General features: G+C 46.1%; 45 protein-coding genes and 5 pseudogenes (1 of these 50 running past the window's edge). 46 read left to right on the top strand and 4 right to left on the bottom strand.

The annotated features are described in order from the left end of the window. On the bottom strand, positions 1-140 hold a 140-nt coding region (locus tag ACO9K6_RS14375), incomplete at its 3' end, for a transposase (RefSeq protein WP_424768255.1). Positions 141-443: 303 nt separating this feature from the next. On the opposite strand from ACO9K6_RS14375, the gene ACO9K6_RS14370 reads away from it, so the two are divergent. The 9 genes and pseudogenes from ACO9K6_RS14370 to sigK (ACO9K6_RS14330) all read left to right on the top strand — a co-directional run bounded on the left by ACO9K6_RS14370 (position 444) and on the right by sigK (ACO9K6_RS14330) (position 9,189). Further along, positions 444-1,202: an ABC transporter ATP-binding protein gene (locus ACO9K6_RS14370; protein WP_424768249.1), complete on the top strand. Its 759-nt coding sequence runs from the start codon at positions 444-446 to the stop codon at positions 1,200-1,202. A gap of 56 nt (positions 1,203-1,258) precedes the next feature. Beyond that, positions 1,259-2,251 (top strand): ABC transporter substrate-binding protein, encoded by a 993-nt coding sequence (locus ACO9K6_RS14365; protein ID WP_424768248.1) that lies wholly within the window; start codon positions 1,259-1,261, stop codon positions 2,249-2,251. Positions 2,252-2,260: 9 nt separating this feature from the next. Further along, positions 2,261-3,004 (top strand): ABC transporter permease, encoded by a 744-nt coding sequence (locus ACO9K6_RS14360; RefSeq protein ID WP_424768247.1) that lies wholly within the window; start codon positions 2,261-2,263, stop codon positions 3,002-3,004. Between the two features lie 1,062 nt (positions 3,005-4,066). After that, positions 4,067-4,396, top strand: a complete 330-nt coding sequence (gene tnpA, locus ACO9K6_RS14355) for an IS66 family insertion sequence element accessory protein TnpA (RefSeq protein ID WP_424768246.1) — start codon at positions 4,067-4,069, stop codon at positions 4,394-4,396. Beyond that, entirely contained in the window at positions 4,390-4,743 is a 354-nt protein-coding gene (gene tnpB / locus ACO9K6_RS14350; RefSeq protein ID WP_424768245.1) for an IS66 family insertion sequence element accessory protein TnpB, read from the top strand. Before tnpA ends, tnpB begins: the two co-directional genes overlap by 7 nt. A gap of 68 nt (positions 4,744-4,811) precedes the next feature. After that, positions 4,812-6,386: pseudogene (gene tnpC / locus ACO9K6_RS14345) on the top strand (IS66 family transposase). A 301-nt stretch (positions 6,387-6,687) separates the two neighbouring features. After that, entirely contained in the window at positions 6,688-6,960 is a 273-nt protein-coding gene (locus ACO9K6_RS14340) for a hypothetical protein (protein WP_424768244.1), read from the top strand. Between the two features lie 74 nt (positions 6,961-7,034). Further along, complete coding sequence (locus ACO9K6_RS14335) at positions 7,035-8,699, top strand: recombinase family protein (RefSeq protein WP_424768243.1); 1,665 nt, start codon at positions 7,035-7,037, stop codon at positions 8,697-8,699. Next, complete coding sequence (gene sigK, locus ACO9K6_RS14330) at positions 8,662-9,189, top strand: RNA polymerase sporulation sigma factor SigK (RefSeq protein ID WP_424768254.1); 528 nt, start codon at positions 8,662-8,664, stop codon at positions 9,187-9,189. Before ACO9K6_RS14335 ends, sigK (ACO9K6_RS14330) begins: the two co-directional genes overlap by 38 nt. Before the next feature lie 221 nt (positions 9,190-9,410). On the opposite strand, the gene ACO9K6_RS14325 is transcribed toward sigK (ACO9K6_RS14330), so the two are convergent. Next, positions 9,411-10,241, bottom strand: coding sequence for an anti-sigma factor (locus ACO9K6_RS14325; protein WP_424768242.1), 831 nt, complete (start codon positions 10,239-10,241; stop codon positions 9,411-9,413). After that, complete coding sequence (locus tag ACO9K6_RS14320) at positions 10,222-10,818, bottom strand: RNA polymerase sigma factor (RefSeq protein WP_424768241.1); 597 nt, start codon at positions 10,816-10,818, stop codon at positions 10,222-10,224. Before ACO9K6_RS14320 ends, ACO9K6_RS14325 begins: the two co-directional genes overlap by 20 nt. A gap of 176 nt (positions 10,819-10,994) precedes the next feature. On the opposite strand from ACO9K6_RS14320, the gene ACO9K6_RS14315 reads away from it, so the two are divergent. The 37 genes and pseudogenes from ACO9K6_RS14315 to ACO9K6_RS14135 all read left to right on the top strand — a co-directional run bounded on the left by ACO9K6_RS14315 (position 10,995) and on the right by ACO9K6_RS14135 (position 48,563). Continuing rightward, positions 10,995-12,605: a copper amine oxidase N-terminal domain-containing protein gene (locus ACO9K6_RS14315; protein ID WP_424768240.1), complete on the top strand. Its 1,611-nt coding sequence runs from the start codon at positions 10,995-10,997 to the stop codon at positions 12,603-12,605. A 403-nt stretch (positions 12,606-13,008) separates the two neighbouring features. Next, a pseudogene (locus tag ACO9K6_RS14310) lies at positions 13,009-13,110 on the top strand (sigma factor); the annotation flags it as partial. Positions 13,111-13,176: 66 nt separating this feature from the next. Then, positions 13,177-14,286 (top strand): annotated as a pseudogene (locus ACO9K6_RS14305) (IS3 family transposase). 286 nt (positions 14,287-14,572) lie between these two features. Next, positions 14,573-14,704 (top strand): hypothetical protein, encoded by a 132-nt coding sequence (locus tag ACO9K6_RS14300; protein WP_424768239.1) that lies wholly within the window; start codon positions 14,573-14,575, stop codon positions 14,702-14,704. Positions 14,705-15,120: 416 nt separating this feature from the next. Beyond that, positions 15,121-16,041: an AraC family transcriptional regulator gene (locus ACO9K6_RS14295; RefSeq protein WP_424768238.1), complete on the top strand. Its 921-nt coding sequence runs from the start codon at positions 15,121-15,123 to the stop codon at positions 16,039-16,041. 84 nt (positions 16,042-16,125) lie between these two features. Further along, positions 16,126-19,071, top strand: a complete 2,946-nt coding sequence (locus ACO9K6_RS14290; RefSeq protein WP_424768237.1) for an extracellular solute-binding protein — start codon at positions 16,126-16,128, stop codon at positions 19,069-19,071. A 45-nt stretch (positions 19,072-19,116) separates the two neighbouring features. Beyond that, complete coding sequence (locus ACO9K6_RS14285) at positions 19,117-20,070, top strand: carbohydrate ABC transporter permease (RefSeq protein WP_424768236.1); 954 nt, start codon at positions 19,117-19,119, stop codon at positions 20,068-20,070. Between the two features lie 4 nt (positions 20,071-20,074). Next, on the top strand, positions 20,075-20,938 hold the full coding sequence (locus ACO9K6_RS14280; RefSeq protein WP_424768235.1) for a carbohydrate ABC transporter permease: 864 nt from the start codon (positions 20,075-20,077) through the stop codon (positions 20,936-20,938). 11 nt (positions 20,939-20,949) lie between these two features. Further along, positions 20,950-22,419, top strand: a complete 1,470-nt coding sequence (locus ACO9K6_RS14275; protein ID WP_424768234.1) for a hypothetical protein — start codon at positions 20,950-20,952, stop codon at positions 22,417-22,419. Next, the gene (locus ACO9K6_RS14270; protein WP_424768233.1) at positions 22,419-23,033 is read left to right on the top strand and encodes a Yip1 family protein; all 615 of its coding nucleotides are present in this window, start codon (positions 22,419-22,421) and stop codon (positions 23,031-23,033) included. Before ACO9K6_RS14275 ends, ACO9K6_RS14270 begins: the two co-directional genes overlap by 1 nt. 12 nt (positions 23,034-23,045) lie before the next feature. After that, on the top strand, positions 23,046-25,355 hold the full coding sequence (locus ACO9K6_RS14265) for a DUF5696 domain-containing protein (RefSeq protein ID WP_424768232.1): 2,310 nt from the start codon (positions 23,046-23,048) through the stop codon (positions 25,353-25,355). Beyond that, a complete protein-coding gene (locus tag ACO9K6_RS14260) occupies positions 25,352-26,230 on the top strand; it encodes a carbohydrate ABC transporter permease (protein ID WP_424768231.1) in 879 nt (292 codons plus the stop codon). The genes ACO9K6_RS14265 and ACO9K6_RS14260 overlap by 4 nt, the downstream gene beginning before the upstream one ends. A gap of 4 nt (positions 26,231-26,234) precedes the next feature. Continuing rightward, the gene (locus ACO9K6_RS14255; protein ID WP_424768230.1) at positions 26,235-27,263 is read left to right on the top strand and encodes a carbohydrate ABC transporter permease; all 1,029 of its coding nucleotides are present in this window, start codon (positions 26,235-26,237) and stop codon (positions 27,261-27,263) included. A gap of 150 nt (positions 27,264-27,413) precedes the next feature. Beyond that, positions 27,414-28,838: an extracellular solute-binding protein gene (locus tag ACO9K6_RS14250; RefSeq protein WP_424768229.1), complete on the top strand. Its 1,425-nt coding sequence runs from the start codon at positions 27,414-27,416 to the stop codon at positions 28,836-28,838. Between the two features lie 209 nt (positions 28,839-29,047). Beyond that, positions 29,048-29,830, top strand: coding sequence for a transposase (locus tag ACO9K6_RS14245; RefSeq protein ID WP_424768228.1), 783 nt, complete (start codon positions 29,048-29,050; stop codon positions 29,828-29,830). Next, positions 29,742-30,710 carry a transposase gene (locus tag ACO9K6_RS14240; RefSeq protein ID WP_424768227.1) on the top strand — a complete coding sequence of 323 codons (969 nt, stop codon included), beginning with the start codon at positions 29,742-29,744 and terminating at the stop codon, positions 30,708-30,710. Before ACO9K6_RS14245 ends, ACO9K6_RS14240 begins: the two co-directional genes overlap by 89 nt. Positions 30,711-30,838: 128 nt before the next feature. Beyond that, positions 30,839-31,837, top strand: coding sequence for a tRNA dihydrouridine synthase (locus ACO9K6_RS14235; RefSeq protein WP_424768226.1), 999 nt, complete (start codon positions 30,839-30,841; stop codon positions 31,835-31,837). A gap of 199 nt (positions 31,838-32,036) precedes the next feature. Continuing rightward, on the top strand, positions 32,037-32,606 hold the full coding sequence (locus tag ACO9K6_RS14230; RefSeq protein WP_424768225.1) for an SF0329 family protein: 570 nt from the start codon (positions 32,037-32,039) through the stop codon (positions 32,604-32,606). 122 nt (positions 32,607-32,728) lie between these two features. After that, a pseudogene (locus tag ACO9K6_RS14225) lies at positions 32,729-32,963 on the top strand (sigma factor-like helix-turn-helix DNA-binding protein); the annotation flags it as partial. Positions 32,964-32,989: 26 nt separating this feature from the next. After that, positions 32,990-33,148, top strand: a complete 159-nt coding sequence (locus ACO9K6_RS14220; protein WP_424768224.1) for a hypothetical protein — start codon at positions 32,990-32,992, stop codon at positions 33,146-33,148. A 288-nt stretch (positions 33,149-33,436) separates the two neighbouring features. Next, positions 33,437-33,616: a hypothetical protein gene (locus tag ACO9K6_RS14215; RefSeq protein WP_424768223.1), complete on the top strand. Its 180-nt coding sequence runs from the start codon at positions 33,437-33,439 to the stop codon at positions 33,614-33,616. Between the two features lie 2 nt (positions 33,617-33,618). Next, positions 33,619-33,945, top strand: a complete 327-nt coding sequence (locus tag ACO9K6_RS14210) for a hypothetical protein (RefSeq protein WP_424768222.1) — start codon at positions 33,619-33,621, stop codon at positions 33,943-33,945. A 339-nt stretch (positions 33,946-34,284) separates the two neighbouring features. After that, positions 34,285-34,638 (top strand): CidA/LrgA family protein, encoded by a 354-nt coding sequence (locus ACO9K6_RS14205; RefSeq protein WP_424768221.1) that lies wholly within the window; start codon positions 34,285-34,287, stop codon positions 34,636-34,638. Further along, positions 34,631-35,320, top strand: a complete 690-nt coding sequence (locus ACO9K6_RS14200; protein WP_424768220.1) for an LrgB family protein — start codon at positions 34,631-34,633, stop codon at positions 35,318-35,320. The genes ACO9K6_RS14205 and ACO9K6_RS14200 overlap by 8 nt, the downstream gene beginning before the upstream one ends. 360 nt (positions 35,321-35,680) lie before the next feature. Next, positions 35,681-36,661, top strand: a complete 981-nt coding sequence (locus ACO9K6_RS14195; protein WP_424768219.1) for an aldo/keto reductase — start codon at positions 35,681-35,683, stop codon at positions 36,659-36,661. A gap of 69 nt (positions 36,662-36,730) precedes the next feature. Beyond that, positions 36,731-37,120: a MerR family transcriptional regulator gene (locus ACO9K6_RS14190; RefSeq protein WP_424768218.1), complete on the top strand. Its 390-nt coding sequence runs from the start codon at positions 36,731-36,733 to the stop codon at positions 37,118-37,120. Positions 37,121-37,251: 131 nt separating this feature from the next. Further along, positions 37,252-38,484, top strand: a complete 1,233-nt coding sequence (locus tag ACO9K6_RS14185; RefSeq protein ID WP_424768217.1) for a multidrug effflux MFS transporter — start codon at positions 37,252-37,254, stop codon at positions 38,482-38,484. A 221-nt stretch (positions 38,485-38,705) separates the two neighbouring features. Then, a pseudogene (gene sigK, locus ACO9K6_RS14180) lies at positions 38,706-39,247 on the top strand (RNA polymerase sporulation sigma factor SigK). Between the two features lie 310 nt (positions 39,248-39,557). Then, positions 39,558-40,472, top strand: coding sequence for an ABC transporter permease (locus tag ACO9K6_RS14175; protein WP_424768216.1), 915 nt, complete (start codon positions 39,558-39,560; stop codon positions 40,470-40,472). A gap of 13 nt (positions 40,473-40,485) precedes the next feature. Then, on the top strand, positions 40,486-41,400 hold the full coding sequence (locus tag ACO9K6_RS14170; RefSeq protein ID WP_424768215.1) for an ABC transporter permease: 915 nt from the start codon (positions 40,486-40,488) through the stop codon (positions 41,398-41,400). A 60-nt stretch (positions 41,401-41,460) separates the two neighbouring features. Further along, positions 41,461-42,477: an ABC transporter ATP-binding protein gene (locus ACO9K6_RS14165; RefSeq protein ID WP_424768253.1), complete on the top strand. Its 1,017-nt coding sequence runs from the start codon at positions 41,461-41,463 to the stop codon at positions 42,475-42,477. After that, complete coding sequence (locus tag ACO9K6_RS14160; protein WP_424768252.1) at positions 42,443-43,444, top strand: ABC transporter ATP-binding protein; 1,002 nt, start codon at positions 42,443-42,445, stop codon at positions 43,442-43,444. The genes ACO9K6_RS14165 and ACO9K6_RS14160 overlap by 35 nt, the downstream gene beginning before the upstream one ends. A gap of 48 nt (positions 43,445-43,492) precedes the next feature. Further along, positions 43,493-45,079 carry an ABC transporter substrate-binding protein gene (locus tag ACO9K6_RS14155; protein WP_424768214.1) on the top strand — a complete coding sequence of 529 codons (1,587 nt, stop codon included), beginning with the start codon at positions 43,493-43,495 and terminating at the stop codon, positions 45,077-45,079. 108 nt (positions 45,080-45,187) lie between these two features. After that, complete coding sequence (locus ACO9K6_RS14150; RefSeq protein WP_424768213.1) at positions 45,188-46,531, top strand: LLM class flavin-dependent oxidoreductase; 1,344 nt, start codon at positions 45,188-45,190, stop codon at positions 46,529-46,531. A 146-nt stretch (positions 46,532-46,677) separates the two neighbouring features. Next, positions 46,678-46,929, top strand: coding sequence for a hypothetical protein (locus ACO9K6_RS14145; RefSeq protein WP_424768212.1), 252 nt, complete (start codon positions 46,678-46,680; stop codon positions 46,927-46,929). Further along, positions 46,913-47,929: an NAD-dependent epimerase/dehydratase family protein gene (locus tag ACO9K6_RS14140; protein ID WP_424768211.1), complete on the top strand. Its 1,017-nt coding sequence runs from the start codon at positions 46,913-46,915 to the stop codon at positions 47,927-47,929. The genes ACO9K6_RS14145 and ACO9K6_RS14140 overlap by 17 nt, the downstream gene beginning before the upstream one ends. A gap of 70 nt (positions 47,930-47,999) precedes the next feature. Beyond that, on the top strand, positions 48,000-48,563 hold the full coding sequence (locus ACO9K6_RS14135) for an NADPH-dependent FMN reductase (protein ID WP_424768210.1): 564 nt from the start codon (positions 48,000-48,002) through the stop codon (positions 48,561-48,563). A gap of 71 nt (positions 48,564-48,634) precedes the next feature. Here ACO9K6_RS14135 and ACO9K6_RS14130 read toward each other — a convergent pair whose 3' ends face one another. Next, on the bottom strand, positions 48,635-49,927 hold the 3' portion of the coding sequence (locus ACO9K6_RS14130; protein ID WP_424768209.1) for a PucR family transcriptional regulator. Its footprint extends 351 nt past the window's final position; the window shows 1,293 of its 1,644 coding nt (coding positions 352-1,644); the start codon falls outside the window, past its right edge — the gene reads right to left on this strand; it ends in the stop codon at positions 48,635-48,637.

Genomic DNA, 49,927 nt, shown 5'->3' with positions numbered 1-49,927 from the left:
TGCATATATTCAGCTATCCATCTGTATAAGGTGTTGTCACTTATCCCCAGTTCACGGGCTACCTGCGCCACCGTCTTGCCTTCTTCTTGAATCATTTGGACGGTCTGTAATTTGAAATCCTTGTCGTACTTTTTCGTCATGTCGATCACCTCGAATTTAGATATTTTTATTCTATCTCATTCTCGGTTCACCATGTCTACTTTTCAGTCTAACAGCAGACTTACAAATGAAAGTGAATCAATATCGTATCTCGCCACCTCATTTGGTAACTTATCTAAAACGGTTATAATATGTCCATTATAAATTACAAGATCATTTGACAATGATTATTATTATCGGTTAAGATGATATTTGTAAATCCTCACTATACTTTTTTTCATTACTAGGGTTGAAGAGATGAGGGGAATTCCTCAAGACACTCTGAATTCAGGGAGTAGTGCTAAGTGAATGGTCCAACTATTCTTTTAAATATAAATGATCTCTCTGTTTCTTATGACGGAAATAAAAATGTATTAAATCATATATCTTTTCATGTCAAGAAGGGGGAATTTATAAGCCTCATTGGATCTAGCGGATGTGGAAAAAGCACCCTGCTCAATGGGATCGCCGGATTTATTACTCCTTCGACCGGTAATATCCTCGTTAATGAAAACATTGTTAAGAAACCAGGACCCGATCGAGGGGTTGTTTTTCAAGATCTCGCTTTATTCCCCTGGTTGAATGTCATTGAAAATGTGGCTTTTGGTTTAAAATTGCGTGGAATGAATAAGACAGAAAGGTTAGAACGCAGTGCTGATGTCATCCGTCTAGTTAGTTTACAGGGATATGAATACGCGAAAGTTTCAGATTTATCCGGCGGTATGAAACAACGGGTCGCCATTGCACGAACGATTGTAACCGAGCCGGAAATCTTACTTATGGACGAGCCTTTTAGTGCACTGGATGCTCAAACCAGAGAGTTATTGCAGGACGAATTAATGAGAATCCAAGAACAAACCGGAATGACAGTAATTCTTGTAACACACAGCATTGATGAGGCTGTTTATTTATCTGATCGAGTCCTTATCCTGCAAAAGGAAACGGGAAAGATACAAAATATGCTCGATATTACTTTGAGACGCCCTCGTCATCCTGATAATCGAGTAGATTTAAGTTTTAATGAATTTAAAAAACAACTTATGCTTGAATTGAGGAAAGACTAAAGTGCAAAACAAGAGAACTACATACCAAGTAAAAGAATTAAAGGAGCTCGATTAACGTGTTAAAAAAGATAAAGATACCCTTCGTCAGTTTACTCACCATAGTAATTCTCTTTGTTTTTATGATAGCAGGGTGCAGTTCCAAGCAATCAGTCGCTCCAAAACAAAATGAGGTAATCAGAATTGGTTATATTAATCTTATCTCAATGGCACCGGCTATTATTGCAGAAAAGCAAAATCTTATGCAAAAGCAAGGTATAAAAGCGGAGTTTTACTCTTTTGGAAACGGACCTGATTTAAACAAAGCGTTAACTTCAGGAAAGGTAGATTTTGCTTATACAGGTATTCCTGTCGCAGTGAATTGGGCTTCACGAGGTGCAGATATTGAAGTAATCGCAAAAGTAGGGGATGGGAAATTTGGTCTATTAACGAAGGATAATCCAACCACCTCCCAAACTTTTGATTTAAAGGGAAAGAAAATAGGGTTTTTAGGGAAAGGAACCGGATCTGACATTCTTATACGCGGCTTCTTATTACCAGAAGAACATCTAGAAGAAAACTCCGTAAACTTAGTAGAAATGACAATGACTAATATGGAACAATCCCTCATTAACAACACGATTGATGCTGCTCTTGCCGGTGAACCGTACGTTACATTCGCAGAATTGCGTGGATTAAAAGTCGTTAAACAACTGCCTGACCCTGCTATCGTTGTGCTTGTCGGCAAATCATTTGCAAAAGAACATGGGGACTTAGTGGAAAAGTTTATTCAGGGCCATCTGGCCTCCATTTCTTATATAAACGAGCATCCAAAAGAATCTGCTGAAGTTCTATCCAAATCGTTTAATGTACCGGAAATTAAAGCGGAGGGAAAAACATGGACACCTGCAGAGGCCATGGAAAAGGCAATGACGAAACATCAATTCGCAGCCAAATTTTCTGGTGACGATATTAAGTTTTATCAACAAATTGCTGATGCCAATCTTCGTTTGAAGTTAATTGATAAACCTTTCGATATCAATTCCATTATGAATTTGACTTGGATTAAATAGCTAATATTTATGGGGAAACATATTTGGGGCCTCTTATCTGTTCCGTTTGTTCTTCTCGTATGGATGGTGATTGCAGGTCACTATCCCTCTATTGTTTTTCCTGGTCCGGGAAAGGTGTTTGCTGAATTTGTAAAGCAACTTCAAACAGGAGATTTTTATCATCATGTCGGGATTAGCTTATATCGTTTGGTAATTGGCTTTTCTATTTCACTTATTTCTGCGATTGTTATTGGTACCTTTGCTGGAATTAGTACTGCTTTTCGTCAATTTATGCATCCTATGGTTACCTTTTTTCAAGCAACACCTCCCATGGCCTGGGCACCATTACTGATTCTTCTTATGGATCTAGGAAATCCACCCATAATTGCAGTCATTGTGATCGCAGCATTTTTTCCGATCTTGGTTAACGTCGTTCAAGGCATGGAGATGATCAAAGAATCCCATATTAGGGCCGCGTTATCCTTGGGGGCAAGTAAATCTCAACTTGCATTGCACGTATACCTGCCTGAGGTTATGCCCTCAGCGTTTAGCGGAATTATCGTAGGATTTGGTATTGCTTGGCGCTCGTTGGTGGCAGCAGAGATGATTGGCAGTAACGTCGGAATCGGGTGGCTTATTTCGTCCAGTGGCCAAATTGGGAACTCCCCATTGGTTATGGTCGGCATTATCACCATTGGGATCTTGGCCATGATTTTCGAGTTCGTATTACTGCGCCCCTTAAAGAAACGTTTTGCATCGTGGGCAACGAAATAATTTAACAGCTCAAAAGTCATCATGGATGGCTGAGGGATTGCTTTTTTTATTACATTTTAGAGAAAACGGAAAATTAATGCCTTTATGTTTATTTAATGTATTTGGCAGCTATCGCAGTTACATCAGAACAAATAAGTGGTTTTATACTATGTCTTTATAAGTCTTGAGAGTTGGTACGATATTCCTATAGTTATTTATTATGAATGTGCATTGGTGAAATGGGAGTATTCCATTAGAATAACTTTCTATGATAATGACGAGGGAGTGGCATGACTCGTATATTTAACTTGAAGTAGTGAAGAACAGTTGATATTTATATCAGCTTAAGTCTGATCAAGTATATAACGGATAATAGATAACACTGACTCTTTGAGGTGTCAGTGATCTAAAGGATTTTATTAAGAGACTTGGAATTGATTTTAAAGCAAATGTTTTGAATCAGATCATTTTATATAAATATCTTTGGATCGATAAATTGACAGTAAAACGTGCAGATGCAGAGAAGGGCAATAAATTGAAGTTTGAAATAGATTGGATTGGAGATATTAGAGACGATAGTAAGATAATTTGCAAGCAGATTCGAAGAAGTCGGGTACTTCGGTTAACACAGTATTCACCCTAAGGAGCCTAACGGCTCTCCTTGGTCTGATCGAGGCATTTCGAGGAAGTGGAGTCAGGCAGACAACCCTGCATTCGCCAAGTCGTCAGTGATAAACATTCAACTACCATGAAAATTAAAATCTGGCAGTCGAAGAAAAAGAACAGCACTTAAGAAGACGCGGCTCATTCATTTTTTAAAAATATGCAGCGCCTAGGATATTGGTGACGTGTGAATCAGGAAACTTCGGAAATGGGGCACAGTACTGTGCTCTTTTTTTTCAACGAGTTATTTCCTGACAACCCAACAATGCCCCTTAACATCAACAAAAACTCCCAGACCTCAGGATCATATTCTACCCCATTCTTCCTTGCCCCGTAAGCGTCAAACCCTGCACACCTTCAACATCTTTAAATCCCATGAGAAGATGAAGGCAACCTAACTCAATCAGGAGTTTGTCTCTCATGACGAAACTGGAAGCTCGCCGCCTTGAATGGGCATCTCGCATCGCGGACTACAGGGCCAGCGGGCTTACCATGTCCGCATGGTGCGCTGCTCATCACATCACGAAAGATCAACTGAAATATTGGCTTTACAAAAGAAGGGAATCCTCAACTCCGCCCGAATCCTCTCCCCATAATCGCTGGGTCTCGATTTCCGTTGCAGATCTAACGCCTGCCATGACTTCAACTTCACTTGTCGTTCAAGTCGGACAAGCCCGTATCGAGATTCAAGCCGACTTCGACCCCCAGCTGCTCCGTAAAATTGTACACGCATTAGAAATGCCATGCTGACGCTATCGAGCGCCCAGCGCGTCTACCTCGCGTGCGGTCCAACAGATTTGCGCAAGTCCATCGACAGCCTTGCCGCCATCGTGCAAGAAGGATTCGGTCTGGACCCCTTCTCCCCATGCCTGTTCGTGTTCTGTAACCGCGAGCGAAATAAGCTCAAAATCCTCTATTGGGAGCATAACGGCTTCTGGCTGTTCTATCGCCGCTTGGAGCGAGGCACCTTTCAATGGCCCACCGGCAGTGAAGGTGCCGTCACGGTCTCCTCCCGCGAGCTTCGCTGGCTACTCGACGGACTTGCCCTTAGCCAGCGGCAAGCCCACCCAAAAGTGACCGCCGAAACCGTCATTTAATGCAGATGTTCGCCATTTTGACATACCTGGCAGCAGGGTTGCCGCTTCCAAGAGAGAAAATGTAGCGTATGGAAAATTGGACGGATTTAACCTCTACAACTGAAGATTATGCGAAAACAATCGCCAAGCAAGATGTGCAGATCGCAGAGCTCACAGCCAAACTGAAATGGTACGAAGAGCAGTTTCGTCTTGCGCAGCAGAAGCGCTTTGGCGCTTCCAGCGAGAAGACGAATCCGGACTAGATGGAGCTGAATCTGTTCAACGAAGCGGAGCTGCTGGCAACCCCTGCTGGCGAAGAGCCGCCAATGGAGAAAGTCACCTACGAGCGTCGCAAGCAAACGGGCAAGCGGGAAGAAGACCTCTCCAAGCTGCCGGTCGAGACGGTGACGTATGAATTGGCCGAAGGTGATCAAGTCTGCACGTGCTGCGGCGGATCTCTGCATGGAATGTCGACGGAGACGCGCAGCGAAATTGCCATCGTACCGCCGCAGGTAAAAGTCATTCGGCATGTGCGGAACGTGTACGCGTGCCGTCATTGCGAGCGTGAAGAATTGCAAACGCCGATCATCACCGCGCCAATGCCGAAACCGGTTTACCCCGGCAGCTTGGCTTCACCTTCAATCATGGCGCATGTGATGTGTCAGAAGTATCTGGAGGGTTTGCCGCTGTATCGGCAGGAGCAACAATTTTCTCGCTTTGGTTATTCGCTTTCCCGGCAAACCATGGCGAATTGGATGATCTATGGCGCGGAACATTGGTTGCTGCCGCTGGTTGAGGCGATGAAAGAGTATCTGCTTCGCCAAGAGGTATTGCATGCAGATGAGACTACGCTTCAAGTGCTGCGCGAGGAAGGGAAATCGGCGGAGTCACATTCGTACCTGTGGTTGTACAGAACGGGGCGCGGCACAAGCCCGGCTGTGGTCTACGATTACCAGCGTACCCGCGGTGGCGAGCATCCGCGGAATTTCCTCGCAGGCTTCAGCGGTTATTTGCATGTAGACGGGTACCCAGGCTATCACAAGGTGCAAGGCGTGAAGCTAGTCGGCTGCTGGGCGCACGCTCGCCGAAAGTATGACGAGGCAATCAAGTCTGCTCCGCCAGAAACGAATGGACTCGCAACGACGGCAGGCCAGGGGCTCGCGTATTGCAATCAGCTGTATACGATTGAACACGATTTGGCCGAAGTTTCGCCAGAGGAACGGTGTTCCGAACGCCAGAAACGAAGCAAGCCGGTGTTGGATGCCTATTATGCGTGGCTGAAACAGCAGCGATCTCGCACCTTGCCCAAGAGCATGCTCGGACAAGCCATTGCCTATAGTCTGAATCAGTGGGAGAAGCTGACGGCTTATCTGACTGACGGGCGACTGGAGATGGACAACAATCGCAGCGAACGCTCGATTAAGCCATTTGTCATTGGGCGTAAGAACTGGTTGTTCGCCAATACGCCGCGAGGAGCGAAAGCAAGTGCGGCCATCTATAGCGTGATCGAAACGGCGAAGGAAAATGGTCTGCATCCGTACAACTACCTCAAATATCTATTTGAGCAATTGCCGCAGATCGCCGATCAGCTCGACGCAGCCACACTAGAATCGCTCATGCCGTGGTCTACTGCTCTCCCGGCAAGTTGCCGCATGAACAATTAGCTCGATTATAAGTTAAATCTCGCTCCCGCCGCTAGGTGGGGGCTATTTGACGCTCACCTTTGCTCGAGGTGTCGATAAAACCGACACCTCTTTTTCGTGTTCTTATCATTTACTCGTAGAAGCTTGATTGTATTCGGATATTTACGAACTCAATTCAAGACATGAACAACATTGGGTGTATGGAAGTGCGTTTGGGGGAGTTGGAGTTTTCTTTATAGTGTTGAGATTTCGAAGTTAAGAGGTACCAGACCTTCAGGCATGGAGGTAAAACTCCAAATACAGTAATCACGGAGTGACAAACATGTCTGTTGAAACTAATGTAATAGAGATTGGAAATGTTAACATACTCATAGGACAAAATTCCAAATGCATAGGTATTGGTGACGGGAGTGTGGTCACCAACATGAAAAAACGAGGAAGAAAACCTTTTAAGAAAAAGGACCTTATTTTCAGTTATATACCTAGTCATACCCAATACACTCCTCAACAACTCGAGGAGTATCGAGTAAAGGAAGCACAACTGATTCAATATGTTATTGATCATCTGCTGATAAAGGACGCTCCTTCAATATGAGGGAGCTTTTTTCTTTACCCGTGTTTGGACTTTGTTTATAATTAAGGAAACTCTTTTTGAACAAGGTGATATGGATGGCTATCGGTATATACGTTCGAGTGTCAACAGCGGGACAGTTAGATAATACGAGCCTCGACGAGCAAATTCGAATATGTAAAATAAAGGCGAAAGAGTTAAACGCTTTTGATTCTAATATTAGGGTTTATTCAGATGAAGGACGCAGTGGTGAAGATATTGATACAAGACCAGAGTTATTGAAATTAAGAGAAGATGTTGCGAATGGACTTATATCAGACGTTATTTGCGCTCATCCCGATCGATTTAGTCGTGAACTTGCAGATAAATTAATTGTATGCCGCGAGTTTGAAAAGTGTAAAGTTAAGTTGCATTACACTGATGTTTACTTTGCGAATTCACCTGAAGGGAAATTATTTTCTGATATTATTGGCGCGATAGCTTCCTATGAGTTGGCATTAATAAGAAAGAGAACAGTTCGTGGCAGGCTATCGAAAGTTCGAGAATATAAAAAAATCATGCCAATGCGAGTAGCACCTTTCGGTTATGATAAGGACGAAAATGGTCAATTGGTTGTCAATAAAGATGAAAAACAGTGGGTCCAAATGATTTATGAGTGGTATGTTCATGAGAGGTTAACTTTACGACAGATCGGAGAACGACTACACGGGAAGGTTCGACCAAAACGAAATGAGAGTCCTAATTGGAATGCGACAAGTATTAGTCGGATCTTAACGTCAGAAATCTACATTGGGAAATATTATTATAATCGTCGTGCTAGTGAAAAGGTTAGAGGAAAATTAACTAAGGAAGGTAACCCAAAAAAGACATACACTATTCGTGATGAGAAGGACTGGCTTGAAATCGAAGTCGAGCCAATCATTGATATTGAAATGTGGAATCTAGCCCAAAAGCAACGAAAAGATAATAATACTAATAAACATGTTGGTAACAACAAGTATCATTACCTGCTTAAATCTTTATTGAAATGCGGACATTGTGGAAGGAGATTTGATGCCACTACTTATCCTGGGGCAAAAAACCGTGATACTGGTGAAGAGTATAAAGTGCGCCATTACCGCTGCCCAAACACAGTACCAAGAAAATACGGACCAGAAATAAATAAATGTGTAGCTGTATCTCTTAATGCTGATCAAATTGAAGGATATATCTGGAACCAAGTCCTGCAAATAATTACTGATCCTGAGAAGTTCATATCCAGATTTCAAGGTCAAGGAAATGAAGCAATTAGTGAGGTAAGGAACAGAAAAGGTTTGTTCGAAAAAGAGTTGACGAAAAAGATGAATGCACTTGAAAAAGTTGAACGTGCGTATTTCGAGGCTGACTCTGATTCTGAAGAACGGCGTCTTGATAAACTTCGGAAAGACTATAAAAATGAAAAAACTTCCCTTGAAGAAGAAATTAGAAATTGTCAAGCAAAGATAGACGCTCATCGTATGGAGGAATTAACCTCTGAACAGATTACGTATATGGTGAAGAAGCTTCGCGAACAAATTCAAGATGGAATTGAAGTTCCGTTTGAGTCTAAACGTGATATCGTGGAGATGTTATTTGAGGAAATCATTGTTACAGTAAATCGCACTGATGATGACGATAGGACAGGTGGAACAAAGATTGATATTACATCAATCGGGATTTTCGATAAGTTATCGCAAGATGTAATTAATAGTGGAGTTTGTTCACAACCTCAAAAAATTCGATAATACAGGGGAAGATTTAGAGGATCTGATCTCGATCGGAACGATTGGATTGATCAAGGCGATCGAGAGCTTTCAGACCGGTAAAGGGACGAAACTCGCTACGTTCGCGGCTCGCTGTATCGAGAATGAAATACTTATGCACTTGCGGTCTTTAAAGAAAACACGGAAGGACGTTTCTCTTCACGATCCAATTGGCACGGACAAGGAAGGCAATGAGATTACGTTAATTGATATCCTCGGCACCGAGGCCGATGATATTGTCGATAAGGTGCAGTTGAAGATTGAGAAATCGAAGATCTATAAGAACCTTGATATACTCGATGACCGTGAGAAGGAAGTGGTCATTGGCCGGTTTGGGCTGGAGCATGGCGGGGATGAGCGGACGCAGCGGGAGATTGCGAAGGAGCTGGGGATTAGTCGGAGTTATGTGAGTCGAATTGAAAAGCGGGCTTTGATGAAGCTGTATCATGAGTTCTACAAAGCAAAAAAATAAATAAGCTTACGGAACAATAGCGTTTGCCATACGGACGAAAGACCATCGAATATCTTCGATGGTCTTTTCGACTTTATCTTTCTTTAACCTAATCCTTTATATGATGAAAGACGGTCAAATTCAATATAAGTACCGTAAAGGGAAAGTTCCTGCAAAACGTTGCAGCTGCCTTACTTCATAATTATCAATGGTTAAAAAAGCACCGATAAGGTGCTTTTTTGTCACGCATCGAGCGGAGCGGCCAACACGATTTCACCGCGAGGCGTATCCCCGAAAGCGTCCGGCTCCAGCGTGATAGCGATCGTATCATAGCCTTGATCTTGCAAGGTATAGTAGATGGCTCCCGTACCGCTGTCCGGGATAAAAGTTCCCGCGCTGTATTTGTCCTCCCCCTTGATCATCCACACTTGAAACGCCTGGGTGCCCTCCAGCTCGGGCAGCTGTTCCGCCTGAACCAACAGGTGGGTACCCGTCTTGTCAATGACGATGGTGGCCAGACCTTGCGCGACGATATCCTCAGCTGCGGGATGCAGCTTGACGGCTTGGTTAACCTTCAACTCCTGAATCGGAGCGTTCGGTGATGCGTCCAACCGGCTTTGCAAATTGCCGACCGTTTGGCGAAGCTGCAAGGTGTAAGGAACGAGAACGAGCATAGCGGCGGCAAGGCCGATCGAGAGATAACGGGCGATTGGATAGCTTTTCTTCCGGATAGGCTCCGAGCGAAAAGCTTTTGCATCGGTATTCACTTCGAATGTCGTGTTCGTGTTTGCAGCTCTCTGCCTGTTGGCTTCTTGATCTTGAGCCAAGACGGCAGGTTCGCTTTCTTGCGAGAGCACTCTCCCGAGAATGCGCTCCTTCATGCCTGAGGGAACGGGGATCGGATCGGCTGCTAGCGGGAACTGTCCGATGATCTCCTGCAGCTCGCTGCGCTGCACTCGACACGCCTCGCATTGTTTAATATGTTCCTCGAAAGCAGCGGCTTCTTCCTCGGAGAGACCGCCTAGCAGGTATAGCTCAAGAAGCTCGCAATCCTTACTTGCAGGCTTGGTCATACGTCGCATCCCTCCTCTCCAAATCTCCCAATCGATCTTTGAGATGCTTCATTGCCAGACGAATTCGGCTCTTAACCGTTCCAAGCGGAATTCCCTTGTTCTCGGAAACTTCCTGATGGGTATAACCCTGATAATAGATGAGATCCAGCACTTGCCGCTGATCGTCGTTTAACTGTTGAATAGCGTCCTTCACTTTCTCGCCTACCCATTTCTTGTCATATTGTTCTTCCGGCGTTCCATCAGCATCGACTAGCGTCTCGAGCGGTGCCTCGTCCATGGTCTGAATGGCCGTCCGATTCTGCCGCTTGCGAAGCTGATCGATGGCAATATTTCGCGTAATCGCGAACATCCAGGTCGACACTTTTCCGTGCGCGGCATCGTATCGGCTGGCATGATTCCATATGCGCATAAAAAGCTCCTGCACGATCTCCTCGGCCAGCATAGCGTCTCCGACGAATCGGTAAGCGAAAGCGTAGACCGTCTTCTCGTAACGGTCGTACAACCGCGTCAACGCGGCGGCATCCCCGTTCGATATGCTGCGAAGAAGATGCTGTTCTTCTTCCTGCGGATCTATCATGGTAGCGCTCCTTTCCAAAGCTACCTCTCATTATAAAGATTCGCTTGCGGAAATAAAGTGGATCATAGATAAAAAATTTTGAGAGGAGTAGTGATCCAAAAGCAATAACGTTCCGTAACAGTGGATACAACCGCCATCACAACTGCGGAACAATAATGGGGAAGAGGAGTGTTACGATGAAAGGGAAATGGGTTTTCAGAATGGTTAGTCTGCTTCTTGCAATGACTTTGCTAGTACCCGCAATGGTCAGCGCTCATACGGTGAGCACGAAAGGACCGACGTCGGATTTGCGTTCCGCTCTCGGCCAAATCCTAGGCGAGCATGCACTGCTTGCCATAACGGCCATGCAGAAGGGTTACGATGGAGCCGCGGACTTCGGCCAAGCGGCTGGCGAGCTGAACCGCAATACCGACGACCTGACCGCGGCGGTCGCTTCCGTATACGGCATGGATGCTGGTGAAGCGTTCAAGGAAATCTGGTCGTCCCATATCGGCTATTTCGTGGATTACGTCAAAGCGACGGCCGCGAAGGACGCAGCCGGACAACAAGCCGCGATTGCCGATTTGGAGCAATATCGGACGGATCAAGCCGCTTTTTTTGCCGGGGCTAATCCGAACTTCGACGAGACCGTCATCGCATCCGAGCTCAAAATGCACATCGATCATCTGCTCGGCACTTTCGATCACTATGTCGCGGGCGATTACGAAGAGGCATACGAGGAAGCATACACCGCTTACTCGCATATGTTCATGACGGCAGACGCGCTGGCCGGCGGTATTGCGGCGCAATTCCCGGATGCATTCACCGACCGCGAAGGCACGAATCCCGCATTCGATCTGCGTTCCGCGCTGGAGCAGAAGCTTGGCGAGCACGCTCTGCTAGCTGTGTTGGCCATGCAAAAGGGGATCGACGGCAAAGCCGATTTCGCAGCAGCAGCGACTTCTCTTAACCGCAATACTGAGGAATTGTCCGCGGCAGTCGGCTCGATCTATGGCGTTGAAGCGGGCGAGGCGTTTGAGGAAATCTGGAGCTCCCATATCGGCTACTTCGTGGATTATGTAACGGCAACTGCCGGCGGTGACCAGAAAAGCAAAGAACAAGCGCTTGCTGATCTTGAGGAATACCGTATGGAGCAAGCGAAGTTTTTTGCCGGGGCCAATCCTGAATTTAATGAAGCCGCCGTCGCCTCCGAACTGAAAATGCATATCAGCCACCTGGTTGACGCGTTTGACCAATACGTAGCGAAGGATTATGATGACGCCTATAAGAGCATTCGTGCCGCTTATGCGCATATGTTCCCGACGGGAGCCTATCTGGCTGAAGGCATCTCGAAGCAATTTCCCGATCTGTTCCACACCGCACCAGCGAAAAACGTCATGAAGGTTTGGTTCCAAATAGGTTCCAGTACGCTGTTCATTGACGACAAGAAAACAGTTATGGATACAGAGCCTTTCGTTAACGACGGTTCGAGCTACATTCCGCTCCGCTACTTGGCAGAAAGCATCGGCGCGAAAGTAACCTGGGACAGTGCTTCCCGATCCGTATGGATCGAAACCGGCAGCAATAAGGCGGAATTCTGGATCGGCCAAAACTTTATGGAGCTGGATGGCAAGCGAATGGTGATCGGCCAGCCCGTCATCATTAAGGATGGCAGAACGCAAGTGCCCGTTCGTTTCATCGCCGAATTGTTCGGCTGGGACGTCGCTTGGGGGGCGAACGATTGGTCGATTACGCTGACTAAGCAGCTAGAGACGGAAGAGAAACATGATATGCACGGGGAGTATTAGGAGCTATACTTTCGAATGAGCATTGATGGGGGATGCAGAGAGAGTATCACCTAGTTCATTTGAATAAAAAATAACTTTAATAAGCACCTCCATTCAAATAGTGAATGGAAGGTGCTTATTTCTTTAGTATCGGTATGGTTACATGATGCCTAGTTATAATGCAAATAATAGTTCCATATTGCCTTTAAAGAAATGAGCGAGGGGATAAATTGATCTCACCATTTCTTAAAGTAGAAGATGACTTATTGATACTCTTAACAATAGCAACTTTATAACTAAAACCACTTAGCAGCGTAGCCAAAATTAATATACTTGCTTGCGAGTTTGGCAAAGAGCATTTTTGGTTTTCCACTCCTTCTGGTAATTTTCTTGATAAAGATTACCCATAAATACAAACTTATTCATGGGCCTGATCAAAGCCATCGAAAGCTTCCAAACGGGTAAAGGCACAAAGCTCGTCACTTTCGCCGCCCGTTGTATCGAAAACGAAATACTGGACCGTCTACACTAAGTTAGACATAAAAAAATAAGGGCTAGTAGAATAGAGACATAGACAAGGAGCGGATCTACTATGCCAAAACAAAGACGTACGTTTACAGCGGAGTTTAAACAACAAATGGTTCAGTTATACGAGAACGGAAAAACAAGAGCGAATATCGTTCGAGAGTACGACTTGAGCGGATCAGCATTGGATCGATGGATTGCACAAAGCCAGAACTCAGGCTCGTTTACCGAGAAGTCGAACCGTACCCCAGAAGAAAATGAGCTTCTCGCTTTACGGAAAGAAAACCAGCGTCTCAAGATGGAGAACGACATTTTAAAGCAAGCCGCGCTGATCATGGGACGAAAGTAAATGTGATTCGCAATAATGTACACAAGTACTCGGTATCAGCAATGTGCGAAGTCCTGCAACTGCCACGAAGCACCTATTACTACAAGTTTGATCCCGCCGCTAACGAGGAAGAACAGCAGCTAGAGGATGCGGTTGTGGATATCTTCGCAGCTAGCCGAAACAACTACGGGACACGAAAAATCAAGGTAGAATTAGGCAAGCGAAATCGGTTAGCCTCGCGCCGTAAGATCGGTCAGATCATGAGCAAAGATGGTCTGATCCAATTACACTGTAGCGCAGTACAAGCCTGTGAAGAGCGATTCTAATGAGGTCGTTGTAAAGAATGAGCTACAACGTGAATTTGATCAAGATGAGCCATTCGCTGTTGTCGTCAGCGATTTGACGTACGTACGCGTAGCTGGTAAATGGCATTATGTATGCTTGTTTGTGGACCTTTTTAATCGTGAAATTATTGGGTGCAGCAGCGGTCCCAACAAGACAGCAGAGCTGGTTCACAAAGCCATAGCAAGCATCTCAGTGCGGTTAGATCGCATTCAAATGTTTCATACGGATCGTGGTAGAGAGTTTGATAACAAACTCATTTCTGAAGCGTTGACAATGTTCGGCGTTACACGTTCCCTTAGCCGAAAAGGCTGACCTTACGATAATGCCGTTGCAGAAGCAACATTTAAAATCTTCAAGACGGAATTCGCTAACCAGACGCATTTCCTCACGGATGAGCAGCTTGACCTCGAACTCCACGATTACGTTCATTGGTTTAATTACCACAGGATTCACGGAACACTAGATTATCTGACTCCTGTTGAAGCCAGGAATATGTTCTTATAAAAGTTGTTCAGTTTTGTGTTGACAATCCAAGCCTTTTTACTTTTTTTAATCGTGTAGGTTTTGGGCTTCGTCATACTATAGATTCGTATTTTCCTTTTTCACTTCAATTCTGAGAACTTATAGATATCTCGAGTTTGCTGATTTTCTCCCCTTCTATTATTAGTGCTTAACTCCTCGTTTTACCGTTTAAAACCATCATTTATGAAGTGGAATCTGTCTTTTTCAATGAATTAAATATAGAAAATAGAAGATTAATATAAATATATCGATACCCGGAGGTGTTGCTGTGGATGAAATGCTTGATGAAATCCAGAGAACGATTGATGAAAAAAAGTTGAATATTGAACGGTATAAAGATGAAACTTATGGATGTTTATTAAGTTCTCCAATATTGGTAGGGAATGATGAAGTGCTTTAACTGTCGTGTAGTTAAGTAATGATCAGTCGGTATTATGGAGAAATTTCACGCGTGTCCGTGTTTCCGGACCAATCGTTACCGGAGGAGTTCATCTGAATGGATCTATCGCAACGAGCATGGTGATGAATAATCCAGTCGGATATCAAATCTGTACTTCTATTTGCGATTTAAATCCATTGTCGGTTAATCCTCCGCACGTATAATTATTTTCATAAGCAGTACGATTGGTTCCGATACTGAGCGCGCCTTGTACCCTGTTGGTATTCAATTCACAAAGGGTTATTTGATTGTGGTAGCGCTTCCAATAATGGCATGGAGGGAGGTGACAGCGCAAATCGACGCGGAGAAGTTACTTACATAACCAGCTGCAGTATGTCAATTAATTAACATAATATGTAACAAAGGGGGCAGAATGTATGGACGAAGCTTCCACACTATGTGTTGGCTATACCTCTATACCGACGATTCTTATCGTGGGTGATGTAACGATGAAAGCCGGTACGATATACGGCCCCAGAGCATTACAGGAATATGAGCTAATCTACTATCCCAACGGCTCGAAAACGGAGTACAAAGTAGAGAATCAGACGATTACGCTGGCAGAACCTTGCTTTTTGCTCAGTCGTCCTGGCGAGACGCATATCTATGAGTACGATCCCGTTCATCCTTCCAGGCATCTGTTCATTCATTTCACATTCGAAGGGAAGGACGGTTCCATTCACAATCAGGATATGCGGATATTACAATCTGACGGGCCCTCATACATACCTGTCAAAAATGAATTACTTATCGGGATGATGAAACAAATCATGTACATCGCCTATACACACTGCGATCGACTGCAGGTACGGGGGAGCGCCCTGTTGCTGGCATTGCTGCAAGAATTGAACGGGATCGTTAACGATATGCCGCAGACGGCCGTCGACAATGCGCTTCCCATCCAGATCGCCAACGCTCTGGAGTACATTGAGCGAAACTTGCTTACGTCGATTTCGATCGAGGCCATCGCCCAGCACGTTGGCTGGACGCACGAACATTTCTCGAGACTGTTTGCCCAGTATATGGGACAAACGCCACGAGAAGCGATCGTTGTCCGCCGGGTCGAACGGGCCTGTCAACTGTTGATGAAAAAAGATTGGAGCGTCAAGCAGATTGCACATGCCGTGGGATACACGGACGAGAATTATTTTTACCGCGTATTTAAAGCGATAAAAGGGATGACTGCTATGAAATATCGGGAGAAGTATTATGATTCCCGTTTCGATATATTGGATCAGGGAACCAGTCTTACCCCCTATCCGCCCAACAGCATACTCTTTTATAGAGCCCATCCGTAAACGGATTCAGGCTTGCAGTATCCGAGGACTGTGGCAAACGACCGATTGTAAGCGCTTAGATTTAGTAAAAAAGGGGCTGGCACGGTGTTAAAGATCCTGAATCGTTTTAAAGTAAGCATCGTTGTAATCATTCTGCTTTTCGTTTTTCTGGTGTACTGGAATAATTCTCGAAAATATGACGACAGTGCCATGGCAAGTATTCCCCAGTACTCCAATGTTGACGAACAATCGATTCTGGCGGCCGATGATATCAAAAGCAAGCTTGAGCCATCTTACCTGAAGTATTTGAAATCGTGGACAGACCAAGGGGCCAAGGACACGAAAGGCTTCAAAGTATCCATTCCTTCGGCTGAGTATTCGGCCGTCAGCTCAACCGGCGTCGGTTCCGAAACGCAGTTAGGCGACCGGGGCGGAAAATTCCTGGTCCTTCAGGATGAGGACAGCTGGGTAGAGTACAAGGTGGATATCCCGGAAGACGGCTTCTACCAGATGGGCATGAGCTATTATGCGATGAAGGGTAAAAGGGCAGCCGTTATCCGCAACGTCCAGATTGACGGGGAATTCCCGTTCTTTCAGGCGAAGAAAATGGAGTTTCAGAGGATCTGGCAGGATGAAGGAAATACTTGGAAAGATAACCAGGGCAATGAATTCAACCCTCGCCGTGTCGAGATCTTTGACTGGCAGTACCGGCCTTTCCGCGATGCCGAAGGCAAGGTATCGGAACCTTTTCGATTTTACCTGGCGAAGGGACAGCACACTATACGCATTAACGCGATTCGTGAACCCGCCGCGATGGGCGAGCTTGAAGTGTTTTCGCCCCAAAGCGTGCCGGCATATGCGGAACTCTCGCAGCAATATGCAGCGAGCGGCTACAAGGAAGTCGAAAATATTTTCATCAAGATTCAAGCGGAGAACGCTACACTGCGTTCGGACCCTACGCTCAGAAGGGTGGAAGACCGCGAACCTGCGACGGAGCCCCTCAATCCGTATGCCGTGACGCTGAACTCGTTCGGCGCAGATGCATGGCGCAAGGGCGGACAATGGGCGGAATGGAAATTCGATGTGCCCGAGACTGGACTTTACAACATGGGAGCGAGGTTCGGGAGCTGGTATTTGAACGGAATTCCGACGGAGCGCTCCATAACGATCGACGGTAAACTTCCGTTCAAGGAGATGAACTCGATGGCGTTCCCATTCGCGCCTAACTGGCAGTTCAAGCCGTTCGGGGACGGCAAGAATGACTATCTTTTCTACCTTGAAAAAGGAGAGCACCGCATGCGCCTGGAGGTGCAAGTCGGGTCGCTGGGTACGGTCTTTGAGACCATTATGGACGTCACACACAAGATGTCGATGCTCTCGAGGGAGGTTCTGCAAGTCACGGGCACGAACCCGGACCCGAACCGCGACTGGAAGCTAGACGATAACATTACGAACCTCGTCCCGCGCCTGCACCTGATGGCGAGAGACATCGATAATTCCATCAAGCTGCTTTATAAATTGGGCGTGCCCAAGGGATCGTCCGAAGTCAGCACGCTAGCGCAGGCAAGGGACCAGCTTCTAAGCCTGGCCAACGATACTGAGACGATTCCCGCACGGCTGACCGCGATGAACGATCTTCAGTCTTCCCTTGGCCAATGGGTTAACGGCCTCAGTCAGCAGAGCCTTATTCTCGATTTCTTCGTCTTGAAGTCCGCGGAGAAGCCCTGGCCTAATGCCGAAGCGCACTGGATCGTGCGCGCGGGTACGTCGATCAGAGACCTCGGTCTTTCGTTTACGAAGGATTACAGCGGGATAGGCAACATCTATAAAGACGAGAAAGTATTGGACGTATGGGTAGCTCGTGGCCGTGATTGGGCGCAAATCATCAAGCAGATGGTCGATGAAGATTTCACTCCGAATACCGGCATTAAGGTTAACGTAAATGTCATTCCGGCTCAGCAGATGCAGCTTCTTCTCCTGGCGCAAACATCGGGACTTGCCCCGGACGTGGCGCTCGGCGTTGAAGGCGAAGTGCCAATTGATTACGCCATTCGAGGCGGTCTGATCAATTTGAACGATTTCCCGGATTACAAAGAAGTTGCGGCCAGATTTAGGCCCGGAGCGCTTATTCCATACAACTATAACGGCGGAGATTACGCGATTCCGGAAAACCAGAACTTCTCTATGCTGTTCTACCGGACGGATATCATGCAGGAGCTGGGCATAACGGAAGATAATATCCCTAACACTTGGCAGGAAGTCATGGATCTCATACCGCTTCTGCAGCAGAACGGCATGGATTTCTACTATCCGCACGCGCCGAACGCGCCGCAGAACGCGATCAATGAATTTGCGCCGTTCCTGTTCCAGATGGGAGGCGAGTTCTACAAGGACGATGGCCGTAGATCCAATCTGGACTCCCCCGAAGCCATGGAAGCCATGAAGATGTGGACGGGATTGTTCACCAACTACAAGATCCAGAAGCAGGCGGATTTCTATAATCGGTTCCGAACGGGAGAAATGCCGATCGGCATCGCGGACTATTATACCTACGTGCTCCTGTCGACTGCTGCTCCCGAGCTAACCGGTTGGTGGAAAATGAAGCCGATTCCGGGCATTCAGCAGCCCGACGGCGTAATCAACCGATCCACCGGCGGCTTAGCCCAGACTGCCATCATGTTTAAATCTACAGATATGAAGCAGCAGGGCTGGGAATTCATGAAGTGGTGGACGAGTGCGGATACTCAGGAACGGTTCGGCTCGGAGCTAGAGTCGCTGCTGGGTGTCGAGGCGCGTTGGAATACTGCGAATATCGATGCACTGAAGCGGTTGCCATGGCAGAAGGATGACATTGACGCGGTATTGCAGCAATGGGAATGGTTTAAGGAGCGGCAGGTTGTTCTTGGTGGCTATTATACCACCCGGCATATCTCCAATATGTGGAATGAAATTGTGCTGAATGGGAAGGTGTCGCGGGAAGCGGTTGAGGATGGCGTCAAGGAAATAGATAAAGAACTGCGTAAGAAACGGGAAGAATTCGGATTGCAATGATTAGGGTTTATCCCAATCGGCGCATGAGACAGGAGCGATTATCAAATGGCGTCACAGACGGCAACGGCAACGAATCGCCCGGCGAATATACGCCGGGCGGGGAAACTCGCGATGTTGTGGTCGGAGATCAAGCGCAATAGGATCTCTTATTACTTCCTTGCCCCCTTCCTTGTTTTGTTTACACTATTCACGGTCATCCCGATCATTACTTCCATATTTCTCAGCTTCACGTATTACAACATTTTGGAGAAGCCCAAATTTATCGGGCTCTCCAACTATCGATTGTTGTTCGTCGATGACGACATTTTCTTGAAAGCAATCGGCGTTACGCTGAAGTTCGCCATAGTCACAGGACCGCTCGGATATATCATGGCGTTTCTACTGGCCTGGTTAATCAGTCAGATTCCGATAAAGTACCGGTTTTTCTACACGTTGTGCTTTTATACGCCTTCCATCACCAGCGCGGTAGCGATGTCCGTCGTATGGCTGTATCTGTTCGCCGGCGATCGCAAGGGACTTCTGAATTACTGGCTGTTGCAGCTAGGCATATTGGATGAACCGTTTTTATTCCTACAGGATGTGAAATCCATCGTGCCCGTCATCATTATCGTATCGCTCTGGATGAGTATGGGAATCGGCTTCCTGGCTTTCCTGGCCGGTCTTCAGAATGTCCCTAAGGACTTATATGAAGCGGCTGCGATCGACGGCGTGAAGTACCGCTGGCAAGAACTGTGGTACATCACGATTCCGTCAGTAAAGCCGCAGCTCTTGTTCGGTGCGGTTCTGCAGGTTGTATTCTCGTTGCAGGTATTCGACGTAAGCGTTCAGCTGGTCGGGATACCAAGCCCGCTTTACGCCGGACATACTATATTGACGCATTTGTTCGATTACGCGTTTATCCGGTTCGAGATGGGTTACGCTTCAGCGATTGCCGTCATTTTATTCGTCATGATGGTTGGCCTTAACCGTCTCATTTTCAAATGGCTGGGAAGGGATTGATTTTATGATTGGCATGGTCAAAGGTACCCGCATTCGATGGGGGGATGTGTTCCTCTATACGTTCTTGACGGCGTTCGGTCTATTGATGCTTGCACCTCTTGTGTATATGGCTTCAACCGCGCTTAAGCCGACTGCGGAGCTGTTTCTCTTTCCGCCCCGCTTTTTCGTTATCAATCCGACACTCAAAAATTTTTATCAGCTGCTTCTGGTAACGGGATCGTCGTTTGTCCCGTTCTCCCGCTACATCTTTAATAGTGTGGTTGTAACCCTGGGTATTTGCCTCGGCGGAATTCTCATCTCGGCGATGGCGGCTTACCCACTCGCCAAGCACAACATGCCTTTTCGGGGAGCGATCTTTAACATGGTCGTGTTTGCGCTTATGTTCTCGCCCATGGTGCTGCAGATTCCCCAGTATCTAGTCATCAGCAAGATTGGTTTGATGAATAGTTACTTCGCTCAAATCATTCCTTATCTGGCCGCTCCGGTAGGCATGTTCTTGATGACGCAGTTTCTGAGGCAGATTCCCGAGGCGCTGCTTGAAGCCGCGCGAATCGACGGTGCGGGAGAGTGGAAGGTGTTCTGGGTGGTGGTCATGCCGATGCTTAAGCCGGCGATTGCGACATTCGCGTTGTTCAGCTTTATCCAAGCGTGGAATGACCCATACCCATCGATGGTATATGCGACACTCGAGGACATGAAATCGCTGCCGCTCGCTATCCAGACGATAAGCGGAGGAGCCGGGGTGGTCGCTCGGGTAGGCACGCTGGCAGCTGCGTCATTCCTTATGATCATTCCAACCATTGTCGTTTTTGTCATTACGCAGCGGATGGTCCTTCAAACGATGGCACATTCTGGCATGAAGGAATAGGAGGGGACGAGTTGAGACGTTTCGGCATTCATAAATTACTTCTCTTCGCAATCGTGGCGGCCGTCCTTCTTTCCCCGGCCCAAGCATTCGCTCAAGCCCCATATACCGGGTACATCTGGAACAACCAGGGAGATGCTCGCTCCATCAACGGTTATTTGTACTATGACTCTATCGATGGATATGACATGGCGTCGGGACCGTTCAACGCGCCGGAGGACTTGTTCATCGACCAGAACGACCACTTGTATGTTGTCGACAGTGGCAACAACCGGATCGTCAAGATGGACAACGAAAAAAAGGTGCTCAGAACAATCGGGGACGAAAGTGGTCCCGGACAGTTAAACGGTCCGAAGGGAATATACGTGAAGAAAGACGGGACAATCTACGTTTCAGATACGCTTAATCGAAGAATAGCGATTTTCAGTGCCGAAGGGAAGTTTCTTCAGGAATTGAAAGCGCCGTCAAGTCCACTCCTCGGCAAGAGCTTCATTTATTCTCCATCCAAGTTGACTGTCGATAAACGCAATTATTTGCTGATCGCGAGCGATGGAGGGAGCGAGGGACTGCTGCAGATCGACGCCAAAGGGGAGTTTAAGGGCTTCTACGGAGCTAACCATGTAGGTTTTAGCTGGCAGCGGCTGTTCATCAAGACGTTCGCAACAAGCGAACAGCGCCAGCAGCTGGCAAGAGTACGGCCGACGGAGTTCTCCAATCTCCACCAGGACCAGGAAGGGTTCATGTATACGACAACCCTTGGCGTGCAAACGAATCAAATAAAGCGACTCAGTGCGGTAGGCGTCGATACGTTGAACTCTAGCCCCAAGGAGTACGGAGATTTGTTCACCGCTGGTTCCGTATTCGAGGTGCCCGCCTTCAGCGATCTCACCGTTGACAACAAGGGCGTAATCACCGCGATCGATCAAGCGAACGGAAAAGCGTTCCAGTATGACAAATTACGTAACCTGTTGTTTGTCTTCGGCGGGCTCGGCGAGCAGAACGGCCTGTTCAAGACACCGGTGGCGATTGATCAAACGTCCGACGGGACAATCTACATTCTCGACAAAGCCATGAACCGAATTTCATTGTTCCGAACGACTCCTTTTGCCGATCTCGTCCATCAGGCTTCCGCGTTGTATGTGGACGGCCGATACGCTGAAGCTATGGAGCCATGGAATAAGGTACTTGAGTTAAACAGCAATTACGATTTGGCGTACAATGCGATCGGTAAAGCACTGTTTAAGGCGGAGAAGTACAAGGAAGCCATGATGTACTTCAGGCTGGGGCGTTCCCAATACGACTATTCGCTCGCGCTGCGTGAACACCGGAAGGAATATATGCGTCAGCACTTCACAATCATTGTCGTCTGCCTTATCGCCATTTATCTGTTGTTGAAATTTGGTGTGCGCCTGGTTCGAAGCAAGTGGAAACAATCCAGAGCCGTTCCGTATGAAAGCGTAACCAAGAATGGGGGTAGAGCCTGATGAACATGATTGCCAACCTGAGACAGGTTCTGACCCGTCCCATGGATTTCTTTTATGACTTACAGTTTGAAAGACGAGCCAATTGGTTCCATGCCATTATCTTGATCGTCTGCGCGGTGATCGTGCGGTTAATCACGCTGTCTGTGACAGGTTATTCATTCGAAGCGCGCGAGCCCTATCAGATTTCATTCGTTTTTGAAACTGTATGGATTATCGTTCCCTGGCTGACCTGGGCAATAAGTAACTGGGCGGTCGGTACTATCCTTGACGGCGAAGGTAAATTCAAGGATATCTTGGTCGCAAGCTCTTACGCGCTAACGCCATACATTCTGCTGATGGTTCCAATTTCCTTTCTGTCGCGAATTTTGTCCCAAGGAGAATCGTCCATTTACAATTTCCTACTGTACTTCACTTACCTATGGGTCGTTTTTCTTTACTTGCTAAAAGTGAAGGTGCTGCATGATTTTGAGCTTGGCAAGCTATTTTTGATCGTGATCCTGACCATCATCGGCATGTTGATCATGTGGTTCATCGCACTGCTTCTAACCGGTCTGATTAACCAGGTCATCACGTTTGCCTTGGATCTTATTAGAGAAGTCAGATTCCGCTTATAGGAGGTGGAGAATATGAGGCCGATAAAGCAAATAAAGGGAATAAAGCGGCTAAAAGGAATGCTTTTGGCCGTAACTGTCGTGTTGGTGTTATTCTCCGGAAAAGCTACTCCGATTCAGGCGGATGAGGAGGACACCAAGAAAACGGAATCCTCTGGATGGGGAAGTTTGATTGACGGGGGGGATTCCTCGGGAGGCAAAACGTCGGCCTCCTCACAATTGGCCGTCACGAAACTGATGGCCGAGAATACGCGGTTCAAGCTGTTTGTGGATGAGAAAGTCGGACAGCTGCGTTTAGAGGACAAGAAAACCCGCAAACAGTGGCTCGGTGCTCCGGGGGAAAGCATAGAATTGGCATCAAGTAACTTGAAATTTGTGCAAGCGCCGGTCCATATCCGCTATACGGAAGGAACCAGCAATACGCAAACGTATCCGTCCAAAGAGCAAGGCACCAAAGTGACAATGACAGCGATCGACAATGGGGCCCGCTTTACGTTCGATGTGCCCGCTATCAAGATTGCTTTTGTCGTTGAATACAAGCTGGTGGATACTGGCCTTGAGGTGAATGTGCCGTTCGACTCCATCAAGGAGAAGGGAGCCGCCAGGCTCACGAGTCTTGAGCTTTTGCCGTTCTTCGATGCGGCGGGCGGAGACGAGGAAGGCGCGCTGTTCGTTCCGGACGGCTCGGGAGCGCTGATCAAGTTTCAAAAGGAGCACCCGAAGTACTTTAACGGCTATTCGGAATTCGTATACGGCGCCGATCCGACTTATCTGCATAAAGTCAACGAAGAAGTACGCGATTGGGTCACCAGGGCACCGAGTCCGAAGGAATCCGTCGCCCTTCCGGTCTACGGCATTTATAAGAAGGATCAAGGATTTCTAGCGGTTGTCACAGGAGGCGAGCATGACGCGAAAATCAATGCGACGCCTTCCGGCGTCAAAAATATTAACTTATACCGAAGCTCGGCCGAGTTTCTATACCGGAACGACGATGTAATCTTTATTGGTAATTCCGGCGAGATCCCAATTTATCAAGGCAACATGATCAAGGGCGACCGTACGGTCAGGTTTATGCTGGTAAGTGAGGATCAGGCGAACTATGTCGGGCTGGCGAGCGCTTACCGGGATTACCTGACCAAAGAAAAAGGGCTCAAGCCGAATCCGCAACAGGAGGTTCCATTCCAGCTTCGTCTGTTCGGAGGCGTCCTGCGCGATGAAATTATCGGCAAGACTTTCGTGAAGATGACGACGTTCGATCAGGCCAAGCAGATGATCGATGCATTTGCCGCTCAAGGGATCGTCAAGATGGAGGTAACTTTCGAAGGATGGTCGGGGGGCGGACAGTTCGGCAACCAGCCCAACCATTTCCCTGCTTCCAGAAAATTGGGGGGGACTAAAGGGCTGAAGGAGCTGGCGGCATATGCCAAATCAAAAGGTGTGGCACTCTATCTCTCCGCGAACTATGTCAGACCATACAGCCAGAGCGACGACGTTCGGGCTTCCAAAGATGCCGTCCGCGGCCTTGACCGAAATGTCCTAAGGGTCAACAACTATTATCTAGCCACCAGGTTCTCGATCTTCCGAGAGAAGTTTTATTTGCTGAAAGCCAATCGTGTATTTAAACGCTACATCCAGCACGAGGTAGATGAATTTACTAAAGCGGGGGTTGCAGGCGTGCATTATGACTATATGGGCGAACTGCTCTACTCCGACCAGGATTCTAAGAATCTGGCGGACCGAAGCCAAACGGCGGGCGTTTGGGTGAAAGCCATGGACCTGATGCGCGAGAAGAATGGCAAGGTCGCCGTCGATTATGGCTTCGCTTATACGTTCGGGCATGTTGATAGGATCGACGACATACCGCTCGACTCCAGCCATTTCACTTATGAGAGTGAGACTGTTCCTTTCTTCCAGATTGCCATCCATGGCCTCATTCCCTATACTGCCGCACCGTCCAATTTGCAGGACGACCCGCGGATAGGACTGCTGCGGTCACTCGAGTACGGAGCGTCTCCTAGCTATATCATGACGCACGAGCCGACCAACAAGCTGAAACGGACAATGGCTGACGTGCTGTTCAGCACCGACTATTCCAAGTTGATGCAGCCTTCTGTCTCAGAATATAAGGAAGTTTCGTCCATCTTAAATAAGGTAGCGGATCAACCGATCGTGAATCACGAGCAGTTTGCTCCTCGGCTGTACAAAACGACTTACGGCAATGGCACCGAGATTATCGTGAATTATAACGATAAGCCTGCCGATGTAGACGGAACAACAGTTCAGGCATACGGATTTACGGTCAAGGAAGGAGAGAACCCCACATGAATAAACGTTCCAGGCTTTCGATGAAGGGAAGACGCATTCTGGAAGGATATACGTTTATCTCGCTCTGGGTGCTGGGCTTCCTGTTGTTCATGGCTATCCCGTTGGGCCGCTCTCTCTATTATTCATTCAATCAGCTGGTGACCTCCAAAACAGGGCTGCAGGCAACGTATGTCGGGTTCGACCAGTTTCGAAAGGCGTTTACTGCGGATGTGAATTTTCTTCCAGCGCTTCAGGGTACGATCGTAAACATGATAACACAGGTGCCCTTGATCCTGGTATTCGCGATGTTCAGCGCCTTGCTGCTGAATCGGCCCATGATCGGCAGAACGTTCTTTCGCGGCGTATTTTTCCTGCCAGTCATCATCGCTTCCGGTGCGATTCTACAGGAGCTACTCGACCAGGGCGCTGACCGTTTGCCGATCTTTAACCAGCCCGACCTGATCTTTACACTTCGCACGATCGTACCGCCGGATGTCCTGGAGCCTCTGCTGCAGACAGCCGACAACTTGACCCTAGTTATGTGGCATTCGGGCGTGCAGATTCTGATATTCCTGGCAGGACTCCAGACCATTTCTACCTCTTTATACGAAGCGGCCGAGATCGACGGTGCCACCAAATGGGAGGCATTCTGGAAGATCACTTTTCCGATGATCATTCCGATGATTTTAGTCAATACGCTGTTCAGCGTAGTAAGTTCGTTCACGGAAGTCAACAATCAGATGATGCAGTATATTCGTAACGTCGTTTTTTCGCAGAACGATTATGGTTACGGCTCTGCAATCGGATGGATTTATTTCGTGGTTATTTTCATCATAATCGGGATTGTGTTCACTCTCTTCCGACGCGGCCTCGAAAATTCGGAAGACAGGAGGTAACGGCATGGCGCAGGCAAAAATAAGCAAGTTGGACCTCATCCAAAAAGGAAAAGCGCTGCTTGAGGAATCCAGGCAGCAGCAGGCACACTCGTGGCAGGCGACAACGATGAAAATCATGCGGAATATAATCAACAAAATCTTCCTGTATCTGACGCTCTCGGCGTTATCATTCGTATTCGTGTATCCGCTGCTGTTCATGATTTCGCAGTCGATGATGCAACCGTCGGACGTCGCGGACGCCACCGTACAGTGGATTCCAAAATCACTGTCGTTCTTAAACTTCGATTCGGCCTTCGGTGCTCTAGGGGGAACCGCAACACGAACCTATTGGGATGCCTTTCTGAACAGCTTTATCATTTCCTTTGGCAGCGCGGCGCTTCAGGTGCTAAGCTGCGCGATCGCCGGATACGGCTTCGCCCGTTACCGGTTTCCGGGGTACATCTTTCTTCTGTCTCTGGTGCTGTTCACGTTCCTCGTGCCTCCGCAGACGATCGTGGTCCCGCTATATCAGTTTTTCGGTGAGCTGGGGTGGCTGAATACACATTTTCCGTTTATCATTCCAAGCGCCATGGGCCACGGTCTGAAAGGCGCCCTGTTTGTCCTGATCTTTATCCAGTTCTTCAGACGCATGCCGAACGTACTGGAAGAGGCTGCCCGAATCGACGGCGCCGGCGCGTTCCGCACGTACTGGACCATCATGCTGCCTCTCGCCAAACCGGCTCTCCTGGTTGTTTTTCTATTCTCCGTCGTCTGGCACTGGAACGATACATTCGAGCCCAATATGTATCTGGTCGTGCCGGATTACTATAACCTGTCGCAGACTCTTGGCATTTTTAACGGCCAGGCGAACGCGAATCTGTCGCAGGCCACCACGACACTTTCAGCCGCACAATCGATCGGCGTGGCGCCTACGCTGATCAATCAGATTTTGGCCGGAGCCCTGCTGACGATTCTGCCGATGCTGGTCCTGTATCTGTTTACACAGCGGCACTTTGTCGAGAGCGTCGAGAAGACCGGTATTGCAGGCGAATAACCGAGCTTTATTTGGGGAGGTGATGCCGGTGCCCGAGTGAGTCACGCTCGGCTGATCGTGCAAGAGGTCAAGTCAAGGGGATATACGGTCTACAGACACAAAAAGCAAGACGCGCAGAAGAAGCAAGCAAAAACCATTGGAGGGATTATCGTGAAGAAATTATCCACCACGGCATTTTTATGTATTATGGTTTTCGCACTGATCTTGTCCGCGTGCGGCTCGGGCAGCGGAAGTTCGGCAACAAATGAGAACAAGGCCGCAAATACTTCGACTGAAACGAACGCAGCGGCCGATAATACGGCGGCTGCGGACAACACCGCCGCCGATAATACCGGAGTTGTCGAAAATGCGCCTAATCCGGATTTGTCGGGCGAGGTGACATTGTGGACATTCGCTGACGGCACATTGAAGCCTATCGTGCCGCTGTTTAACAAAACATTCCCGAACATTAAGATCAACATTATACAGATGGATTTTGCACAAATGCATGACAAAGCGTTAACCGCTATCGCATCCGGCTCCGGTGGGCCCGACATCGTGATGATCGAGGGCGGCATGATCAAGAAGTTCAACACCATTGAAGGCCTGGAAAATCTTCTCGACCCGCCGTATGATGCCGGCGCGTACCAATCCCAATTTCCTGAGGGCAACTGGGACCGTTGGACGTCGCTGGACGGCAATAAGCTGATCGGATTCCCATGGGATATGCCGCCGGGCGTTACGTTCTACCGGGCCGATATTATGGAGGAGAACGGCTTCCCGTCCGATCCGATGGAATTGGGCGAGTTCATGCAGGATCCGGAGAACGTCTTGAACATCGCAAAAACGCTAAAGGCCCAAGACAAGTATATTTTCGAATGGCGCGACCAGCCGATGGGTCTGCTCAACTCGGGTATCGGCTACTTCGACCGTGATTTGAATTGGCTGCGCAACACCGAAACGTGGCAAGAAGGCTTGGATCTTTCCAAGCGTGTTGCCCAGCAGAAGCTTTTCCTGGGCCAAAGCATTTGGGCCAAGGAAGGCCAGCAGGCGATTAACAGCGGCAAATTGGCATTCGTTTATATCGGATCGTGGGGACAAGGCAACATCAAGGATTGGGGCAAGAGCGCCGCAGGTAAATGGAGAGCCACGACGCTTCCGTTCAACGCATACGGCGGCATGGGCGGATCGACACTGTCGATTCTTTCCCAGAGCAAGAACAAGGAGATCGCATGGGAGTTCATCAAGTTCGCGCTGGCTTCCGAGGAAGGGCAAACGCAGAATATCAAGGACGGCGTCCAGCCGAGCTGGCTGCCGGCGATGGACCTCCCTGCATATTCCGAACCAAGAGTGGTGGACGTAGAGTTTTTCGGCGGACAGAAGCTTGGCGAACTGTATCGCGCACTCGTAGAAAAAATTCCGCCTTCCATCGGCACGCCGCTCGACGACGACGCGCAAAAAGTATTCGGTGACGGCATCAATAAAGCGCTTGACCAGAACCAAGATTCGAAATCGGCGCTGGCGAAGATCGCGGACGACGTCGAAAGAGCGATATCCGCCAAAAAAACGAAGCTGCTACAACAGATCGGTCAATAATTAAACAGAGCCGTTCCAAAAGGCTCTCCCAAAGTCATCACAGTGAATTGTGACCCGTAAGGGGCTGTCCAGAAAGTCAGTGAATACTGACTTCTGGTCCGCCCCTGTTTTCGTTATATGTAAAAAAACACAAAAAAAATCGTCTTTTCTTGAAAAATGGAAGTTACCACACACCCATTCAGGAAAGGTCGATTTTTTGGCGTAATCTAATGACTACTACTGAACAGTATACCATGCAACTAACACTTCCTCTAGGAGATATGGAAGAAATAGAGGCGTCCAAACGAAGATTGGCCCCTACCTTTAAATCTTACGACAATAAGCAGGCGCAGATGATTCTGGATCTGGAGCTATTCATCCCTGATCACCATGTGGCGCGTGTGATTGATGAGATGATCGAATCGATTCCAGATCAGCAACTGTTTGCTCACTATACAGGGGGAGACCGCTGCTCCTACCATCCTAAAATGATGCTCAAGGTGATTCTTTACGGCTACTCGCAAAAGGTCTACTCCTGCCGCGGGATCGAAAAGCTGCTGCGCGAAAACCTCCCAGCTATGTGGCTGGCTGCCATGCAGTATCCGGACTTCCGGACCTTGAACGACTTTCGTGGGGTGCGGATGAAGGCGTTCATGGACGAGCTATTTGAAACGATGATCCAAAGGCTTATCGCGGATAATTACATCACGATGGAGCAGTACTTTTTAGATGGCACGAAGATCGAAGCCGACGCTAACAAGTATTCGTTTGTGTGGAAAAAATCCACGCTGCGCTTCGAGGCCAAGCTGAAGGAGAAGGTGCAGGAGACCCTTGCGCATATTCATACGCTCATACAGCAAGAAGCTGGCGAATACGCAGCGGCAAATCCAGATGAGCTTCCTGGCCGGCTCGAGGAAGCAGCCGTTGAAACAGATTCGGGAAGACCTTCTTCCAAGGCTCGCCAAATACGAGCAGCAGAAAGGCTGCTTTGGCGATCGCAACAGTTATTCTAAAACCGATCCAGATGCCACGTTTATGCGGATGAAGGATGATCACATGAAAAATGGCCAACTGAAACCGTGCTACAATGTGCAAATGGCGACGGAAAACCAGTTCATTTTGTTTTACAGCATCCACCAGCGACCTACCGATACGCGCTGCTTCATCCCGCATATGGAGCGACTGGCTGCGTCTTCTTTGCCTATGCCTAAAACGGTGGTTGCCGATGCGGGCTATGGAAGTGAAGAGAACTATTTGTATGCGATAGGGGAAGAAAAGGAGCGGCGATTTGATTTCCTTATTCCCTATGGCAGCTTCATGAAAGAGAAAACACGTCGTTACAAGAAGGACATTCGGCACGCTTCTAACTGGACGTACGAGGAGCTAGATGATCGATTCATTTGTCCGAATGGCCGTTACGTTCGCTTTAAGAAATACCAAACGAAGAAAAATGCATCTGGTTTGGAGCAAAGCTTCAAGATATATGAATGTGAAGATTGCAGCAACTGCCCCTTCAAGCCCACATGCACCCAAGCAAAGGGGAACCGTCAGGTACACTGGAATACGGTTTGGGAAGAGTTAAAAGCAAAGGCCAAAAAAGCCCTTGAGGATGACGAGAAGTCCGCCATCTATGCTCGGCGTAAAGTCGAGGTAGAAAGCGTATTCGGTCACATCAAGGGCAACCGGTCGTTCCGGCGGTTCTCCTTGCGAGGGCTAGGCAAGGTTCACACGGAGTTTGGGATTGTGGCCTTAGCCCACAATCTGCTAAAAGTGGCGGGCATCCGCCTCGCTGCATTCCTGCAAAAGCAGGCATACAAAAAGGCTGGACGGAAAACCTTGCGTTTTCTCGCCCAACCTTTTTATTTTGGGGACTTATTGGACGGCCCCTTTTAGTTTTTTATAATCTGTAATATCCAGATGTACTTCTGGTTGTTAATAAGTTATTAAACATGATATAAGTGTAAAAGGACTCGAACATTTGGCTTATGAATTTTAGACGAGAGTCTGATGTAGTATCTATAATGAGAGGATTTGAGTTTGAATTGATAGATAATTTTTGGCGTGATTTACCACGACCATTTTTTGTGCTTGCACCAATGGAAGATGTAACGGATGTTGTTTTTCGCCATGTGGTAAGTAAAGCAGGTAGACCTGATGTGTTTTTTACGGAGTTTACAAACACAGAGAGTTATTGTCACCCAGATGGGTACAAAAGTGTGCGTGGGCGTTTGATGTTTACAGAGGATGAACAGCCAATGGTTGCACATATATGGGGGGATAAGCCCGAATATTTCCGTCAAACGAGCATTGGGATGGCAGAGCTAGGATTTAAAGGCATAGATATCAATATGGGCTGCCCTGTTCCAAATGTCGCATCGAGAGGGAAGGGGAGTGGCCTTATTCTTCGCCCACATGTTGCAGCAGAAATTATCCAAGCAGCAAAAGCGGGAGGACTTCCCGTAAGTGTGAAAACAAGACTTGGATTCATGGAGGTAGACGAGTGGCATGAGTGGCTAACGCATATATTAAAACAGGATATTGCGAATCTTTCTGTTCATTTACGTACAAGGAAGGAAATGAGTCAAGTGGATGCGCATTGGGAGCTGATTCCGGAAATTAAAAAATTACGTGATGAAGTGGCACCAAATACCCTTCTAACCATTAACGGAGATATTCCTGACCGTGAAACAGGGCTAAAGCTTGCGGAGCAATACGGTGTAGATGGCGTTATGATTGGGCGCGGAATATTTAGTAATCCGTTTGCTTTTGAAAAAGAAGCAAAAGTTCATAGCCCGAAAGAATACCTAGAGCTTCTAAAATTGCACCTTGATCTCCATGATCAATATATCGAAGAGCTGCCACGTGCAATGTCAGGGCTTCAGCGCTTCTTCAAAGTATATGTCAAAGGCTTTCGTGGGGCTAGTGAATTAAGACATCAAATGATGAACACAAAGTCAACGGATGAAGTGCGTGCACTGCTCCATAACTTTGAAAAGAATGTGGAAGATCACACTGATTAGAAGGACAATTAAATCGTAGATGTATTGGTTGGTGTAAAGAATGTAGATGGGCTTCTGCCCCTCTATTTCTTTTTATGCTTGATGACATGCAAATGCTTATATAAGAATGTTGGAACAGGTAATGTTTCGTTTATTGTATTATGGATAATAGAATGAATGCCTGAATAGGTATTTATAATATAGAACATGGGAGGATTACATGTCCTGGAGCAAATTGAAGCAGCAGCTGGAGAGCTTTCTCTGTCCTGCGTTATTTGGCAGGGTCGAATACCGTGCAACCAGCTACCGTTATTTACCTGATAAATCAGGACTTTGTTATATTGCGGTAGATAAAAAGAACGTGTTCAATATGAGTGATATAACTACCTTAATCAGATGGTATCAGACGGAGCTGGAAATTAAGAATGATTCAGATATCCAAATTCCTATTAACAATGAAGATATTGAAGCGGTCAGAAAGGACACCAAGGGGACAGTTCCGGAGGACCGTCTAAAAGTAATTGCAAGAAGTAGAAAACGATCAGAATATGCAAAGGAGCTTTTGTCAGCACAGTCATCATTAAGTAAATCAAACTTTATCGTTGTAACTAATAAGTTTTTATCCCTTTCTATAGAGGAAAGCATAGAAAGCAATGATATCTTATTGAATATTCTAGCTTTGGTGGACAGACGAGTTGGAAAAAAGCGAATTATAAACATGTCCGAGAATATGAAATTAAAGCATCCAATTGTGCAGTATTTTTATGAACTACGGCTTAGCACGTTATGAAAATAAATAACTCACTCACCTCCAATCTAGAGCCCTGCAAGGGAATAGTATCTGTAAAATGAAACCCAGTACCTCGATGGTACTGGGTTTGTTGTAAAATGGAAGAAAAGTAAAATTAGATGAAATCGAAGATTTATAAGAACCTTGATATATTGGATGACCGCGAGAAAGGAGTCGTTATTGGCCGTTTTGGATTGGAGCATGGCGGGGACGAGCGAGAGATTGCGAAGGAGCTCGGAATTAGCAGGAGCTATATGTCACGGGTTGAAAAAAAGGGCGCTCATGAAATTGTATCATGAGTTTTATAAGGTGAGGAGGTATAATGCTAGACTAAATAGTAGACAGAGATTACACTGACATAATAACTGATTTCGGAGGACTGGATGAAGAAGTTCGGCAGTGAGCCGGAAATCGCCCAGCAGCAAACGTTTAAGTCCGAAGATCACCAATTACGGGAGATGCAAAAACAAATACGTGAACTGCAAGAAGAGAACGAAATTTTAAAAAAGGCCATGCACTTCTTCGCGAAAGACCGTCGGTAAAATATGAATTCATCCATGAATACCGCTCCGAGTACCGACTGGAGAAGTTGTGCAAGGTAATGGAAGTATCTCGCAGCGGATATTACAAATGGAAGGACCGCCCAGAGAGCTGGGCCGGCCACACTAAGTTAGACAAAAAAATAAGGGCTAGTAGAATGAAGCTATAAACGGAGGAGCGAATCTACTATGCCAAAGCAAAGACGTACGTTTACAGCGGAATTTAAACAACAGATGGTACAGCTTTATGAAAACGGGAAGACAAGAGCGAGCATTGTCTAGGAGTATGATTTGAGCGCATCTGCGCTGGAGCGTTGGATATCGAAAATCCAGAAATCGGGTTCATTTACAGAGAACGCGAATCGAACGATAGAAGAAAATGAACTGCTTGCTTTGCGGAAAGAAAAACAGCGTCTGAAGATGGAGAACGACATTTTAAAGCAAGCCGCGCTGATCATGGGACGAAAGTAAATGTGATTCGCAATAATGCACACAAATACTCGGTATCAGCAATGTGCGAAGTACTGCAGCTGCCACGAAGAACCTATTACTACAAACCTGAACCTGCTGAAAACGAAGGAGTGCAGCGGCTTGAGGATGCGGTTGTCGATATCTTCACAGCCAGTCGAAATAACTACGGGACACGCAAAATAAAGGTGGAATTATGCAAGCGATGCCTGGCAGCCTCGCGCCGCTTATTCGTGGACCTCTTTAACTGTGAAATCATTGGGTGCAGCAGTGGCCCTAGAAAGACAGCAGAGTTTGTTTACAAAGCCATAAGTGGAGTATACGAGCAGTAGAAAACTAACTGGGGGATATTTCCTGATAGTTCCTCAATCTCCGTATGCCCAGTACACCATCTCAACCGGTATTATCCGTGTTTGCATCCTAATATTAACCTGTTTCATGGTGATGAAATTCTGCCAATGAGTGAGTATAAAGATAAACCCTTAGACCTCGTGACGGGAGACGATAGCAATGACTACATGACAACAGCCGGTCAGCACCGATCGGCTGCTTTTTTCGTTAAATTATGAGATTATTAAGTGTTCATGGTACATCCATGGAAATGAATGCCGGATCCCGTTATAATGAATCGAAGTTTCATTCATTATTTATAAAAAAATGAGGGATTGACCATGAGAGGTTTTGCCATTTTGCTCGGAGCTACAATGCTGGGCAATGCCATTCAAAAGTTGTTGTCATTACCGTTATCCGGAAACGTAATAGCCTTGATGCTTCTTGTCGTTAGTTTGTTCGCGGGGTGGATTAAGCTGGCGTGGATAGAGGATACCGCCCAATTTTTATTGAAGCATATGATGATTTTTTTTGCTCCGGTGATCGTTGGGACAATGGTGTTTTTTGGAGCTATAGGAGCGGAGTGGCTGACGGTAGCAGTCGCTCTGTTAGGGGCAACCCTTATCGTTCTGATCGTAACCGGTGGGCTGTCTACATGGCAGGCGGGTAGAAAGAAGGAACATTCGAATGAATGAAGTATGGACCCAGGAACCGTTGTTTGGGATAACGGTGACCGTGGCATTTTATGTAGCCGCACAAAGGCTTAGCCTACGATTCCGTTGGCTTAATCCCTTGCTATTTGCTTCTGGAGGGATAATCGCGCTTCTGCTGGTGTTTGATATTCCTTATGAGGACTATAGTGTAGGGGGAGATATCATTACATTTTTTCTCGGTCCCGCGACTGTAGCACTCGCAGTACCATTTTATAAATATGCAAGTAAGTTAAAAGGACAACTGCTTCCGATTGCTGCAGGAGTAAGCGCGGGGGTGGTCTGCGGGATGCTTGCCGTATTAGGAATATCCATGCTTCTGGGGGCCTCTGAACAAATTATGCTTACCCTGTTGCCCAAATCGGTTACTACTCCAGTAGCAATTGAAATCGCCAAATCGACAGGCGGTATCCCTGAATTGGCTGGCGTGTTTGCCGTCTTGACGGGACTAATCGGCAGTATCATTGGCCCTCCATTTCTAAAGTTGTGCAGAATCCATAGCGATGTGGCCATCGGTGCGGCAATTGGAACGGCGGCCCATGGAATTGGAACGGCACGCATTCTACGTGATTCCGAGACGAAAGGCAGTATTAGCGCTTTTGCTATGGGCCTGTCGAGTATGCTTACTCCATTGTTTTGTATGCCGTTTATTTGGTGGTTTCAATAAGTGTAAGGAATATGGGAGCGTAGACTCTGTGAGACATGGGAGGGCTGACCGCCATGAGGCTATGTGGAGATCCAAAGGTACGACATATATCTCCAGAATATCCACTTTTTATAACGAGTGGTCAGAGTGGATGTCTTTTTTCGCTTTCTTCGCCCCTATATTTTTCATCTTCTACAGACTTGTCCCATCTAATGGTCGTCTTGTACGAAAGAAAAACGTTCAAAATCTAAGAAAACAAGCATATTTAAGTGGAAAACGATTCTCCATGGAGGGAGGATAGTCAAACTTATCGCTTGACTTGGAGTTAGCTCCAGGGGATAGACTATCCTTAGACCCGTTAGAAAGCGAGGAACAGATGAAATGGAATATGTGAAACTAGGCAAGACAGGCTTGGATGTGTCTCGACTTTGTCTTGGCTGTATGAGCTTTGGTGTAGCAGATCGGTGGATTCATCCATGGGTACTTGATGAGGAACGTAGTCGTCCAATCATAAAGAAAGCTTTGGAGCTTGGCATCAATTTTTTTGATACGGCGAACATGTATTCAGATGGAACGAGCGAAGAGATTGTTGGGCGTGCTCTAAAGGATTTTGCTAATAGGGATGAAATTGTCCTTTCGACCAAGGTGCATTTTCGCATGCACCAGGGACCTAATGGTCAAGGACTATCCAGAAAAGCGATTATGAGTGAAATTGATAAGAGCTTAAAAAGGCTGGGAACCGATTATGTAGACCTTTATCAAATTCATCGTTGGGACTACAATACTCCTATCGAAGAAACGATGGAGGCATTGCATGATGTTGTGAAGGCAGGGAAGGCAAGATACATTGGTGCTTCTGCTATGTACGCATGGCAGTTCCTAAAGGCACTACATGTAGCTGAAAAAAATGGATGGACCCGTTTTGTGTCGATGCAGAATCATTTAAACCTTATATACCGTGAAGAGGAAAGGGAGATGCTGCCACTTTGTAAGGAAGAAAAGATCGGTGTGATTCCATATAGCCCGCTCGCATCAGGAAGATTGACGCGTGATTGGTCGGAAACAACGCATCGTTCCGAAACCGATCAAGTTCAAAAGTCTAAATACGATGCTACTGCGAATTCGGATCGAGTGATTGTGGAGCGCGTTGCAGCGGTCGCAGAAAAGCGTGGCGTTCCCCGCGCTCATATCGCAATGGCCTGGTTATTGCAGAAAGAACCAGTAACAGCTCCCATCATCGGTGCTACAAAAATGTCTCATCTCGAAGATGCGGCAGCTGCTCTTTCGATTACTTTAACACCTGAAGAAATTGCGTCGCTGGAGGAGCCTTATGTTCCCCATAGGGTAGTAGGTGCAATTTGATATAAAAACGACAAGAACGCCCTGTCCATTTTATTGGTTCTTGATCTGATATTAGGAAGTGAAGTTTACGTGTTGATCGCAAAAGTAAGTGAAGAATATGATTTGTCACAGGACACACTCCGCTATTATGAACGAATTGGACTTATCCCACGCGTGAACCGCAATAAAAGCGGAATCAGGGATTATACGGAAGAGGACTGCAGGTGGGTAGAGTACATTAAATGTATGCGTGGTGTCGGCCTTCCAGTCGAGACTTTAATCAAGTATGTCGAGTTGTTTCAGCAGGGTGATGAGACGATGGATGCTCGAAAAAAGCTCCTAGTTGAGCAGCGCAATCAACTTGCCAATAAAATGGAAGAGATGAAGAAAGTGCTTGAGCGTATGGATGACAAAATCGCAAGATATGAGCAAACAATAGTGGAAAAAGAAAAAATATTAACTGCTCCACAAAACAAATAGTGATGCGTCACTGCTTCTTCTCTTTTTAATAAAAGGATATTGGGTTTATCTCTATCTTGGTCTATAATGAAGCAAGTTTACATGATTACCAGGATTCATAAATTTGGAATAGTTTGGGAGAAGATCAAACGATGTCTGCAACAAAAAAATATGATCGCTTAAGATTAGTATTGCTGTTAGGTGCTTTTTCAGCTCTTGGTCCACTTACAATTGACATGTATTTGCCGTCGTTTCCGCAAATTACCGCTGATTTTGGAACCAGGGCTTCTCTTGTTCAGCTTAGTTTGACAGCATGCCTCATTGGCTTAGGTTTAGGTCAAATTATTATGGGACCATTAAGTGACGTTCATGGGAGACGCAAGCCAATTATTATTTCACTTATTTTTTATCTGGTTGCTTCGTTTGTCTGTGCGATCTCCCCGAATATTTATTGGTTTATAGCTGCACGCTTTGTTCAGGGTTTTGCTGCCTCTGCGGGAATTGTTATCTCCAGAGCAATCGTACGCGATCTATACAGCGGAACAGAATTAACGAAGTTTTTCTCCATGCTCATGCTTGTAAATAATCTGTTTCCTATGATTGCGCCTATGGCTGGCAGCGGTGTTATCTCCTTTACAACGTGGGTAGGTGTCTTTTTCGTACTGAGCATTGTTGGTTTACTGCTCGTTATTTTGGCAACGATGAATTTAAAAGAAACCTTGCCTGCCCAGAATCGGGTATCCGGTAACTTCGGAGAGCTGTTCACCGGTATTCAAACTCTGCTTAAAGATCGGCAGTTCCTCGGCTATGCGCTAGCACAAGGCATTATGATTGGGGGCGTATTTGCCTACGTATCGGGGACTCCATTTGTTTATCAAAATATTTATGGAGCTTCTCCACAACTTTTCGCGCTGTTGTTCGCATCCAATGGAATAAGCTTAATTATTGGCTCACAGGTCGTTGGACGGTTTAGCAAATCGTTCTCGGAGCGCAAATTTGTAATCCTTGGTTTGCTGTTGTCTTGTACAGCTAGTTTTGCAGCGTTGCTCGTTATTTTAATGCACGGTCCTTTACTGGCATTGGTTATTCCTCTGTTCTTCTTTGTGGCGTCAATCGGCATGACGGCAACAGCTTCTTTTGTTCTGGCGATGGGATCACAAAGTCAAAGAGCAGGAAGTGCAGCTGCCCTGCTTGGCTTGTTGCCTTTTGTGATTGGGGCATGTACTTCACCACTAGTCGGCGTTGCCGGAGAGAATTCCGCGGTTCCGATGGGGATCATCATCTTGTCCACTAGTCTTCTTGCTCTTTTCGCATTCTTTGGACTCACACAGAAGCCGCAAATTAAGCTTACTAATAACCATATTGCAACAAAGGCTTCCCAATAAAGTCTCTGGTTGTTGTAAGGCTCTTGGTTTACCATATACTTTTTTATTATTTGGATTGAATAAAGTTTGGAATGACTTGAATAACTCCTGTCATTCCAAACTTTATTTTTAGTTGTCATCAGCCTTAAGGGTTTAAAGGTAGGACCGAACATATCTCCCAGTTCAATGGGACAGAAAAACTCTCCATTTCGGGAGAGCCCTTCACTGGCAGCGATAAGCTCATGTTCGATTTTACATCAGGTTGTGTCCACAACGTCAAAAAATTCGATAATACAGGGGAAGATTTAGAGGATCTGATCTCGATCGGAACGATTGGATTGATCAAAGCTATTGAGAGCTTTCAGACCGGTAAAGGCACGAAGCTTGCTACGTTCGCGGCTCGCTGTATCGACAATGAAATACTTATGCACTTGCGGTCGTCGTTGAAGAAAACGAGGAAGGATGTCTCGCTGCAATGACCCTATTGGAACGGACAAAGAGGGCAATGAAATTACCCTGATTGATATTCTCGGTACGGAAGCGGACGATGTGGTAGACCGGGTGCAATTGAAGATTGAGAAGAGCAAGATTTATAAGAACCTCGATATCCTCGATGACCGGGAACAAGAGGTGATTCGCGGCCGGTTCGGCCAAGATTGGGTGGGGAAGAGAGGACACAGCAGGAGATTGCGAAGGAGTTGGGATTTCGCGCTCGTACGTGTCGCGGATCGAGAAACGGGCGCTGATGAAGCTGTACCATGAGTTTTATAAGCAGAAGAAGTGAGTTTGTGATAAGGACTAGGGGAATTTCTTCCCTAGTCCTTTATCTGTTTAGGTTAATTTTAAATTTTAATCAATAACCATGAGAATATTATGTAAGTTAATATAACAGTTTGTGTAATGTAAATTAATACTATGTACAGAATCGATAAATTTAAACTATTATCTTAGATGTTTTGTCCAATGACAATCCTATGTACCATTGATATTATGTTAATATACCTTACATTAAGGTTTTTATTTGTATATATCAATCCTATTATCATAACGAAGGGGTTAGTCAGCTTTTGAAAAATACTCGTGGGAGTGAGAGTATGAGGAGTTATATTGTTAAATCTTTGTTTCAGATCATCCCGGTTCTATTAATTATTTCTTTTGTCGTATTTTCACTTATTTATCTTACCGGTGATCCAATAGCACTTATGATTTCAGACAATGCCTCGCCACAACAAATTGAAGAGTTGCGGGAAGCCCTTGGATTAAATCGTCCATTTTATGTTCAATACGGGATTTATATCATGAACTTGCTTCAAGGTGATTTCGGTGTTTCCTACGTTTACCAGGAAGATGCATTGTCGATCGTATTGGATCGATTGCCTGCGACCCTATTGTTAGGGTCTGTATCCGTCATTCTCGCCATTTTAGTTTCTATTCCTCTAGGCATTTTATCTGCAATAAAGAGAAATACATACATCGATTTAATTATTTCCGGCTTTTCGGTTGTAGGAAAGGCGATACCGAACTTTTGGCAAGGGATTATGATGATCTTGGTCTTCTCAATTATTTTGGGAATGTTCCCCGTTTCCGGGAACGGGACGTGGAAGCATTTGGTGCTCCCGGCAATCACCCTGGGCAGTAGCGCTGCCGCAGAAATTACCCGATTAGTCCGTTCCAGCATGCTTGATATTCTAAATCAGGATTATGTGCGGACGGCAAAAAGTAAAGGTGTTCCTAACCACATCGTTATTTTCAGACACGCTTTCAGAAATTGCCTTATCCCTGTCATTACTATTATGGCTGCTCAGATTTCGGGTATTGTCGGCGGTGCGGTGATCACAGAATCCGTCTTTGCCTGGCCGGGCATGGGACAATTATTGGTAAAGGCAATCAGTGTTCGGGATATGGCTGTTGTACAGGCTATTGTCTTTGTAAGTGCTTTGGCGATTATCCTCATGAATTTCTTGGCGGATATAACCTATCGTCTTACAGATCCGAGGATCAAATATTAGGAGGTGATAAAACGTGTCCCTGGAAACGCAACTTAATCAAGCGGCCAATAAAAAATTTGACTTCAGTAATGAATGCAAAGCAATAGGACGTTGGAGAAATCTGCTTTTATCCAGTAAAACCGGTACGGCGGGTTTCGTCATCGTAACCATTGTCCTGGTTACTGCGCTGTTGGCACCTTATCTTGCTCCCCATGATCCGGCTCTGATGAATGCGAGGAACACGCTTGCTCCGCCTTTCTGGATGGAAAAGGGCACAACGGATCATCTATTGGGAACGGATAATCTTGGAAGAGACATATTGAGCCGGATTATCTATGGTACGCAGATTTCTTTGCTGGTAAGCGTGGTGTCGGTCCTAATAGCCGGGGTAATAGGGATATTTCTTGGGGTTGTCTGCGGCTTCTATGGAGGCAGATGGTTCGATATTCTCATTATGCGTGTGGTTGATGCCAAAATGGCGATTCCGGGAATCTTGCTGATGTTAGTCATTATCAGTGTCTTCGGGACAAGTGTAACTACATTGATTCTGGTATTAGGCTTTACCGAGTGGACAGCTTATACGCGCCTTGTGCGCGGTGAGGTTTTAAGTATTAAACAGCTTGACTATGTCCGGGCAGCCCGTTCGATCGGAACCAAGGACCGTGTCATTATGTTCAAACATATTCTCCCCAATATTATCTCGATCTGTATTGTAATCTCCACCTTAACAGTAGGAGGAAATATTGTCTTGGAAGCCTCCCTCAGTTTCTTGGGTCTGGGCGTTCAGCCGCCGATTGTTTCATGGGGTTATATGCTAAACGAGGGCAGAGATCATATTGCAACGAGCTGGTGGATTTCCACTTTTCCCGGGATCGCGATTACTCTTACTGTGCTGGGCATTATTTTCCTTGGAGATTGGCTGCGGGATGTATTCGATCCCCGTACCTGAAACTTGCTTGTCAATGACATTTTCGGTGGTTAAGGGGGTAGTTCAGTGTTGTCAAAGCAAATGCTGCTGCAGGTACATGAGTTGAAGACTTATTTTATGACGGAGACGGGTACAACTCGTTCCGTTGACGGCGTGTCGTTCAACATCAAGCATGGAGAGGTCCTGGGTATTGTAGGTGAGTCGGGTTCCGGGAAAAGTGTTACCTCATATTCCGTAATGGGGGTTGTTGAAGCACCTGGGAAAATAGTGGGCGGAGAGATTTTGTTTGAAGGGAAAGACATTACCAAGATCTCTAAAAAAGAATTGAGAAAGCTCCAAGGCAACTCCATTTCCATGATCTTTCAGGAGCCTCTCACCTCGCTAAATCCGCTTCTGACTATTGGCTATCAGATCTCCGAAAATATTTCACTGCACCAAAAAGTAAATAGAAAGTCAGCGAAGCAAAAAAGTATCGATATGTTAAATCGAGTGGGCATTCCGCGTGCTGACGAAATGTATCACGCCTATCCTCATGAATTAAGCGGGGGAATGAGACAGCGTGTCATGATTGCGATCGCCTTGTCTTGCAATCCGAAGCTGCTCATTGCCGATGAGCCTACAACAGCTTTGGACGTAACCATTCAAGCTCAAATTTTAAATCTCATGAAAAATCTAAGGGTAGAGTTAAATACTTCAATCATGATGATTACGCATGATTTGGGTGTTATCGCCGAAATGGCGGATCGGGTGATCGTGATGTACGCCGGTCAAGTCGTAGAGGAAGGAAATGTGTTTGAACTGTTCAGATCCCCAAAACATCCGTACACATTAGGCTTGATAAACAGCACCCCCAAGATTAATGAAACGAAAGAATGGCTTGACTCCATTCCCGGAACGGTTCCGAGTCCTTCCGAAATGCCGACAGGTTGCCGGTTCCATCCGAGATGCAGGTTTGCAATGAAGCAATGTCTGGATCATGAGCCTTTACTCCGTGAGCTGAAATCCGGTTCTGCGGTAAGATGCTGGCTGCATGAGGAGGGGGAGGTGAGTTTAATTGACTCATTTGAAGAAGAACGAGCAGCCTTTATTGGAGGTTAGGGGATTAAAGAAGCATTATGATCTTGCAAAGGGGTGGTTTGCCAAAGAACGAAAAGTTTTAAAAGCCGTAGATGGTGTCGATTTTAAGGTTTTTAGCGGAGAGACTTTCGGAATCGTTGGAGAATCCGGCTGCGGGAAATCAACTACCGGAAACGTGATCCTCCGATTACTGGAGGCAACGGATGGAGAAATCCTATTCGAGGGTCAAGATTTAAGGTTGTTGACCCCCGAACAAATGAGAGAGAAGAGAAAAGATATTCAAATGATATTTCAAGATCCTTTCTCTTCCCTTAATCCAAGACTGAAGGTGTCGGAAATTATTGCCGAGCCATTGCGTTCCCACAACATCATGAGAGGAAAGCAACTGCAGCAGCAAGTGCTTGAGTTGATGGAAACGGTGGGGTTAAGCGCCTCATATGCAAATCGCTATCCCCACGAATTCAGCGGCGGGCAGCGTCAGCGAATTGGAATTGCCAGAGCATTGGCCTTAAAACCAAAGCTTATCGTATGTGACGAAGCCGTCTCAGCACTTGATGTTTCCATACAGGCACAGATCTTAAATTTGCTGTCCAGGCTCCAAAATGAATTCAAACTGACCTTTATCTTCATAGGTCACGGTTTGCCTGCGGTTAAGCATATCAGTGATCGAATCGCAGTCATGTATATGGGGAAAATTGTTGAAATGGCCGGTAAAGAACAGTTGTTCAGTCATCCCCGTCATCCTTATACAAAAGGGCTGCTGTCATCCATCCCGATTCCCGACCCTTCCTTGCAGAGTGTGAAGAAAACAGCTATCCTCAACGGCGACATACCTAATGGGGTCAATCCTCCCAAGGGATGCAATTTTCACACGCGCTGTCCTTATGTAAGTGATAAGTGCAAGGAAATCGAGCCGCTTTTGAAAGAAACCGGAAAAGAAGGTCAATTGGCCGCTTGTCACTATCCTCTAGCAGCCAATGATGAATAAGATTCAAATGTTAATTAACAAAAAATAATAGGATGGCGGGTGTCAGAGATGATAAGAAGAGCAATAACAAAGTTAGGCATATTAGTGTTCATTTTTGTAATGGTTGTGGTTTCCGCCTGCAGCAATCAAGCAGGAAACAACGTATCGACTAACACGTCTTCCGAATCGGAAAAAGCATCCGCTCAATCGGGAAGCAATGTACTTACCATCGCTCTAAGTCAGGATGTAGATACCTTTGACACGCATAATACAACGTCGATTTCAACAGAAGGGGTCATGGTAAATCTGCTGAGCTATTTGATCAAGAGGGATAATTCGGGAAAGCCGCATCCTCATTTAGCGGAATCTTATGAAAGCAAAGACGATGTGACTTGGTCGTTTATTTTAAAAGACAACCTTAAATTCCACAACGGAGACACCCTTACTTCCCAAGATGTTAAATTCTCCCTTGAACGAGTGGCTAAGGATAAAACGCTAAAACAATACCAGAACTATAAATCGATTCAAGAAGTAAAAATTATCGATGATACTCATTTTGAAATTATTACGAATGGTCCAGATCCTGTGCTGCCTTATAGATTAGCCAGAGAAGGCGCAGGTATTTTGCCGAAGAAGTATATTGATGAGTCAGGCTGGGAAGCTTTTCTCAAGCATCCGATCGGCAGCGGGCCGTATGAATTCGTTGAATGGATAAAAGGCGATAAGCTGTTCATGAAGAAATTCAAAGAATATTTTGGCGGGGATGTTACCGACTGGGATACCGTTGTTTTTCGGACCATAACTGAGACTTCAACTCGTATTGGAGAATTATTGACAGGTGGTGTTCAAATTGCAACCTCGATACCGCCGACGGATTGGGATCGGGTCAATAATAATGAAGGAACCTCTGTAGTCAATGGGGATCAAACGGGTGTAATGATGCTGATGGTCAATCAAAGTAAAGAGTTTAAAACGTCGGATCCAAAAGTCCGGGAGGCCATTGATTATGCGATTGACAGACAGGCGTTGATTGATAAATATTCACCCGGATCGGTAAGCACGAGAACGCGCATTGTCCCTGGTGTCCCGGGATTTGAAGAAAGCTTGTATAATACAAACCGATACGATCCGGAGCGGGCAAAACAGCTGCTTCAAGAAGCTGGCTATAATGACGGCAATAAGTTGGAAATTACCTATACGGCTTCGCAAGGACGTACCTATGCGGACAGCGAAACAGCCCAGATGATTGCCGGTATGCTGGAAGCTGTCGGGATCAAGGTGAACCTTGAATTACTGGAAGCAAGTAAATATGTGGATGTCCGAACAACCGGTAAAAATAAAGAACTCCTCCAAACGGGCTGGAACAACACATTATTCGATCCGTCTCTGGCATTAGGCCATTTTCATTCCACCTATAATCCAAAGGGCTTCGGTTATCAGAACCCTACAGTTGACGAGTTGTTGGACAAGGCAGCCGTTAATATGAATCCGGAAGAGAGAGAGGAGCAGTACAAACAGGTTCAGCGGATCGTAGCTGAGGAGCTACCTTATGTATATCTGTATGTTATGAAAGATTTCTATGGCGTCAGTGATGTTGTTACCTACGAGCCTCGTGTCGATACCATGTTCTACGTCGAAGAGATCAAAAAGAAATAGCAGACTAACGGATCTCTGCAAGTGTTCCATAGACGCCAATGCTGTGTATCTGTGGAATACTGCAGCGATCGAGGCAGGTAAAAATGTTTATTAAACAGGAGGTATACAATGAGTAAAGTAAAGCGCCAAATGCATTTGAATCTATTTATACAGGGTATTGGACATCATGAAGCGGCATGGCGCCATCCGAATACGGATCCAGCCAATATGCTCGATATCGATTATTATCAGAAGCTCGCTAAACAGGCCGAAGAGGCCAAATTCGACTCCATCTTTATCGCAGACGGATTGGCAATTAATCCCAACATCGAGTTTGGGCCTTTCAATAACTTTTATGAGCCTTTTACCCTTCTGGCGGCCATTGCGGGAGTCACCGAGCGTATCGGATTAATCGGCACCGCTTCGACGACCTACGAAGAACCTTATCATATTGCCCGAAAATTCGCTTCCTTGGATCATGTCAGTAAGGGGCGGGCCGGATGGAATATCGTAACGACCGGCAATGAGATGTCAGCGAATAATTTTGGTTTGGAGACGCATGTGGAGCATAGTAAACGTTACATTCGCGCCACGGAATTTGTGGAAGTGACAACAAAGCTGTGGGACAGCTGGGAGGATGACGCCTTAGTCGCTGACCGCAAAGCAGGCATCTTCACGGATTCAAGCAAGATACGGGAGATCAATCATACCGGAAACCTATTTAAAGTACGCGGGCCTATCGATATTCCAAGACCGCCGCAAGGCTACCCGGTTCTGGTTCAAGCCGGTTCATCAGAAGACGGAAAGGAGTTTGCCGCGCGGTTCGCTGAGGCAATATACACGGCTCAGGATAATTTGGTGGATGCCCAGCGGTTTTATAGGGATGTCAAAGAAAGAATGTCCAAATTCGGCCGTCAACCGGAACAACTTAAGGTTTTACCGGGGCTGGCACCAATTATCGGCAGTACCGAAGAGGAAGCGCGGGAGAAATTCCAGGAACTGAATGAGCTTGTTGTCCCCCAGTACGGGCTTCATGCCTTATCGAAATACGTGAATGTGGATTTGTTCACTTATGCGCTAGACGGCCCGTTGCCGGAAATGCCAAGTATGGAGAGCATTAATGGGGGAAAGTCCCGGTTTAAAGTTCTGATCGATCTTGCTCAGCGTGAAAATTATACCATTCGGCAACTCCTGCATGCGATTGCTTTTGGGCGCGGGCATGATACCTTTGCCGGGACTCCGGAACAAATCGCCGACCATATGGAAGAATGGTTTTCGAATGAAGGTTGCGATGGTTTTAACTTCTTGCCTCCTCACTTACCCGTTGACTTATCTGAATTCGCCAAGCATGTCGTTCCTATTTTGCAAAAAAGGGGCTTGTTCCGTACGGAATACACTGGGCACACTCTTCGCGATCATTACGGTCTGTCCAGACCGGCTAACCAATTTGTTTCAACCGCGTCAATATCTTGATGAGATGAACGAGAAGTCGCGGAGATGCTCCCCTCAAAGGGAGTTTAAAAGCGGGAAATTCCGAGAAAACATTGACAATCTTGCTTCACAACAAATTGTTATTGAGTCTGCTTCTCTTAACCCTTTTGTTTCAGATGGCTATCAATATGGTTCAACCGTTACTCAGTTTGTACGTGATTGAACTAATAGGAAGTCTTGAGCAAGCGACCGTCTTTTCCGGGTTTGTCTTTGCCGTGAGTGGAATTGCCTCCGTTGTTGCATCTCCGTTCTGGATTAAGCTGGATGAAAGGGAAAGCTACTCAGAGGCAGTGGTCATAGCTGGTGTTCTTATCGTTTACTTAGGTTTATGGATGTGGAAAAGATCTCGCTATGGGAACACAGATGAGGATTGGAAGTGATCGGATGAGTGTGCTGCTTACCGGAGGAACCGGGTTTGTCGGGATCAATATTGCGGAAAAATTAATGAACGAAAAATTGGAAGTGGTTGTTTATGCTTTAAATCCGCTGCTCCGTGAAGCGGAGCGGGTATTTGCGGATTATAAGAACAAGTTTCACTTTATTCAAGGGGATATTTTGGATTCGGATCTTCTAGAAGAAACAATCGAGAAATATAACGTTACTTCGATCATTCATGCGGCGGCCGTTACGCCCGACGCATCCCGGGAGACTAAGAACGGCGAAGCCATAATCAAAATTAATGTCATGGGTACCATCACGGTATTGGAGTTGGCCCGAAAGTATAAAATTGAGAAAATGATTTATTTGAGTTCTGTGTCCGCTTATGGAAACGCTGCATATGAAGGCGATATTCTTATTGAAGACAGCAGCGCTTCAAAGCCGAATACCCTATATGAAATTAGTAAATTTACCGCCGAACGCATCGCAATTCGATACAGGCAATTATTCGGCATGAATATTGCGGCAACCCGAATCGGCGAAGTTTTCGGTGCCTGGGAGTACGATACCGGGATGCGCGATACGTTAAGCGCTCCTTATCAAGCTGTAAAATTGGCGGTGTCAGGCGGGAAAGCGCTATTGCCCCGGGAAGGGAAGAAAACGTGGGTATATGCAAAGGATATCGCTGATGCTATATATGCGCTTCTAGAAACGGGAACTTTTAAGCACGATATGTACCACGTGAGTTCAACCTTTACTTGGTCGCTTAAGGAGTGGTGTGAATTATTAGCTGCCAGATATCCCGGCTTCACCTATGAAATCCTGCGGGAAGATCAAGAGGAGATAGAAGCGAATATTAACTTCTACCACCATATCGATCAATCTCCACTTCAAATCAATCGCCTGGTGGAGGAAACCTCCTTTTCCCCTTCTTATGATTTGAAGCGGTCGTTTGAAGATTATATGGAGTGGGTCGATAAGTACGGCATTTATTTTCATTGATGTATGCCTTGCGCGAGATACCCTTGGACAAGGCAGATGCTAATTTGATTTACTCGGGAGGAAAATAATCATGAAACTTGTCGGCATATCCGGTACGGTTACAGGGACGAAAACATCCATTATCGTGCAGTATGTACTTGATCAGGTCAAAAAGAAATATCCGGACGTGAATGTTGAATATGTGGATCTCAAAACGGTTGATTTGCAATTTTGCGACGGACGTGATCCTCATACCTACTCAGGGAATACGAAAGAGGTAATCGAGCAATTATTATCTGCGGACTTCTTCCTGATCGGAACGCCTATTTTTCGTTCTTCCATGACGGGAGCCCTTAAAAATTTGTTTGATCTTGTTCCTGACGAAGTGTTCCGTAATAAGGTTATCGGGTTTGTGGCAAACGGCGGCACATACCAGCACTATTTAGTAGTTGAAAATCAAGTCAAACCGGTAGCCGGCTATTTTAGAGCCTTTGTTACGCCCAGTTATGTTTATGTCACAAATGAGCATTTTAATAAGGAAAATGAAATTATCGATATCGGCGTTCTTAATAGGCTGGATCTATTGGCGGATGAATTGACTTTGATGCATAAAGGATTAAAGGAACTTCAGGACAGAGAACCCTTGGTGAAATGAGATACAAGAAGCCGTGCTTCGTATAAAGTCCGGCTTCTATTTTATTACTGATTCAAGCCGTTGCCGTTTTCTCATTGAAGTAAACTTTTCATCATCAGCGCAAGCTGAATCCGTAATCCGTTGTTGGATTCTTTTATGTCACGCTGCATTAATTTTTCACATTTGTTTATTCGATAGATGACCGTATTCCGGTGCATAAACAGTTTTCTCGACGCTTCAACGATTGAACAGTGGCTTTCAAGATATACTTTCAATGTTCTTTGAAGCTCTTCGATTTCTTCTTCATCTTCATTAAGCATCTGGTTAAAGGTGGATGTATAGTATTCCCTAATTGTGTCGGAGGGCAGTAAACGTAATAACTCTTCCGTTTCTTTTGTCGTATATTTTCTGATGAACATATCCTTTTTTTGGCTTAAACCCGCTTCAATCGAATCGAAAGCTTCTTTATAGGAGTTATGAACTTGATGAATGAATTCAACAGGTCTGCCGATCCCAAAAGACAAGGCAACGTTATACCGGTTGTACAACCGTTGCTGAACATGCTCAAGTTGAAATGTATGTACAGGCTTCCATACACCGTCATGGAGCGTGATAAGCAACCCATAGAGATCATTCTTATTAAATAAAGTAAATAGAAGTTCTGTTTTACTTAACTCCCGTTTAAGGAGGTCATATATACTGTCATCGTAAATAATGGATGGCTTGCCGCTATACTGGTCTTTGGTTGAATTCACAATCTTCGCCAAAACACAGCAGCAAGGCTTGTCAGCAGCTTTTAAGTACTTTTTCCCTCGGATAAGGATATCATTCTCCGTATTGATTAACCCTTCCATTAAGTCAATAAAAAATTCCGTTTTATATCGCCGAGACCTCTCTTTAACAGCATTCCTTTTCATCCACTCAAATTCAATAATATTAATTGCTTGCTCCAACGCAAGGGTCTGTGAAGCGGTGTGATGAACAACATCGTTTTTCGGTAAGGTTCGGATAGTCACCAAAAACACACTCTTTGATATAGTTTCAATTCTATGAAATTCAACTTCTAGTTTCATGTGGGGAAGTTCAGAAGCCAATAAACACAATTCTCCCAGAATCATTGAATCTTCTGTCATCCCATTAAATATTGTAAGAATTTCTTGAACGATGTAGTGGTTTTTATTGGCTGTCAATGATTTTGACATTGCTATAAAGTCGTTATATTCCTCAAACAAGAGAATATGACAAGCAAGAATCTCGGAAAGTGTATTACATATTTGCGCTAATCCTTTTCCTTTCATAATCATGTGAGAGAACTGTTTATGCATGTCTAATGCATAGCGCAATTCTTTTGTTTGTTTTTCGAGAACTAGATCCAGGGATTGATT

It is taken from the genome of Paenibacillus praedii, from assembly GCF_049725345.1.
GTDB lineage: Bacteria > Bacillota > Bacilli > Paenibacillales > Paenibacillaceae > Pristimantibacillus.
The sequence above is the reverse complement of the archived record's forward strand: the minus strand, read 5'-3'. Positions and strand labels throughout refer to the sequence as shown.

Excerpts from the sequence above, each read along its gene's own strand:
- ACO9K6_RS14260 (WP_424768231.1), top strand. The coding sequence starts at position 25,352 with ATGAATAAACGTTCCAGGCTTTCGATGAAGGGAAGACGCATTCTGGAA.
- tnpB (WP_424768245.1), top strand. The coding sequence starts at position 4,390 with ATGCTGACGCTATCGAGCGCCCAGCGCGTCTACCTCGCGTGCGGTCCA.
- ACO9K6_RS14335 (WP_424768243.1), top strand. The coding sequence starts at position 7,035 with ATGGCTATCGGTATATACGTTCGAGTGTCAACAGCGGGACAGTTAGAT.
- ACO9K6_RS14245 (WP_424768228.1), top strand. The coding sequence starts at position 29,048 with ATGACTACTACTGAACAGTATACCATGCAACTAACACTTCCTCTAGGA.
- ACO9K6_RS14270 (WP_424768233.1), top strand. The coding sequence starts at position 22,419 with ATGAACATGATTGCCAACCTGAGACAGGTTCTGACCCGTCCCATGGAT.
- ACO9K6_RS14140 (WP_424768211.1), top strand. The coding sequence starts at position 46,913 with ATGAGGATTGGAAGTGATCGGATGAGTGTGCTGCTTACCGGAGGAACC.
- ACO9K6_RS14205 (WP_424768221.1), top strand. The coding sequence starts at position 34,285 with ATGAGAGGTTTTGCCATTTTGCTCGGAGCTACAATGCTGGGCAATGCC.
- ACO9K6_RS14155 (WP_424768214.1), top strand. The coding sequence starts at position 43,493 with ATGATAAGAAGAGCAATAACAAAGTTAGGCATATTAGTGTTCATTTTT.
- ACO9K6_RS14185 (WP_424768217.1), top strand. The coding sequence starts at position 37,252 with ATGTCTGCAACAAAAAAATATGATCGCTTAAGATTAGTATTGCTGTTA.
- ACO9K6_RS14280 (WP_424768235.1), top strand. The coding sequence starts at position 20,075 with ATGATTGGCATGGTCAAAGGTACCCGCATTCGATGGGGGGATGTGTTC.
- ACO9K6_RS14255 (WP_424768230.1), top strand. The coding sequence starts at position 26,235 with ATGGCGCAGGCAAAAATAAGCAAGTTGGACCTCATCCAAAAAGGAAAA.
- ACO9K6_RS14340 (WP_424768244.1), top strand. The coding sequence starts at position 6,688 with ATGTCTGTTGAAACTAATGTAATAGAGATTGGAAATGTTAACATACTC.
- tnpA (WP_424768246.1), top strand. The coding sequence starts at position 4,067 with ATGACGAAACTGGAAGCTCGCCGCCTTGAATGGGCATCTCGCATCGCG.
- ACO9K6_RS14235 (WP_424768226.1), top strand. The coding sequence starts at position 30,839 with ATGAGAGGATTTGAGTTTGAATTGATAGATAATTTTTGGCGTGATTTA.
- ACO9K6_RS14220 (WP_424768224.1), top strand. The coding sequence starts at position 32,990 with ATGAAGAAGTTCGGCAGTGAGCCGGAAATCGCCCAGCAGCAAACGTTT.
- ACO9K6_RS14285 (WP_424768236.1), top strand. The coding sequence starts at position 19,117 with ATGGCGTCACAGACGGCAACGGCAACGAATCGCCCGGCGAATATACGC.
- ACO9K6_RS14295 (WP_424768238.1), top strand. The coding sequence starts at position 15,121 with ATGGACGAAGCTTCCACACTATGTGTTGGCTATACCTCTATACCGACG.
- ACO9K6_RS14320 (WP_424768241.1), bottom strand. The coding sequence starts at position 10,818 with ATGATAGATCCGCAGGAAGAAGAACAGCATCTTCTTCGCAGCATATCG.
- ACO9K6_RS14175 (WP_424768216.1), top strand. The coding sequence starts at position 39,558 with ATGAGGAGTTATATTGTTAAATCTTTGTTTCAGATCATCCCGGTTCTA.
- ACO9K6_RS14150 (WP_424768213.1), top strand. The coding sequence starts at position 45,188 with ATGAGTAAAGTAAAGCGCCAAATGCATTTGAATCTATTTATACAGGGT.
- ACO9K6_RS14135 (WP_424768210.1), top strand. The coding sequence starts at position 48,000 with ATGAAACTTGTCGGCATATCCGGTACGGTTACAGGGACGAAAACATCC.
- ACO9K6_RS14200 (WP_424768220.1), top strand. The coding sequence starts at position 34,631 with ATGAATGAAGTATGGACCCAGGAACCGTTGTTTGGGATAACGGTGACC.
- ACO9K6_RS14195 (WP_424768219.1), top strand. The coding sequence starts at position 35,681 with ATGGAATATGTGAAACTAGGCAAGACAGGCTTGGATGTGTCTCGACTT.
- ACO9K6_RS14325 (WP_424768242.1), bottom strand. The coding sequence starts at position 10,241 with ATGACCAAGCCTGCAAGTAAGGATTGCGAGCTTCTTGAGCTATACCTG.
- ACO9K6_RS14315 (WP_424768240.1), top strand. The coding sequence starts at position 10,995 with ATGAAAGGGAAATGGGTTTTCAGAATGGTTAGTCTGCTTCTTGCAATG.
- ACO9K6_RS14230 (WP_424768225.1), top strand. The coding sequence starts at position 32,037 with ATGTCCTGGAGCAAATTGAAGCAGCAGCTGGAGAGCTTTCTCTGTCCT.
- ACO9K6_RS14165 (WP_424768253.1), top strand. The coding sequence starts at position 41,461 with ATGCTGCTGCAGGTACATGAGTTGAAGACTTATTTTATGACGGAGACG.
- ACO9K6_RS14265 (WP_424768232.1), top strand. The coding sequence starts at position 23,046 with ATGAGGCCGATAAAGCAAATAAAGGGAATAAAGCGGCTAAAAGGAATG.
- ACO9K6_RS14145 (WP_424768212.1), top strand. The coding sequence starts at position 46,678 with ATGGTTCAACCGTTACTCAGTTTGTACGTGATTGAACTAATAGGAAGT.
- ACO9K6_RS14360 (WP_424768247.1), top strand. The coding sequence starts at position 2,261 with ATGGGGAAACATATTTGGGGCCTCTTATCTGTTCCGTTTGTTCTTCTC.